We start from the raw sequence: 53,376 nt of genomic DNA, 5'->3' as shown, positions 1-53,376 counted from the left end.
CCGAGAAAGCCGAGATTGATCGGCCAGCCGTCCGCGGCCTGGAGCATGCGCTCCATATGCCACGGGCCCGGCGTGCAGGTGGTGGCGTTGGTGCCCGTGGCGGGGCCGGTGCCGCCGCCCAGCATCGTCGTCACGCCCGAGGCGAGCGCTTCATCGATCTGCTGCGGGCTGATGAAGTGGATATGCGTGTCGATGCCGCCCGCCGTGACGATCTGGCCTTCGCCCGCGATCACTTCTGTTGCGGCGCCGATGGGAATCGTCACGCCCGGCTGCACGTCGGGGTTGCCCGCCTTGCCGATCTTCCAGATGCGGCCGTCCTTGATGCCGATGTCGGCCTTCACGATGCCCCAGTGATCGACGATCACGGCGTTCGTGACGACGGTGTCCGCGACTTCCGCGTGCACCTGCTGCGACTGGCCCATGCCGTCGCGGATCACCTTGCCGCCGCCGAACTTCACTTCGTCGCCGTAGACGGTGTAGTCGCGCTCGATCTCGATGATGAGTTCGGTATCGGCAAGACGCACGCGGTCGCCGGTGCTGGGGCCGAACATCTCCGCATACGCGCGGCGGCCGATCTTCAATGTCATGTCGGATTCCTGATGAAATCGCCAGAATTCGCCGGCCGCGCTCAGAGCGGGCCCATCACCTGGCCGTTGAAGCCGTACACGGCGCGCTCGCCCGCAAGGGCCACGAGTTCCACGGTGCGTTCCTGCCCCGGCTCGAAGCGCACGGCCGTGCCCGCCGCAATGTTCAGGCGAAAGCCGCGCGCGGCTTCACGGTCGAACGAGAGGGCTGCGTTGACCTCGTAAAAGTGGAAGTGCGAGCCGATCTGCACGGGGCGGTCGCCCGTGTTGGCCACCTTCACGGCGATGGTTTCGCGGCCTGCGTTGAGTTCGATTTCGCCGTCGTCGATCAGCATTTCGCCGGGGATCATGGCTGGCTCCTTTCGACTCAGGGAATCGGATGGTGGACGGTGACGAGCTTGGTGCCGTCGGGGAAGGTCGCCTCGACCTGGATGTCGGGGATCATCTCGGGCACGCCCTCCATCACGTCCTCGCGTGTGAGGAGCGTGGTGCCGTAATGCATGACCTCGGCGACGGTCTTGCCGTCGCGGGCCGCTTCCATCAGCGCGGCGCTGATGAAGGCGACCGCCTCCGGGTAGTTGAGCTTGAGGCCGCGCGCGCGCCGCCTTTCGGCGAGCAGCGCAGCGGTGAAGATCAGGAGCTTGTCTTTCTCGCGTGGCGTGAGCTTCATCGCGTCATCGTATTGGGTCGGTTGGGGCAAGTCTGTCGACCCAGCTTACGGGAGCGAGGTTACGCGCAGCTTGCGGCCTCGCGCGCGGCGCGCACGAATCGATGCAAGCTCACAGCAAGGTGTGTGCCAATGAAGGGGACAGCGTGAATGCACCGATTTCGATGCGTTCTTGCACCGCGTTGGCGTTGCTGCGCTGCGTTATCGTGCGTACAAGCGCCGATGCGCACCACAGCAGTGCGCATGACGTGCGCTCAGGTCGTCCACAAGCGCAGCGGCGCGGCCTTCACACCATGCACGAACGGCCGCAGCGCCGTCCAGCACTGCGTGAGCGTGTTCTGCAGCGGTTCCATCGAACGCCCGAGCACGCGCACGAGCACTACGCCCGGCGCGATGCAGGTCGCGCCCGAGCGCAGCGTCTTGTCGAAAGGGAGGATGGCGGCGAGGTCTTGCGCGAGCGCCTCGTTGCACGCGGGGCCGATCGCCCACAGCACGCCAAAAGCGGGGTAGCCAGCGAGCCCTTGCGGCGCGTCGCGCAGCGGGTCGTTGGCGTCGATGAGGGCGCGTTCGAGCCAGAGCAGCTGATCGTCGCCTTTGCCTTCCGGTGCAGTGCGCGTTACGCGCGTGAGCGCTCGCACCATGCCCGCCGACCAGCGCTCGCCCGCGGCCTGACGGCCCAGTTGCGTGGCGTCCCAGCCGATGGCCGTGGCTCCCTCGCCGAGCGTGAGCGCGAATTCGAGTTCGGCGTGGGCGTGATCGAACACGAGGTTGTTCTGCGGCAGCCAGTCGAGCTTAGCGCCCGCGCCCACGCGCACGTTGATGCGCTGGCGCGCCACGCGGCCGTTCGACTTGTACCACTTGGTGGCGCCAGGCGTCGTGAGCACGGCGTGAGCCCCTTCGCCCACGTTCACGTCGATGTCGAGCCGGTCGCCGCCCGCGATGCCTGCCGGCGGATGCACGATCACCGCGTGACAGATCGCATCGCCTTCGGGGTAGAGCGGGCGTTGCACGCGCAACGGCCCCGCGTGCAAGCGATGCGTCAGTGCGGTACGTTCGCCCTGGCGCTCGAAGCCGAGCTCGAGTTTCGCGGCCCATTCCTGGTGTGCAGTGCTGCGAAACGTGGTGTTGGCGAGTGCAGCGTGATCGACGTGGAGCGACATGCGTGGCGAGGGGAAAAAAGCGGGGAATGGCGTGGAGAATAGCACGCGCCATCCACGCCGAATCGACGTTTAAACCGCGATCAACTCCCGCACCCCATCCGCATCCATGCTCGCGCCGGCGCCCCCCGCCACGATTTCGCCTCGGCTCATCACCCAGTAGCGGTCCGCGATGGCCTTGGCGAAGTCGTAGTACTGCTCGACCAGCAGCACCGTCATGTGCATCTCTTCCACGAGCCTGCGCAGCGTGCGGCCTATGTCCTGGATGATCGAAGGCTGGATGCCTTCGGTAGGCTCATCGAGAATGAGTAGCTGCGGATCGCTCATCAGCGCGCGGCCGATGGCGAGCTGCTGCTGCTGGCCGCCCGAGAGGTCGCCGCCGCGCCGCGCCTTCATGTCCTTGAGCACGGGAAAGAGTTCGTAGATATGCGCGGGCACGCTTGACGGCATGCGCTTCTTGCTCGCCGCGCCCACCAGCAGATTCTCTTCGACGCTCAGGCGCGGAAAGATATCGCGCCCTTGCGGTACGTAAGCGAGGCCCTGCGCCACCCGCGCATGCGTGGGCAGCTTCGTGAGCGCTTCGCCGCGCCACGCGATCGAACCGTTCTTCGTCGGCACGACGCCCATGAGGCAGCGCAGCAGTGTCGTCTTGCCCACGCCGTTGCGGCCGAGCAGCACGGTGAGTTCACCCTCGGGCACCGTCATCGAGACGTTGCGCAGGATGTGGCTGCCGCCATAGTACTGATTCAGCGATTCGATGGTTAGCATGGCTGATCTATTCAAAACGGCCCTAGCGGCCCAGATACGATTCGATGACCGCTTCGTCGCGCTTTACGTCGTCGAGCGTGCCGTGCGCGAGCACGCTGCCTTCGGCCATCACCGTGACGCGCCCGGTTTCCCCCGCGAGCGCCGCGACGAACTCCATGTCGTGCTCGACCACCATCATCGAGCAGTTCCCGCGCAGGCGGTTGAGGAGCGTCGCGAGTTCCATGGTCTCGTCGTCGGTCATGCCGGCGGCGGGCTCGTCGAGCAGCAACAGCTGCGGCCTTTGCATGAGCAGCATGCCGATTTCGAGCCGCTGCTTCTGGCCGTGCGAGAGCTCGCCCGCGAGGCGTCGCGCGTCGCTCTCCAGCCGGATCACCTCGAGCGTTTCCTCGATCTTCGCCTGCGCCTCGCGGCCAAGGCGCGCGCGCAGCGTGGCGAACCAGCCCTTGTCGGCCTTCATCGCGAGTTCGAGGTTCTCCCAGACGGGATGCTGCTCGAACACCGTGGGCTTCTGGAACTTGCGGCCAATGCCCGCGCGCGCGATCGCCGGCTCGTTCATGCGCGTGAGGTCGAGCGTTTGCCCGAGGAACACCTTGCCGGAATCGGGCGCGGTCTTGCCGGTGATGACATCCATCATCGTGGTCTTGCCCGCACCGTTCGGGCCGATCACGCAGCGCAGTTCGCCCGCGTCGATCACGAGCGAAAGCTTGTTGAGCGCGCGAAAGCCGTCGAAGCTCACGGTCACGTCTTCGAGATACAGGATCGTGCCGTGCGAGATGTCGATCGCGCCGGGTTCGACCACGTGCCCCAGTTCCGCCACGCCGGAGAGGGCGAGTTCGTCGTACTTGAGGGCGTCGTCGAAGGGGTTGTGGTTGAGCGGGTCGCTGATCACGCTATGTCCGTTCATGGGCGCTCGCTCCGCGTGGTGATCCGGTTCCGGATGAGTTCGATGAGTCCCATGATGCCGTTGGGCAGCAACAGCGGCACGAGCACGAACATCAGGCCGAGGAAGAACAGCCAGTACTCGGCGAAATGCGCGGTGAAAAAGCTCTTTGCGCCGTTCACGGCGAACGCGCCGATGATCGGCCCGATGAGCGTGCCGCGTCCGCCCACGGCCACCCAGATCGCCATTTCGATCGAGTTGCCCGGCGACATCTCGCTCGGGTTGATGATGCCGACCTGCGGTACGTAGAGCGCGCCCGCAATGCCGCACAGGACGGCCGAGACGGTCCACACGAAGAGCTTGTAGCCCAGCGGGCTGTAGCCGAGAAACATGACGCGCGTTTCCCCGTCGCGCACGGCGGTCACGACACGCCCGAGCTTCGAGGTGACGACGGCGCGCGCGCCGAGAAACGCGAGCACGAGCACGGCGAACGTCAGGAGGAACAGCACGGTGCGCGTGCCCGGATGCGTGATCGGCATGCCCGCGATGCGCTTGAAGTCCGTGAAGCCGTTGTTGCCGCCGAAGCCCGTTTCGTTGCGGTAGAAGAGCAGCATCGCGGCGAACGTCATGGCCTGCGTGATGATCGAGAGATACACGCCTTTCACGCGCGAGCGGAACGTGAAGAAGCCGAACACCCAGGCGACCGCGGCCGGCACGAGCACGACGAGCAGGAGTGCATACCAGAGATGCTCTGTGCCTTGCCAGTACCACGGCAGCGCATGCCAGTCGAGAAACACCATGAAGTCGGGCAGGTCGCTGCCGTACTTGCCGTCGTGACCGATTTCGCGCATGAGGTACATGCCGATGGCGTAGCCGCCCAGCGCGAAGAAGAGGCCGTGCCCGAGGCTCAGAATGCCGCAGTAACCCCACACGAGATCGAGCGCAAGTGCAGCGATCGCATAGCACATGAGCTTGCCGACGAGCGTCATCGCATACGCGGAAAGATGCAGCGCGCTCGATTGCGGCAGCACCAGCGCGCAAAGCGGCACGCCCACGCCGATCACGAGGATCAGCACGATGAGCGCGAGCCAGGCGCGCGGCGAGAGCAGGGCCGGCCGCGCGGGCAAGCCAAGGGCGAACGTTTCGGCGCCGTCGGCTGAAGTTCGCGAGGCGCCCAGCGTGTGACGCGCGGAAGAGGAAGTGACGCTCGTCATGTCATGCCTCCGCGCTGCGGCCCTTGAGGGCGAACAGCCCCTGCGGACGCTTCTGGATGAAGAGCACGATCAGCACGAGCACGGCGATCTTCGCGAGCACGGCGCCCCAGAACGGCTCGATGGCCTTGGAGACGAGCCCGAGACCGAAGCCGCCGATCACGGTGCCCGCAATCTGCCCGACGCCGCCGAGCACCACGGCCATGAACGAATCGATGATGTAGCTCTGGCCGAGATCGGGACCGACGTTGCCGATCTGCGAGAGCGCACAGCCGCCAAGGCCCGCCACGCCCGCGCCGAACGCGAAAGCCCACGCATCCACGCGCGCGGTGCGCACGCCCACGCAGGCCGCCATGCGGCGGTTTTGCGTGACGGCGCGCACGAACAGGCCAAGACGCGTCTTCGTGAGCACGGTCCACGCAATGCCCACCACGATCAGCGAGAACGCGAGGATCGCGAGGCGGTTGTAGGGCAGGATGAGGTTGGGCATGACGGTCACGCCGCCGCTCATCCACGAGGGGTTTTCGACCTGCACGTTCTGCGCGCCGAAGATCATGCGCGTGGCCTGAATGAGGATGAGGCTGATGCCGAACGTCGTGAGCAGCGTCTCGAGCGGGCGGCCGTAGAGATGGCGGATCACGAGCCGCTCGATCACCGCGCCTACGAGCGCTGCGGCAACGAACGAAGCGGGAATCGCGAAGAGCGGATACCAGTCGAACGCGCCGGGCGCATAACGCTGCACGAGCGTTTGGACGACGTAGGTTGCGTACGCGCCGATCATCAGGAACTCGCCGTGCGCCATGTTGATGACGCCGATGAGTCCATAGGTGATCGCGAGACCGAGCGCCGCGAGCAGCAACACGCTGCCGAGCGAGAGGCCCGCGAACAGCGTGCCGGCGATCTCGCTGCGGCGCTGGATGGCGTCGAGCGTGTCGATGCCTTGTTGCACCGCTGCGCGCACGTCGGCATCGGGTTCGTTGTACGCGCCGCTCGCGTTCTTCGCGACGAGCGGGCGCAGCAGTTCGTACATGTCGAGGTCGTGGCGCGCCGCGACGAGCTTCGCCGCTTCGAGACGCGTGGCCGCATTCGGATCGTGCAGCGCGGTCATCGCCCAGAGCGTGTCGAGACGGCGCTTGAGTGCCGGGTCGGTTTCCTTCGCGCGCGCGGCGTCGATCATCGGCTTCATGGCCGGATCGGGGTTCTTCAGCAGCCCGGCGATGGCGGCGCGGCGCGTTTCCAGATCGGGCGAGGCGAGTTGCAGGCCCGAGACCGCGCCCGCGACCTTCGAGCGCAAGAGGTTGTTCAGCGTGATGGGCTGCGCGCTCGAAGCGATGTTCGCGGCGACAGGTTGCCCAGTGGCTGCGTCGCGTGCATTGTCGCCATCTTGCACGAGCACTTCGCCCGCATCGGTTGCCGTGACGTTGTCGTCGGCGAGCGCTTTCAGGAGCGCAAGCGAAGCGGCGTCGTGCGTGGCGATGAGCTTGTCGATGGCCGCGGATTTCGCGTCGAAGTCGTCGCCGCCGAGCGGCGCGACGTCGGCCGCATCGAGCGCGTGCGCGCAAGTGCATAGCGCCGTGAAGAGCGCCGCGGCGGCGAGCGCGTGGCGCAGGCCCGCTTGCGCGTACCTCGGGAGTGAGAGAGCCATGGTGCTTTCTTTTTTGGTGCGGACCACAGCGCAACAGCCTGAAGTTACGCCGCGGCCCGTAGACAGAGCACGCGAGCGCGCGCCACGTTGCGGCGCGGCGCTCGCGAAGACAACGTCAGGCCACGCGCGAGCGGCGCAGGAAGGCGGGCAGCGCGTTCGAGGTGACCACATCCGGCTTGCCTTCGTTGCCGGCGATGAACGGGCTCCACGGCTGCGCGCGCACGGCGGTCTTCGTCTTCCAGACGACGTTGAACTGGCCGTCACCGCGAATCTCGCCGATCATCACCGGCTTGTGCAGGTGGTGGTTGCCGTCCATCGTGAGCGTGAAGCCCGAGGGCGCTGCCACGGTCTGGCCGATCATGGCCACGCGCACCTTGTCGACGTCGGTGCTCTTCGCCTTTTCCACGGCCTGCTTCCACATGTGGATGCCGACGAAGGTCGCTTCCATCGGGTCGTTGGTCACGCGTTTGCTGCCGCCGGGCAGGTTGTTCGCCTGCACCCAGGCTTCGAACTGCTCCTTGAACTTCGTGTTGTTCGGGCCTTTCACCGACATGAAGTAATTCCACGCCGCGAGGTGTCCCACGAGCGGCTTCGTGTCGATGCCGCGCAACTCTTCCTCGCCCACGGAGAACGCGACCACGGGCACGTCGGTCGCCTTGATGCCCTGGTTGCCGAGTTCCTTGTAGAACGGCACGTTCGAGTCGCCGTTGATGGTCGACACGACAGTAGTCTTGCCGCCTTGCGAGAACGTCTTGATGTTCGCGACGATGGTCTGATAGTCGCTATGACCGAACGGCGTGTAGACCTCCTGAATATCGCTGTCTTTCACGCCCTTCGAGTGCAGGAAGGCGCGCAGGATCTTGTTGGTCGTGCGCGGATACACATAATCGGTGCCGAGCAGGAAAAAGCGCTTCGCGCCGCCGCCTTCGGCGCTCATCAGGTATTCCACCGCCGGGATGGCCTGCTGGTTGGGCGCCGCGCCCGTGTAGAACACATTGCGCGACATTTCTTCCCCTTCGTACTGCACGGGGTAGTAGAGCAGGCCGTTGAGCTCCTCGAACACGGGCAGCACCGACTTGCGCGACACCGAAGTCCAGCAGCCGAATACGCAGGCCACTTTGTCCTGCGTGAGGAGCTGGCGCGCTTTCTCGGCGAAGAGCGGCCAGTTCGAGGCCGGATCGACGACCACGGGCTGGATCTGACGCCCCATCACGCCGCCGTTCTTGTTGATGTCGGCAATCGTCATCAACGCGGTGTCTTTCAGTGAGGTCTCCGAAATGGCCATCGTGCCCGAGAGCGAGTGCAGGATGCCGACCTTGATCGGCCCGCTGCCGGTGTCCGCGTGCGCGAACGGCATGCGCCCCGCGGCCGCGAGTGCGCCCGACATCGTCCCGAGTTTCAACAGACTGCGACGTTTCATTTTTGTGCCTCTTGTCCGTGAGTGAGTCGTGGGCCGTGGCGCGGGGTCGTTTTGTCGTCTTGCGCGCCGCCCGGTGTGTGTGGCCTGTCTTGCGCATACCCTTCTGCAAGCGTTGTGCCAGCGTGAAGGTCAAGCGCCAGGCTTGCCCCATAAGGCGCGCGGCGATGCGGGGCGCATCGGCGGTTACGCAACGGGCGGGCGATTGTGGTGCAGCGAGATGCATGTTCGGGCGCGCTGCATCGTCTCAGTGCGCGTGTGCATGAAGCGGGACGAATGGCGCGTCGGGGCACGCTGCATCGTTGTGCATGAGGGGCGTGCCGGTGGCTGCACGCAGTGGAGCGGAGTGAATGGTCCAGAAATGACAAAGGGCGCGGCCTGAGCCGCGCCCCTTCCTTAAGCTGGCGTGCGCCTGCTTAGTACGTCGGCACCTTGGGGTCGACCTGGCGCGACCAGGCGTCGATGCCGCCTTGCAGGTTGAACACCTTCGTGTAGCCGCGCGACTCGAGGAACATCGCCACCTGGGCGCTGCGCGCGCCGTGGTGGCAAATGCAGACGATCTGCGCTTCGTCGTCCAGCTCCTCGCTTCGCGCAGGGATCTCGCGCATGGGGATCGACAGGCTGCCGGCGATCTTTGCCGTTTCGATTTCCCACGGCTCGCGCACGTCGAGCAGTACGGGAGTCTCGCGCGAGGTGTCGGCAAGCCATTCGGCGAGGGCGGGGGCGGTCAGATTCTGCATGGAACACTCAATCGGGTAAGTAAGCCGGGCTGCCGTGCACGGAACCCGGCGATGCGGCAGGTTGGCAGCGCCTTAGAACTTGAAGCGCGGCGGATGCACGGCGTTCTGCAGCGGCTCGACATAGGTTTCGAACACGCCGGCAATACGGAACTGCTTTTCGTCGATGCGCGTGATGATCTGCGCTTCCATGACGGGTGCCCCGCCCACGAAAGCGGCCAGTCGCCCGCCCACCTTGAGCTGCTCGAGCAGTTCCTGCGGCACGACCGGCAGGCCGCCCGAGACGCAGATCACGTCGTACGGCGCGTTCGCGGCCCAGCCGCGTGCGCCGTCGCCGACCACGACTTCGGCGTTGAGCACGCCGTTCTTGACGAAGTTCGCGCGCGCGAATTCGGCGAGTTCGGTGTCGATCTCCACGCTCAGCACCTTCTGCGCCCGGTGCGCGAGCAGCGCCGCCATGTAGCCGGAGCCCGCGCCGATTTCGAGCACGCTCTCATGCTTCTTGACCGCGAGTTCCTGCAGCACGCGCGCTTCGACGCGCGGCGCCATCATGTGCTGGCCGTTCGGCAGCGGCACTTCGAGGTCGGCGAACGCGAGGGCGGTATAGGCCTCGGGGACGAAATGCTCACGCTTGACGATCGAGAGCAGGTTCAGCACGTCCTGGTCGAGCACTTCCCAGGGGCGAATCTGCTGTTCGATCATGTTGAAACGCGCTTGTTCGATGTTCATGGTGACTCGGCGTTGTGGTCGGGATCGGTTCGGTCCAAGCCCGGCAAAAAGGGTGTCGGGCAATCGGAGAATTGTAGCAAACCGGCTGCTGGCCCGGCCGCGCCGCCGGCAGCTCGAAGGGGTTCCGGCGGGATTGACGGATCGGTGTTTGTCCTGGCTTCGTGAGCCTTGCGGTTTTGCGGTTCTCGTACCAAAAATGTAATCGATTACATTTTGGCGCGCCCAGACCGCTCACGCCGCGGCCGCCGCAGGTTTCCGAACCCGTCACGATCGCCTTCGCCCATGTCCGCTCGCTCGTCCAGAACGTCGCAACTGCAGCCGCAGCCGTCTGAAGACGCCCGCGCCGATACCGCCGCGCGCGGCGGCTCGATCGCGGCGGTGGCGCAGCGCGCGGGGGTCTCGGTCGCGACGGTCTCGCGCGTGCTCAACGGTCATGCGAACGTGCGCGCCGCCACGCGCGAGCGCGTGCTCGCCGAGATCGAAACGAGCGGCTACCGCGTGAACGAACTCGCGCGCAACCTGCGCACGGCCGAAAGCCGCCTGCTCCTGACGATGGTGCCCGACTTCGGCAACCCGTTTTACGCGGAGATCGTGCGCGGCATCGACAGCGTCGCGCGCCAGCACGGGTTTTTCCTGCTGCTGTGCGACACGGGCGCGGACGCCGGCCGCGAGCGCAGCTACTTCGACCTCCTGCGCCGCCATCGCGCGGACGGGGCGATCTGCCTCGACCCGGCGACCGTGCAACATGCGCTGGCCGCCGAATCGACAGCGCTGCCGTGGGTGGCCTGCTGCGAGTTCGATCCGGACGTGGGCGTGCCGTATGTGGGCATCGACAACTACCGGGCCGCGCACGACGCCGTGCGGCATCTGATCGCGCGGGGGCGGCGACGTGTCGCGCTCATCAACTCCGACGAGCACTATCTCTACGCGCAGCAGCGCCGCGACGGCTGGCGCGATGCGCTCGGCGAAGCAGGCATCGCGATGCGCGACGCGTGGCGCGTGAACGTGAACTGTCTCGACTACGACGCGGGCGCGCAGGCCGCCGCCGCGCTCATGCAGTTGCCGGCCGGCGAGGCGCCCGACGCGATCTTCGCGGTGTCGGACACGCTCGCGGTGGGCGTGGTCAACGGCCTGCGCGGCGCGGGACGGCGCGTGCCGCACGACGTCGCCGTGGTCGGCTTCGACGATATCGCGCTCGCCGCGCAGATCGACCCGCCGCTTACGACAATCGCGCAGCCCATGCGGGAGTTGGGCGAGACGGCCGCGCGTCTGCTGCTGCGGCGTTTCGCGGACCCGCGCGCGAGCGTGCCGGGCGTGCTGCTGCCGCATCGGCTGGTGGTGCGCGAGAGCGGGTGAAATCGAAATTACGCAAACGAACACATAGCAGGGGAGACCAGCGGAGCGAGCCTTGCATGGGACCCGAGTAAGCGCTGAAGCGCTAACTCTGGTCGACAGGCGAGCGGCGCGAGCCGCCAACCTCAACACAGCCGACCAAGCCACTGGAGGAGCGCACGCGCATGAGCGTCGCCGTCAAGTTCAACGACATCCGCAAGGACTTCGGTCCCGTGCGCGTGCTGCACGGCGTGAGCTTCGAACTCGCGCCGGGGCGCATTCACGGCCTCCTGGGCGAGAACGGCGCGGGCAAATCGACGCTCATGAAGATTCTCGCGGGCTACGAAAACGCGAGCGCGGGCGAGATGCTGGTGGACGGCGTGGCGCGCCGCTTCGACGGCTCGCGCGAGGCCGAAGCCGCCGGCATCGTGCTGATCCACCAGGAGTTCAATCTGGCCGAGCACCTGACGATCGCGCAGAACATCTTCCTCGGCCACGAGAAGCGCAAAGGCTGGCTCGTCGACGACGCTGCCATGCGCCGCGAAGCGCGCGAACTGCTCGCGCAGGTGGGCCTCGCGCGCGACCCGGACGTGAAGGTGCGCGACCTCATCGTCGCCGAAAAACAGCTCGTGGAGATCGCCAAGGCGCTCTCGCGGAACGCGCGCCTCTTGATCATGGACGAGCCCACGGCCACGCTCACGCTCGCCGAAACCGCGCGCCTTTTCGCGCTCATGACGAAGCTGCGCGCATCTGGCACGACGCTCGTCTACATCTCGCACAAGCTCGACGAGGTGGAGAGCATCACCGACGACGTGGTCGTGATGCGCGACGGCCGCTTCGTGGCCGCGAGCGCGACCGCAGCGCTCGCGCGCCAGCAGATGGCGAACCTCATGGTGGGCCGTGACGTCTCCGACATGTTTCCGGAGAAAGGCGCGGCGCCCGAGCTTGCCCCCGTGGCGCTGCGCGTGACGCATCTGAGCGTGCCGGGCTGGGTCGAGGATGTGGGCTTCGAGGTGCGCGCGGGCGAGATTCTCGGCTTCGCGGGACTCGTGGGCGCGGGACGCAGCGAGGCGTTCGAGGCGATCGTGGGCTTGCGCCACAAGCACGCGGGCGCGATCGAGATCGACGGCCGCCCGGTCACGCTGCGCCACCCGCGCGATGCGATGCGCCACGGCCTCACGTACCTGAGCGAAGACCGCAAGGGCCGCGGCCTGCACATGAACCTCACGCTGCAGGACAACCTGACGCTCATGACGCTCGAGCGCTACGGTCATCCGCTGCTCGATCTGAAGGCGGGCCGCCGCGCGCTCGAGAAAGCGGTGCGCGACTTCGGCATCCGCACCGGCGACCTCGACAGCCGCGCGCGCATGCTCTCGGGCGGCAACCAGCAGAAGCTCGCGCTCGCCAAGTTTCTGCAGCCCGACCCGCGCGTGATCGTGCTCGACGAGCCCACGCGCGGCGTGGACGTGGGCGCGAAGCGCGACATCTATTTCCTGATCCAGCGGCTTGCGGCCTCGGGGCGCGCGGTCGTGGTGATCTCGTCCGAACTGGTCGAGCTGATCGGGCTCGCGCATCGCGTGGCCGTGATGCGCGCGGGCCGGCTCGTCGCCACGCTCGGGCACGAACATCTGAACGAAGAGGAGCTGATCGCTCATGCAACCGGCACCCACTGACGCTACGTCCGAAGGCCGTGGCGCGCGCTCGGCCGCGGCGCGATTCGTGCACCGGCTCGCGGGCGTCGGGCCGCTCATCGGCCTGATCCTGCTTTGTGTGCTCGGCACGCTGCTCAATCGCGATTTCGCCACCGCCGGCAACCTGCTCAACGTGCTCACGCGCACCTCGTTCATCGGCATCATTTCCGTGGGCATGACGTTCGTGATCATTTCGGGCGGCATCGACCTGTCGGTCGGCTCGATGGCCGCGCTGATCGCGGGCGTGATGATCTGGGTGATGAACACGCTGGCGGCGAGCGAACACGCGTTTGCACCCCTGGCCATCGTCGCGATCGGTATTGCGATCGCGCTCGTGCTCGGCGCGGCGTTTGGGCTCGCGCATGGCTTGCTGATCACACGCGGACGCATCGAGCCTTTCATCGTCACGCTCGGCACCCTGGGCATCTTCCGCTCGGTGCTGACATGGCTTGCCGATGGCGGCGCGCTCACGCTGCAGAACAATCTCGTCGATCTCTACGGGCCGGTCTATTACGCGAGCCTCTTTGGCATTCCGGTGCCCGTGTGGGTGTTCGCGCTCACGGCGGCGGGCGGTGCGCTCATTCTCAACCGCACGGCGTTCGGACGGCACGTGCAGGCGATCGGCTCGAACGAGCAGGTCGCGCGCTATGCGGCGATCCGCGTCGATCGCGTGAAGTGCGCAACCTACGTGCTGCTGGGCGTGTGCGTGGGTGTGGCGACGGTGCTCTATGTGCCGCGTCTGGGCTCCGCCACGCCGACTACGGGCTTGTTGTGGGAACTGGAGGCGATCGCCGCGGTGGTGGTGGGCGGCACGGCGCTCAAGGGCGGCGAAGGGCGCGTGGCGGGCACCGTGGTCGGCGCGGTGTTGCTCTCGGTCATCGCCAATATTCTCAATCTCACGAGCATCATCAGCGTGTATCTGAATGCGGCGGTGCAGGGCGTGGCGATCATTGCCGTAGCGTTCCTGCAGCGCGGTAGACGGTAAGGATGTCGAAGCAGATCTGGCAGGGCGGTGGGGAAGTCGAAGGAGGCAGCGAAAACTCAACGCAAGAACGGGCGCGGGAGCGCACGATAGGAGACGGCATCATGAAGAAGATGATTCGAACGATGTGTGCGGGCGCGCTGGCGCTCGGCGTAGTGGCGACGTTCGGTGCGGGCGCGGCGCGCGCCGACGACAAAGTCACGCTGGGCGTGGCGATTCCCACGGCCGACCATGGCTTCACGGGCGGCATCGTCTGGTGGGCGAACGAGGCGAAGAAGGACCTCGAAAAGGCCCATCCGGACCTCAAGGTCATCGTCAAGACGGCGGCGAACGCGCCCGATCAGGCGAACCAGCTGCAGGACCTCGTGACCGTCAACAAGATCAACGCGCTCGTGATCTTCCCGTACGAATCGGCTTCGCTCACGCAGCCGGTTGCGCAGGTGAAGAAGCAAGGGGTGTACGTGACGGTGGTCGATCGCGGCTTGACCGACACGAGTGCGCAGAATGCCTATGTGGCCGGCGACAACACGGCGTTCGGCAAAATTCCCGCCGAATATCTCGCGAAGCAGCTGGGCGGCAAGGGCGACATCGTCGCGCTGCGCGGCATTCCCACCACGCTCGACAACGAGCGCTGGACGGCGTTCACCAACGTGCTGAAGAACTATCCAGGCATCAAGATTCTTGACGCGAAATACGCGAACTGGAACCGGGACGACGCCTTCAAGACGATGCAGGACTACCTCACGCGCTTCAAGCACATCGACGCCGTCTGGGCCGCCGACGACGACATGGCCGTGGGCGTGCTCAAGGCGATCGACCAGGCCAAGCGCAACGACATCAAGATCGTGTTCGGCGGCGCGGGCTCGAAGGAGATGGTCAAGCGCGTGATGGACGGCGATCCGCTCATCAAGGCCGATGTGTCGTATTCGCCGAAGTTCATCTACGACGCGATCAAGCTCACGGCCGAAGCGCGTTTGCAGGGCAAGTCGCTGCCGCCCACGACGATCATTCCCTCGGTGCTGATCACCAAGGAGAACGCGAAGCAGTTCTACTTCCCTGATTCGCCGTTCTGAGGACGGGGCTTGCGATGAAGACGATCAAAGGCCCGGCGATTTTCCTCGCGCAGTTTCTCGGCGACGACGCGCCGTTCGACAGCTTCGCGCACATGGCCGGCTGGGCGGCCCAGCTCGGCTACAAGGGCATCCAGGTACCCACCGATGCGCGCCTCGTCGATCTCGCGCAGGCCGCCTCGAGCGTGGCGTACTGCGACGACCTGCGCCAGCAGGCCGACGACGCGGGCGTGACGATCACCGAGCTGTCTACGCATCTGCAAGGACAGCTCGTGGCCGTGCATCCCGCCTACGACACGCTGTTCGACGGCTTCGCGCCGCCGCAGGTGCGCGGCGATCGCGAAGCGCGCACGGCGTGGGCCATCGAGCAGTTGATGCTGGCCGCGCGCGCGTCGAAGAATCTGGGGCTTGCCGCGCACGTGACGTTTTCGGGCGCGCTCGCGTGGCCGTACTTCTACCCGTGGCCGCAGCGGCCGGCGGGGCTCGTCGAAGCCGCCTTCGACGAACTCGCGCGCCGCTGGCGGCCGATTCTCGACGCGTTCGAAGCAGCGGGCGTGGACGTCTGCTACGAACTGCATCCGGGCGAGGATCTGCACGATGGCGTGACGTTCGAGCGCTTTCTTGCGGCAGTGGGCGATCATCCGCGCGCGAACATCCTCTACGACCCGAGCCACTTCGTGCTGCAGCAGCTCGATTACCTCGCGTTCATCGACCTCTATCACGCGCGTATCAAGGCCTTTCACGTGAAGGACGCCGAATTCCGCCCAACGGGCAAACAAGGTGTGTACGGCGGCTATAGCGGCTGGGTGGAACGCGCTGGGCGCTTTCGCTCGCTCGGCGACGGGCAGATCGACTTCGGGGCGATCTTCTCGAAGCTCACGCAGTACGACTATCCGGGCTGGGCGGTGCTCGAATGGGAATGCGCGCTCAAGCATCCGCACGATGGCGCACGCGAAGGCGCGGACTTCATCAAGCGGCACCTCATCCGCGTGGCCGAACGTGCGTTCGACGACTTCGCGGGCAGCGGCGTCGATGCGGCGCAGTTGAAGGGCGTGCTGGGCCTCTGAACGCGATTCTCGCAGGAGACAGGCAATGAATCGAAGACTCAGGCTCGGGATGGTCGGCGGCGGCGAGGGGGCGTTCATCGGCGCCGTGCATCGCATCGCCGCGCGTCTCGACGACACTTTCGAACTCCTCGCGGGCGCACTCTCGTCCGATGCGGCGCGCGCACAGTCGAGCGCCGACGCGCTCGGCCTCGCGCGCAGCTACGCCGACTGGCGCGAGATGGCGGGCGTGGAGGGCGCGCGCGAGGATGGCATCGACGCGGTGGCCATCGTCACGCCTAACCATTTGCACGCGCCGGTGGCGCATGCATTCATGGAGGCAGGCATACACGTGATATGCGACAAGCCGCTCGCGGTCTCGCTCGCCGAGGGCGAAGCGCTGGCCCAACACGCGCGCGACGCGAATCTCGTGTTCGCGCTCACGCATACCTATTCGGGCTATCCGCTCGTGCGGCATGCGCGCGAGATGGTCGAGGCGGGCGAGATTGGCGAGGTGCGCATCGTGCAGGTCGAGTACGCGCAGGACTGGCTCGCCGATCCGGCCGAGCGCGGTGGTGCGAACCGTCAGGCGGTGTGGCGCACGGATCCCGCGCTCGCGGGGCCGGCGGGGTGTCTGGGTGACATCGGCACGCATGCCTATCAGCTGGCGGCCTTCGTGAGTGCGCTCGTGCCGGAAGCGCTTGCGGCCGAAGTGCACACCTTCGTGCCGGGCCGCCGCGTGGACGATCACGTGCAGGCCATGCTGCGCTACGCCAACGGCGCGCGTGGCATGCTGTGGGCGAGCCAGGTGGCGAGCGGCGCGGAGAACGCGTTGCGGCTGCGCGTATATGGCACGAAGGCAAGCCTCGCGTTCGATCAGGAGGAGCCCAACCTGCTGTGGTTCACGCCGCAGGGCGGCGAGGCGCAGCGGCTCACGCGCGGCCGCGTGACGGGGGCCGCCGCACGGCACGCGACGCGCGTGCCGCCGGGGCATCCGGAAGGCTATCTGGAGGCGTTCGCGCAGCTCTATCGCGACGCCGCCGCGCAGATCATGGCGCGCGAGGCCGGCGAGCCGGCGCCGAGCGCAAGCCGGCTATTGACGACGGTCGACGACGGCGTGGAGGGACTGCGCTTCATCGAGGCCGTGTTGGCGAGTAGCGCGGCGGGCGGCGCCTGGCGCAGCATCGTGCGGCCGCGACTGGCCATTCGGATGAATTGAGCGCGTAGGGCCTGGCAGTGAAACTTGCGGCATGTTTAACCCACTTCAAAGGCGAAGCATGCCCAACGTCATTCACCTGCATTACACTGCGTATTCGACGAAATCGGCAACAGGGTCGGCGACAAGGGCAATGACCAAACCAGGGAGCGAGTCGATGAACGCAAATGCATTGGTACAGGTTCGCATCGATCACGCGCTCAAGCAGCGCGCAGCTGAAGTGCTCGACAACATGGGGCTCACGGTATCGGACGCCGTGCGCATTCTGCTCACGCGTATCGCGAACGAGGGCGCCTTGCCATTCGATTTCGCTGTCGATCCGGTGGCGCATGACGCGTGGTTCCGGGCGAAAGTACGCGAAGCGCTGAAGGACCCGCGGCCGACTGTGGCAGATGAAGAGGTGGAGGCGCACTTCGCGAAGCGGCGCGCGGCCGTGGCCGGCCAGCCGGAGCCTGCACGCAACCGCAAGGCGAAGAGTTGAAGGTTTGCTGGTCACCGCTCGCGCTGGCTGACCGCGAAGCGCTGTTCAACTTCACTGTGTCGAGCAACCCGCGCAGAGCGATTGCGTGGGACGAGCGGATTTCGGCATCCGTTCGACGTCTGCGGCTTTTCCCCAACCTGGGCCGGGTTGGCCGCGTGAGCAGCACACGCGAACTGGTGGTCGAATCAACGCCGTTCGTTCTCGCTTACCGGTACGAGAACGAGGCGATCACGATATAGCGCGTCCTGCACGGCGCGCGCCGCTGGCCTGACGCAATCGACTGAGCGGCGGCAGGGCGCCGCCGCTCATAGCGCTTATTGCCCCAGATACACGAACTTGCCCCCGCGGACCGTGCCCATCACGCTCGCGCGCTGGTCGAGGCCCACGTGGTCTGTCGGGCTCGTGTTCACCATGCCGTTGGGCACGACCACTTCGTGCGCGTGCTCCAGCTCGCCGCGCAACGCCACACGGAACGCTTCGGTGCCCGGCTGAGCGGTCTTGAGGGCGCGCGCGACCGCGTCTTGCAGGCGCGGGTACACGCCTGCCGCGTCGCCTGCGAATTGCGTGACCGTGCCCGGGCCGTACTTTGCCTCGTAGGCGTCGACGAAGGCGAGCGCTGCCTTTTGCGCCGGCTGGTCGGCCGGCAGTGTGCGCGCCACCACGACGGGCTGGGTCGGGAACAGGGTGCCTTCCACGTCTTTGCCGCCCAGCTTGATGAATTCAGGCGTGGCGATGCCATGCGTCTGGTAGATCGGCCCCTTGTAGCCGCGCTCGATCAGCGTGCGTTGCGGCAGCACGGTCGGCGTGCCTGCGCCTGCGATCAGCATGGCGTCCGGCCTGGCCGCCATCAGCTTGAGAATCTGGCCGGTCACGCTGGCGTCGGTACGGTTGTAGCGCTCGGTCGCCACGATCTGGATGTTGCGTTCCTTCGCGTACTTCGTGAATTCGTTGAGCCAGCTGTCGCCGTAGCTGTCCGCGAAACCGATGAAGCCCACGCTTTTCACGCCATGCGCCGCCATGTAGCGCGTCATGACGTCGGCCATGGCGGCATCGGTCTGCGCCATCTTGAAGGCCCACACGCGCGCGCCCTGCTGCGGCTCGACCACCGAGCCCGAGCCGACCAGCGTGATCATCGGCGTCTTGCTTTCCGCCACCGGGTCGAGCGCCGCGAGCGCCGCCGGCGTGATATTCGGCCCGACGATCACGTCCACGTGATCTTCGTTGATGAGCTTGTGGATGTTGCGTACGGCCGCGCCCGGGTCCGAGCCGTCGTCGAGCACGATGTAGTCGGCCTTCTGGCCCGCGATCGTGTCGGGCCACATCAGCATGGCGTTCTTGCTCGTGATGCCGATGGCGGCAGCGGGTCCCGTGCTCGAGAGGTCGATGCCGACCTTGATGTCGGCGTGGGCAGCCGGAGCGAAAGTGGCGGCGGCAAGGGCGCAAGCCGCGGCGAGCGGGCGCAAAAGCGGGTACAGCTTCATCCGTTGAGTCTCCAGGCGAGAAGTGATGTTGTTGTAATGCGGATTTTGTCTGATTTTTCTTCCGCCGCTCGCGCAGCGGCTTACAACTCGTAAGTCTCGTGCTCGCCCTTGAGCGCCTGCTCTATGAGCTTGCGATTCAGGCTCGGCGACAGCAGTTCGACGAGCGTATACACATAGCTGCGCAGGTAAGCGCCCTGCTTGAGCGCGACGCGCGTGACGTTGCTGCCGAACAGGTGTCCCACGGGCACCGCGCGCAGATGTCGGTCGCGTTCGGCGTTGAAGGCGATGTCGGCCATGATCCCGACGCCAAGGCCCAGTTCCACGTAGGTCTTGATCACGTCGGCGTCGATGGCTTCCAGCACGATGTCGGGCGAGAGCGCACGCAGGCGGAACGCGTCGTTGATCTTGGTACGCCCGGCGAACGCATTGTCGTAGGTGATCAGCGGATATTGGGCCAGATCGTCGAGCGAAAGCGGCTTGCGCTCGAGCAGCGGGTGGTCGGGCAGCATCACCGCCACGTGATGCCACGTGAAGCAGGGCAGCGACACCAGTTCCTTGTAGCCGGAGATGGCCTCGGTCGCGATGCACAGATCCGCCTGGTCATGGAGCACCATTTCCGCGACCTGGGTCGGGCTGCCTTGCAGGATCGACAGGTGCACCTTCGGAAAGCGCCGCTTGAATTCGGCGATGGCGGCAGGCAGCGAGTAGCGCGCCTGCGTGTGCGTGGCGGCGATGGTGAGGTTGCCCTGGTCCTGCGCCGCGTAGTCCTTGCCCACGCGCTTGAGACTCTCCACTTCCTGCAGAATGCGCTCCACCGAGGCGAGGATGATCCGGCCCGGTTCCGTGAGCGAGCGCACGCGCTTGCCGTGGCGCGTAAAGATTTCGACCCCAAGCTCGTCCTCCAGCTCGATGATCGCCTTCGAGACGCCCGGCTGGCTTGTATACAGTGCCTTGGCCGCTTCCGTGAGGTTGAAGTTCTGGCGTACGGCCTCGCGGACGAAGCGGAACTGGTGCAGGTTCATAAATAATCCTTATAACCTGTTTGCATATCGACCTGATTTTTGAGTCGTTTGAAATATAAGGCGAGTTTATTACCATTCCTCCAACTTTTCCAATATGGATATCTGTTTTGGTCATTAGCAAATGACCGGCGCGATCGAAGGCGCGGCCGCCTCGCCAGAGGCAGGACAGAGTGGAAAGAGCGAAGTCGAGAAGTCGGAGCGCGGCGTAACCGGAACGCCGCGATTGAACCAACCCTGGGGTCCCCGAATGTACCAATACGATCAGTACGACCAGACCATCGTCGACGAACGCGTCGCGCAATACAGCGACCAGGTCCGCCGCCGTCTGTCAGGCGAATTGAGCGAAGAAGAGTTCCGTCCGCTGCGCCTGCAAAACGGCCTGTACTACCAGCGCCACGCCTACATGCACCGCATCGCGATTCCGTACGGCAATCTGCGCAGCGACCAGCTCCGCATGCTCGGCACGATCGCGCGCGAGCACGACCGCGGCTACGGCCACTTCTCGACGCGTTCGAACATCCAGTACAACTGGATCAAGCTCGAAGAAACGCCGGAAATCCTGCGCAAGCTGGCGTCGGTGCAGATGCACGGCATCCAGACGTCGGGCAACTGCATCCGCAACATCACCGCCGACCAGTTCGCGGGCGTCGCCCCCGACGAGATCGTCGATCCGCGCCCGTGGGCCGAAATCCTGCGCCAATGGTCGACGTTCCACCCCGAATTCGCGTGGCTGCCGCGCAAGTTCAAGATCGCCGTGTCGGGCTCGAAGGAAGACCGCGCCGCCGTGCAGATTCACGATCTGGGCGTCTACCTCGACCGTAACGAGCAGGGCGAAATCGTCGCGAGCATCCTGGCGGGCGGCGGTCTTGGCCGCACGCCGATCGTCGGCAGCATCATCAAGCGCGACCTGCCGTGGCAGCACCTGCTGACCTACTGCGAAGCCGTCCTGCGCGTGTACAACCGCTATGGCCGCCGCGACAACATGTACAAGGCGCGCATCAAGATCCTCGTGAAGGCGCTCTCGCCGGCGAAGTTCGCCGAGCAGGTCGAAGAAGAGTGGCAGCACCTCAAGGACGGCCCTTCGACCCTCACGCAGGAAGAACTCGATCGCGTCTCGCAGTATTTCGTGCCGCCGGCGTATGAAAAGATCGCCGACACGGATACGTCGTACGAGAAGCATCTGCTGGAAAATCGCGCCTTCTCGCGCTGGGTCGAGCGCAACGTGCGCCCGCACCGCGTGCCGGGCTACGCGTCGGTCACGCTCTCGCTCAAGCCGCGCAACATCGCGCCGGGCGACGCCACCGACGTGCAGATGGAAGCCGTGGCCGACTGGGCCGATGAATACTCGTTCGGCCAGATCCGCGTTTCGCACGAGCAGAACCTGATCCTCGCCGACGTCAAGAAGCGCGATCTGTTCGCGCTGTGGGAAAAGGCCAAGGCGCAAGGTTTCGCGACCGCGAACATCGGCCTCTTGACCGACATCATCGCGTGCCCGGGCGGCGACTTCTGCTCGCTCGCCAATGCGAAGTCGATTCCCATCGCGCTGGCGATCCAGGAGCGCTTCGACAACCTCGACTTCGTCTACGACCTGGGCGACCTGTCGCTGAACATCTCGGGCTGCATCAACGCATGCGGTCACCACCACGTCGGCAACATCGGCGTGCTGGGTGTCGACAAGGATGGTTCGGAGTGGTATCAGGTCACGCTCGGCGGCGAGCAGGGCAACGGCGCCAACGGCGCGCGCCTTGGCCGCGTGATCGGCCCGTCGTTCTCGGCGGAAGAGATGCCCGACGTGGTGCAGAAGGTGATCGACACGTTCGTCGAGCATCGCATCGACGACGAGCGTTTCATCGATACGTACGACCGCATCGGCATCGCGCCGTTCAAGGAGCGCGTGTACGCATCGCGCCAGCCGGCCCACGCTTAATGGACGCAACTGAAGCACGCAACGAGACTACGAGATTCGAGCAATGGCATTGATCATCAAAAAACGCGAGATCGTTGAAGACAACTGGCAAGTCGTGCGTGCGGCCGAAGACGGCGCATTGCCCGAGGTTGCCGCGCTGCCCGCGGGCAAGGTGCTGGTGCCGCTCGCTTACTGGCAAGCGCAGCGCGATGCACTGGTCGCTTCGCGCGGCAGGGACGAACTCGGCGTGTGGCTCGCGCCGGACAGCGAACCGGCCGATATCGCCGCCGACTTCGACAAGCTCGCGCTGATCGGCGTGGACTTCCCCGTGTTCCGCGATGGCCGCGGGTTCTCGATCGGCCGTCTGCTGCGCGAGCGCTATGGCTACCAGGGCGAGCTGCGCGCGATTGGCGACGTGCTGCGCGACCAGCTGCGCTTTCACGAGCGCTGCGGCTTCGATGCGTTCGCCGTGCGCGCCGACAAGGACATCCACGACGCGCTCAAGGCGTTCACCGAGTTCACGGTGCAATACCAGGGCGCCTTCGACGAACCGTCGCCGCTGTTCCGCCGCCGTCTGGCCCAACAAGCGCGCCAAGGTTCGGCAGCATGAGCACCGTCGCGAACGAAATCACGGCTGAGCTGCAGGCGAAGATCGGGCGCCTCGACGCGCTGCTCGATTCGATTGCGGCGCGTCACGCCGACGTGAAGCTGGCCAGCAGCCTCGCAGCCGAAGACATGCTGCTCACGCACGCGATTCTTTCGCGCGGCGTGAAAATCGGCGTCTTCTCGCTGAACACGGGCCGCCTGCACGCCGAAACGCTCGGCATGATCGACGTGGTGCGCGAGCGCTACGGCTACGAGATCGAGCAGTTTCATCCGCAACAGGATGCCGTCGACGAATACGTCGCCCAGCACGGCCTGAATGCGTTCTACGAGAGCGTCGATCTGCGCAAGCGCTGCTGCGAAATCCGCAAGGTCGAACCGCTGAACCGTGCGCTGTCGGGCATTTCCGCCTGGGTCACGGGCCAGCGCCGTGAGCAGTCGGTCACGCGTGCGGAGCTGCACGAGGAAGAACGCGACGAAGCGCGCAACATCGACAAGTTCAATCCGCTCGCGGACTGGACCGAAGCCGATGTCTGGGCCTACCTGCGCGCCAATGACGTGCCCGTGAACCCGCTGCACGCCCGCGGCTATCCGAGCATCGGCTGCGAGCCCTGCACCCGTGCGATCCGTCCCGGCGAAGACAGCCGCGCGGGCCGCTGGTGGTGGGAGTCGCGCGACACGAAGGAATGTGGCTTGCACATCACGTCCGTGTCGGCCATTCCGGTCGTCGAAGTGTCGTCCATCGGCCAGGCGAACTAAGATTGAATTTTGTCGCGCTGTCGAAACGACGGCGCGAACGTCGAATACCGAGTACCGCGCGCCCAGCAAAAGGGGTGCGAACAAAGGAAGGATCCGAACATGAGCACCACGCTCGACTCAGCAGTGAACGCACCGCTCCAGGTCACGGCGAACCGCATGGACCATCTCGACTGGCTCGAAGCCGAGTCGATCCACATCCTGCGTGAACTCGTCGCCGAATGCAGCAAGCCTGCGCTGCTGTTCTCGGGCGGCAAGGACTCGGTCGTCGTGCTGGCGCTCGCATTGAAGGCGTTCGGCCTCGGCGCGAACCGCAAGACCGCGCTGCCGTTCCCGCTCGTGCACATCGACACGGGCCACAACTACGAAGAAGTGATCGACTTCCGCGATCGCCGCGCAGCCGAAATCGGCGCGGAACTCGTGGTCGGTCACGTCGAAGATTCGATCAAGAAGGGCACCGTGCGCCTGCGCCGCGAAACCGATTCGCGCAACGCCGCGCAAGCGGTCACGCTGCTGGAAACCATCGAAGAATATGGCTACACGGCGATGATCGGCGGTGCGCGCCGCGACGAAGAGAAGGCCCGCGCGAAGGAGCGTATCTTCTCGTTCCGCGACGAATTCGGCCAGTGGGACCCGAAGGCGCAGCGCCCGGAACTCTGGAGCCTGTACAACGCGCGTCTGCACAAGGGCGAGCACCTGCGCGTGTTCCCCATCTCGAACTGGACCGAACTCGACGTGTGGCAATACATCGAGCGCGAGAAGCTCGAACTGCCGTCGATCTACTATGCGCACCAGCGCGAGATCGTGCGCCGCAACGGCCTGCTCGTGCCGGTCACGCCGCTCACGCCGATGAAGGAAGGCGAGGTCAGCGAAATGGCGCAGGTGCGTTTTCGCACCGTGGGCGACATCAGCTGCACGTGCCCGGTGGCGAGCGATGCCGACAACGTCGAGAAGATCATCGCCGAAACGGCCGTGACCGAGATCACGGAACGCGGTGCGACGCGCATGGACGACCAGGCGTCGGAAGCCGCGATGGAACAGCGCAAGAAGCAAGGTTATTTCTAAAGAGCACGCAGAGGAAAGAATAGACATGGTTACGACGCATCAACCTGAAGACCTCGGCGTGCTGCGCTTCATCACGGCGGGCAGCGTGGACGACGGCAAGAGCACGCTGATCGGCCGCCTGTTGTACGACAGCAAGGCTGTTCTGAGCGATCAGCTCTCGGCGCTGTCGCGTGCGAAGAACAAGCGCACGGTGGGCGACGAGATCGACCTGTCGCTGCTCACCGACGGCCTCGAGGCCGAGCGCGAGCAGGGCATCACGATCGACGTGGCATACCGCTATTTCGCCACGGCCAAGCGCAAGTTCATCATCGCCGACACGCCGGGCCACGAGCAGTACACGCGCAACATGGTCACGGGCGCTTCGACGGCGCACGCCGCGATCATCCTGATCGACCCGACGCGCGTGACGGTCGAGAACGGTGTGACGCAACTGCTGCCGCAAACCAAGCGCCACAGCGCCATCGTCAAGCTGCTGGGCCTGCAGCACGTGATCGTCGCGATCAACAAGATGGATCTCGTCGACTACAGCGAAGCGACGTTCAATCTGATTCGCGAAGCCTATGTCGTGCTGGCGCGCCAGCTCGGCCTCACCGACGTGCGTTTCGTGCCGGTGTCGGCGCTCAAGGGCGACAACATCGTCGCCGCGAGCGAGCGTATGCCGTGGTACGCGGGCGAGCCGCTCCTCGACGTGCTCGAACAACTGCCGCTCGCGCAGGCCACGGGCGAAGCGCTGCGCTTCCCGGTGCAGTGGGTCGCGCGCCAGGACGGTTCCAGCGCCGACGACTTCCGCGGCTACATGGGCCGTGTCGAAGCGGGCGAAGTGAAGCTCGGCGACGCCATCTCGGTGCTGCCGGCGGGCCGCAGCGCAACGGTGGCCGAAATCATCGCGCCGGTGCCGGGCGGCACGGCGCAGGTCGATCGCGCATTCGCGGGCCAGACCGTCACGATCCGTCTCGCGGAAGACGTGGACGTTTCGCGCGGCGACACCTTCGTGCCGGCGGCCGATGCCGCGCAACCCGCGAAGAAGCTCGAAGCGGACCTGTGCTGGTTCGACGACGAGCCGCTCTCGCCGCAGCGCAAGTACCTGCTCAAGCAGACCACGAGCACGGTGTTCGCGAAGATCGGCGCGGTCAAGCAGGTGCTCGACGTGCATACGCTGTCGCACGCGACCGACCGCCACGAACTCGCGATGAACGATATCGGCCGCGTGGCGCTCTCGCTGCAGAAGCCGCTCGTCTGCGACCTGTATGATGCGAATCCTGGCACCGGCGCATTCGTGCTGATCGACGAAGCGACGCATCACACGGTGGCCGCGGGCATGATCCGCGCGTTCTCGGCGTAAGGCGCTGCGCGAGATTGCGGCCGCGCGCGGCCGCAACAATGGATTGGAAGCATATGGGCAAGGTATATCTGATCGGCGCGGGACCGGGCGCAGCGGACCTCATCACGGTGCGCGGCGCACGCCTGCTCGCGAGCGCCGACGTCGTGCTGCACGACGCGCTCGTCGAGCCGGCCATGCTCGAGTACGCGCCGCCAAGCGCGAAGTTCATCGCGGTCGGCAAGCGCTGCGGGCAGCGCTCCACGGCGCAGCACTTCATCAACAAGCAACTCGTCGATGCGGCGCGCGAGCACGCCGTGGTCGTGCGCCTGAAGGGCGGCGATCCGATGCTGTTCGGCCGTGCCGACGAGGAAATGCGCGCGCTCGAAGCGGCCGGCATCGCGTTCGAAGTCGTGCCGGGCATTACGGCGGCGCTGGCGAGCGCGGCGACGCTGCAACGCTCGCTCACCCTGCGCGGTGTGGCGCGCAGCGTGGCGCTTGCCACGTATTCGCGCGCGGCGGGCAGCGAGGAGATTCGCGAGCAGGTCACCGCCGATTCGCTCGTGTTCTACATGGGCCGCGACAGCGCGCCCGAGATCGCGCGCCAGCTGATCGAGGCGGGCCGCGCGGGCGCCACGCCGGTGGCGATCGTCGAAGCCTGCAGCACGGCGCGCGAGCGCACGCTGACGCTGACGCTGGCGGGCCTCGCAGCGGGCGAGGCGCAGGACTGGCTCGACCCGGCGCAGCCGAGCCTGCTCATGATCGGCGATGCGTTCGCCGAACGCTCGGGGCAGGCGCAACGCGAGGACGAAGCGCAGGACGACCATCGAGGCCGTCGCGCAGCGGCTTAAGCGCCACGCGAAAGAGGGCAGCAAAGCAAAACGGGCTCGCTGAAAAGCGAGCCCGTTTTTTTATGCGTGAGCGGTTCTAGTCGCGGTCGTTTTCGATGCAGTACCGCACGATCGCATCGAGCACCGCATCGTCCTCGCCGACGGCGCCGGCACAACGCAGGCGCACATCCGGATGCTCGCTCTGACATTGCGCGATCAGCGCGGGCAGATCGCGGCGCACGTGGCCGCCCTGACCAAAGAACACGGGCACGACCGTGATCGTGTCACAGCCTGCCGCGACCTGGCCGGCGATCGCATCCGGCAGGCTCGGCGTCATGAGTTCGAGAAAGGCGAGGCCGACCGGACCCGCATCGCCGCGCGTGGCGGAAAGCTTCGCGGCGAGCCGCTGGAACGGCTCCTGCCAGCGCGCGTCGCGCGCGCCGTGGCCGAAGAGAATCATGCCGTGCGTGCCCATGCTTGCGAGCCTGTGCGAATTAGCGGCCGAACTATCGGCTGAACGCTACCGGCATCAATGCCGGTCGACCCATTTGAGCCCGATCAGCCCGACCGCGAGATAGATGAGCCCCGGTGTCGCCGCCGTGAGCGGCGCGGGCCAGGTGTTCAGTGTACCCACGTGCGAGAACAGCGTGTTGACGAGCTGGAAGCTCATGCCGAGCATGATCCCGCCGAACACCTTCATGCCCACCACGCCGGCGCGCGTATGCAGATACGCGAACGGCAGCGAGAGTACGAGCATCACGAACACGGCGAACGGGTAGAGCAGCTTGCGCCAGAACGCGATCTGGTAGCGCTGCGCGTCCTGATGGTTCTCGGTCAGATGCTGGATGTAGCGGAACAGGTTGAACATCGACATGCGGTCGGGCGAAACGAGCAGCACCGAGAGAATGTTCGGCGTGAGCTCCGAGCGCAGCGAGTATTCGGGCGCCGAAGTCTGCTCGGCGCGATAGACCGGATTGAGCGCGTCGACCGGCTGGTTCTGCGGCGGCGGCACGCCGATCAGTTGCGTATCGGTCACGTCCTTGAGCAGCCAGTGGCCCGGCGGCTGGAACGTGCCGCTCTTCGCGAGGCGCACGTTCGAGAGCCGGAACTGCGAGTCGAATTCGTAGATGCGCACGTTCGTGATGGTCGCATCGGGCAGCAGTTCGCCGACGTTCACGAAGCGCGTGACCTGTTCGCCGTCGGCGCGTGCGGAGAGCGTGTCCTTCACCCACACACCCGACTGGAAGTTGCTCGACACGGCCGAGCCCAACGCCTCGAGACGCACGCGCTCGGAGAGCTGGTCGGTGTAAGGGCCGACCACTTCGCCGATCAGGTAGGTGAGCAGCACGAGCGGCACGCCGATCTTGAGCAGCGAGCGCAGCGCCTGGTTGGTGGCGAGACCCGACACACGAAAGATCGTGTATTCGGAGTTCGCGGCCATTTGCGCGAACACGTAGATCGCGGCAATGAGCGCCGCGACCGGGATGATCTCGTAGAGCCGCGAGGGCGCCTGGAGCGCCACGCGCAGCACCGCGTACTGGAATTTGTAGTTGCCGTGGCCGACCGAGTTCAGCTCGTTGATGAGGTCGAAGAAGAAGAACAGGCCGGAGAAGGCGAACAGGATGAAGATGAACGTCAGGTAGACCTGGCGAGCGAAGTATTTTTCGTAGATGCGCATCGGTCAGTTTCCCTCTCAGTTGCCAGGAGAGGCGCGCCGGAACATCGCACGTGTAAAGAGCGGCCGGTTGCGCACGCGTATCCAGAAGATGAACACGACGAGCGCGAGCACCACGGCGTGCAGCAGGACGAGACCGACGCCGAAGGGCATCTTGCCTTGCTCGATCTGCGACTGCACGACGTTGAGCAGGTTCGAATAGGTGAGGTAGATCAGCACCGCCATCACGAGATTGATCGTGCGGCTGCGGCGCGGGTTCTGGTAGGCAAGCGGAATGCCGAGCAGCATCAGGTTGATCGCGATGAGCGGCAGGCCGGCGCGCCAGGCGAGTTCGCCCAGGTTGTCGTTGGTCGGGTGGCGCAAAAGGCCCGGCGTGGACGTGGTGCTTGCCGAAGGCGTGTTCACGAGCGGCTGGCTCGTGATCTTCACGCCGTAACGCTGGAATTCGCTGATGCGAAAGTCCGGGTGGCCGGGCTCGCCGTCGTAGCGGCGGCCGTTTTCGAGCACGACGAAACGGTCGCCGCCCTTCATGGTCTCGGTGTGGCCCGTCTTCGAGACGATGACGCTCACCTTGCCGTTTTCCGTGCTCGTGACGAACACGTTCTCCACGCGGCCCTGGTCGGGGCTCATGCTCTCGATGAAGAACACGCGGTGCGTGGTGGGCGATTCGCGGAACTGGCCGGGCGCGAGCAGCGACACTTCATCGCGCTGCTGGAAGCGCGCGCGAATCAGCTTGCTTTGCGCATTCGACCACGGCCAGCCGATGAACGCGAAGAACACGATGAGCAGGATGATCGGCGCGGCAAAGGTGGCGACCGGTTTGATCAGGCGCGTGAGGCTCACCCCGGAGGAGAGCCACACGACCATTTCGGAATCCTTGTACCAGCGCGTGAGGACGAACAGGATCGACACGAACAGCGTGACGATGAGCATGACGGCCATGTAGCCGATCACGGTGAGTCCGATCAGCACCAGCACGTCGCGTGGGTCGATCTGACCGGACGCGGCGAAGCCGACGATGCGGATCATCATCGTCGTCAGCATGATCGTGAGCAGAACCATGAACACGGCGCCGGCCGTGTACGCGAGTTCGCGCTGCAGGGAACGTTCGAAGATCATTCTTGATGGGCAGGGCAGGCGGACCTTGCCGGGAGGCGCGCAGCTCGCGCAACCGCCCAGGAGCCGCCGCGGGAAAAATAGCGGATAATTGCGGCTTTCATCCTAAGCCCTGATTTTATCCGAGGACAAGCGCGATGGACTTTAGCATAAAAGCCTGTGACTGGAGCAAAGGCGGGGACGGCCCCTTCCTGACCGGCAAGTCGGATTGTGTCGTGGTCGGCGTGTTCGAGGCGCAAACCCTCTCGGGCGCGGCGTTCGCCATCGACAGCGCCATTGGCGGCGCAATCGCGCGCGTCGTCAAGGCCGGCGACATCGACGGCAAGGCCGGCTCCACGCTGTTCCTGCCGGAAGTGAGCGGCATCGGCGCCTCGCGCGTGCTGCTCGTGGGTCTCGGCAAGCAGGACGCGTTCGGCCAGAAGGCATACGGCGACGCGGTCAAGGCCGCCTGGCGCGCGATCCTCGGCACGAAGATCGCGCAGGTCACCTTCACGCTCGCGCAATTGCCGGTGAAGGAGCGCACGGGCGACTGGGGCGTGCGCACCGCCATTCTCGCGCTGCGCAACGAGACCTATCGCTTCACGCAGATGAAGAGCAAGCCCGACGTCTCGCAGCGGGCCCTCAAGCGCGTGGTCTTCAGCATCGACGCCGCCGAAGAGAAGGCCGCGAAGCTTGCGGCGAAGCAGTCCGTCGCGCTCGCCAACGGCATGGACCTCACCCGCGACCTCGGCAATCTGCCGGGCAACGTCTGCACGCCGACCTATCTCGCCGCCACGGCCAAGAAGCTCGCGCGCGACTGGAAGCTCAAGGTCGAGGTGCTCGGCCAGCGCCAGATCGAGACGCTCAAGATGGGTTCGTTTCTTTCGGTAACAAAGGGCTCGGTCGAGCCGCCGCAGTTCATCGTGCTGCACTATCAGGGCGCCAGCACCAAGGCCGCGCCCATCGTGCTGGTCGGCAAAGGCATCACGTTCGACACGGGCGGCATTTCGCTCAAGCCCGGCGAGGGCATGGACGAGATGAAGTACGACATGTGCGGCGCGGGCTCGGTGCTCGGCACGATCCGCGCGGTCGCCGAAATGGGGCTCAAGCTCAACGTGATCGGCATCATCCCGACCTGCGAGAACATGCCCGCCGGCAACGCCACGAAGCCGGGCGACATCGTCACGACGATGGCGGGCCTCACGGTCGAAGTGCTCAACACCGACGCCGAAGGCCGCCTGATCCTGTGCGATGCGCTCACCTATGCCGAGCGCTTCAAGCCGGCCGCCGTGGTCGACATCGCCACGCTCACGGGCGCCTGCATCATCGCGCTCGGCCATCACAACAGCGGCCTCTTCTCGAAGGACGACGCGCTCGCGGGCGAACTGCTCGACGCCTCGCGCGAAGCGAACGACCCGGCCTGGCGCCTGCCGCTCGACGACGAGTATCAGGACCAGCTCAAGTCGAACTTCGCCGACCTCGCCAACATCGGCGGGCGTCCGGCGGGCAGCGTGACGGCGGCGTGCTTCCTCTCGCGTTTCACCGAAAACTACCCGTGGGCTCACCTCGACATCGCCGGCACGGCGTGGAAGAGCGGCGCGGCCAAGGGCGCGACGGGCCGTCCGGTGCCGTTGCTCGCCCAGTTCCTGATCGATCGTGCCGGGCAATGAGGGCAGGAATGGAGATTGCTGCCCACCTGACGGTGTGTAGAGTGGTGTGGGCATGACGCGCATCGATTTCCACACGAACGTCGGCGACTCGCTGCTGTATGCGTGCCGCCTCGTGCGCAAGGCGTATCAGGCGGGCCAGCAGGCGGTCGTGCTGGCCGACCCCGCGCGCCTGCGCGCGTTCGACGAAATGTTGTGGACCTTTTCGCCGCTCGATTTCGTGCCGCACTGCATGGCCGAGAGCCCTCAAGCGGGCGAATCGCCCATCGTGCTGGCAACGGATCTCGAGCGTGCACCGCATCATCGTGTGCTGCTCAATCTCGGCGCCGAGGTCCCGCCGCAGTTCGCACGCTTCGAGCGCCTGCTCGAAGTGATTGGCGATGCGCCCGACGAACTCGCGTCGGGCCGTGAGCGCTATCGTTTCTACCGCGACCGTGGTTACGCGCTCAACAACTACAAGCAGGGCGGCTGAGGCCGGACGCGCGAGGCGTACCGGCGCAAGGCCGACTGCCCCGATCGATGGAGGTAAACATGTCCGGCATGCACGACTCGGAAGATAGTGCGATTCCGCTCTTGAACGAGGTGATGGTGAGCGGCAATCCGCTGCGCGCGCACAACGTCGAAGAGGCGAAGAGCGCGACGGCCGCTGCCGTCCAGGCCGCCGTGGCCGAGCGCGAGGAGGGCCTGTTCGCGCACGACGCCGACGCGCTCGTCGAGCGGCTGCGTGGCCGTTGCCTGACCTGGCTCACCGGCGAAGGCCGTGCCGTGATCGAGGCGCGCTGCAGCGCCGCGATGCAGGAACATACGAACTGGCTCGTGGGTCAGGTATCGCGCGAAATCGGTCTTGCGCTCGAAACGGAACTCACGAACTGGGTGAAGGCCGCCGTGCGCGAAGAACTGGCGGCGCGCGCGGGGCGACCGCCTTCGGCCTGATTCAGTTGGGCGCGCGGCGGCGAGCGGCCACTTCGTGGCCCCGCCGTCACATCGTCCGCTTCACTTGAGCGTGAGGATCCAGCTCGCGAGTTGCGCCGCCTGTGCGGGGTTCAACTGCGTGTTGGCCGGCATCGGCACGGTGCCCCACACGCCGCTGCCGCCTTCCAGAATCTTGCGGGTGAGATAGGCCGGCGCGTCGGGCTTGCCCGCGTACTTCGCGGCGACATCGCGCAGGGCGGGACCCATGAAATTGCGGGTCACCGAGTGGCAGCTCATGCAGTTCTGCTGCTGGGCGAGCGCGAGGCCGGTGGGGCCATGCTGCGCGCGGGCCGGGGCCGACCCGAGTACGCCGGCAAGGCCGATGGCGAGCGCGGCGGCGAGCGTCGCTATCTTGTTCTTCGCTTGCGACTTCCGTTTCATACTGGTCTCCGCCCGCGTGTGCGCCGGCTGTGTCGTCGCATTATAAAAGCAAAGGGCGCACGTCCTGGACGTGCGCCCTTTGCTTGACTGCAGGTCGAGATTCGAATGACGCGCCAGGCTCCGCCTAGCCCGTCACCGCGCCCTGGTTCGCCGGGCGCGCGAGCGCCGCGTACTTCGCCATCACGCCGCGCGTGTAACGCGGCGCGGGCTGCTTCCAGGCCGCGCGCCGGCGCGCGAGTTCGGCGTCGTCCACGTTCAGTTGCAGCAGGAGCGTGTGAGCGTCGATGGTAATCGAGTCGCCTTCCTGCACGAGCGCGATCGTGCCGCCTTCGAACGCTTCCGGCGCGACGTGACCCACTACCATGCCCCAGGTGCCGCCCGAGAAGCGCCCATCGGTGATGAGCCCAACCGACTCCCCAAGCCCCTTGCCGATGATCGCCGAAGTCGGCGCGAGCATTTCCGGCATGCCGGGGCCGCCCTTCGGGCCGAGGTAGCGCAGCACGACGACGTCGCCGGCCTTGATCTTGTCTGCGAGGATGGCTTCCATCGCGCTCTGCTCGTCGTCGAACACGCGCGCGGGGCCCGTGATGACCGGATTCTTCAGGCCGGTGATCTTGGCGACCGCGCCGTGCGTCGCGAGGTTGCCCTTGAGGATCGCCAGATGGCCTTCCTTGTACAACGCCTGGCTGATGGGGAAGATCACCTTCTGGTCCGCGCGCGGCGCGGACGGCACGTCCTTGAGTTCTTCCGCGATGGTTTTGCCCGTGATGGTGATGCAGTCGCCATGCAGGAGGCCCGCATCGAGCAGGATCTTGAGCACCTGCGGAATGCCGCCGGCCTCGTGCAGGTCGGTGGCGACGTATTGCCCCGAAGGCTTCAGGTCGCAGATCACCGGCACCTTCTTGCGCATGCGCTCGAAGTCGTCGATGGTCCATTCGATTTCCGCGGCATGCGCGATGGCGAGGTAGTGCAGCACGGCGTTGGTCGAGCCGCCCGTCGCCATGATCAGCGCCACGGCGTTCTCGATCGACTTCTTCGTGATGATGTCGCGCGGCTTGAGGTCCTGCTTGACGGCCTCGACCAGCACGCGCGCCGATTCCGCCGCCGAGTCGACTTTCTCCTCGTCGGGGTTGGCCATCGTCGACGAATACATGAGCGACATGCCGAGCGCCTCGAACGACGAGCTCATCGTGTTCGCGGTGTACATGCCGCCGCACGAACCCGTGGACGGGCAGGCGTTTTTCTCGACGCCTTCGAAATCTTCTTCGGTCATGCGCCCCGCGGTGAACTCGCCCACGGCCTCGAACGCCGAGACGATGGTGAGCGCCTTACCCTTCCAGTTGCCCGGGCGGATCGTGCCGCCATACACGTAAATGCCGGGCACGTTGATGCGCGCGAGCGCGATCATGCCGCCGGGCATGTTCTTGTCGCAGCCGCCGATCACGACTACGCCGTCCATCCACTGGCCTTGCACGCAGGTCTCGATGCAGTCCGCGATGACTTCGCGCGAGACGAGCGAGTATTTCATGCCCTCGGTGCCCATCGACATGCCGTCCGAGATCGTGGGCGTGCCAAAGGTCTGCGGGTTCGCGTCGGCGCGCTTGATGGCGTCGACGGCCGCGTCGGTCAGGCGCTGCAGGCCGGCGTTGCACGGCGTGATGGTCGAATGGCCATTGGCGACGCCGATCATCGGCTTGTCGAAGTCGGCTTTCTCGTAGCCGAGCGCGTAATACATCGAACGGTTGGGCGAACGGGCGACGCCTTGCGTGATGTGCTTCGAACGACGGTTATAGGGCATGGGGACCTCCGGTGGATTTTGTCTCGGATGCCGGGAGTGGGTTCTGTTTTGGGGGCGCGCCGGCACGTCTATCGAAGCATGCGATTTCGCGAGAACGCTGTCCAATATATTATTCGTGGTCTATTGAGTCGAAAAACATATCAACATGACAACAGCGCGAGGCCGCCGCCGATGAATCCGACTATCCCCGATCTGCGCCAGCTTCGCTATTTTGTCGCCGTGGCCGAGGAGCAGCATTTCGGCCGCGCGGCGGCGCGCCTGTCGATGACGCAGCCGCCGCTCTCGCAGGCCATTCGCGCGCTCGAGGAGACGCTGGGGGTGGAGCTGTTCGCGCGCACGCGTCGTTCGGTCGAATTGACGGCCGTGGGCGCCGATCTGCTGCCGGAGGTCAGGCGCCTGCTGGCGAGCGCGGAAGCGTTGCGGCCGCTCGCCCAGAGCCTCGCGCGTGGCGAGGCGGGCGTGCTCGCGCTGGCCTTCGTTTCGACCGCCGACTACGGCTTGCTGCCGCTTCTGCTGCGCGAGTTCGGCGCGCGCTATCCGCGCGTGCGCCTGCAGCTCGCCGAAGCCACGAGCGACGTGCAGGTGGAAGAACTGGTGGCGGGGCGCATCGACGCCGGCCTCGTCATTGCACCCGTGCCGCCGCGCCACGCGGCCCAGCTTGCTTACCAGCCTGTCACGCGCGAACCGCTCGTGGTCGCCATGCCCTCGGCACTGTCGGTGCGCCTTGGCGGCCCGTCAGCCGACGACTGGCACGACGAGCCCGTGAGCCTGCGCGATCTCGCCGATGTGCCGCTCGTCGTCTTCCCGCGCCATCTGGCCCCCGGCTTCTACGACACCATCATGGACTGCTACGGCGCGGCCGGCCTCGTGCCCCTGATCGGCCAGGAAGCGATCCAGATGCAGACGATCGTGAGCCTCGTCTCGGCGGGCATGGGCGTGGCGCTCGTGCCGCAGTCGCTGCGCCATCTGCGGCGCACGGGCGTCGTGTACCGGCCGCTCGCCGGGGCGGTGCCGGCCATCGAAACGGGCCTCGTCTGGCGCTCGGCCGAGGTGAGCCCGGTGCTCGCGGCGTTCATCGAGATCGTGCGCGCGCACGCGGCGACGGCGGGTGGCCCGGCGCGCGAGGGCTAGTCTGAAGCTGGGTGTGCCGCGCGCGTCATCTGTCACCGTGACACTCGCCGCGCATCGCCAAACGTGCATTTTGGTTCGCGCCCCCTCGCGTCGGCGATAATGTCACGCCGTGACGCGCGGGCGGCGAACCTCGCCGCCTTGCAAACGTCCAACGCGCTTTGCCCGCTTGTGTGAGCGGCGCGCGACTGCTTACAAACCCGATTTCAATCGATATCGCCGACAAGACTTCATCCACGATGCTCATCCACCCGAACTTCGACCCCGTCGCCATTCATCTGGGGCCGCTCGCCGTGCGCTGGTACGGCCTCATGTATCTCGTCGGCTTCATTCTGGCGATCGTGATCGGCCGTCTTCGTCTGCGTCTGCCGTACGTGGCCGCGCAAGGCTGGACCGCGAAAGACATCGACGACATGCTGTTCTACGGCGTGCTCGGCACGATCCTGGGCGGCCGCCTGGGTTACGTGCTGTTCTACAAGGCGAGCTGGTATTTCGCGCATCCGCTCGACATCTTCAAGGTGTGGGAAGGCGGCATGTCGTTTCACGGCGGCTTCCTCGGCGTGACGTTCGCGATGGTCCTGTTCGCGTGGCAACGCGGGCGCACCTGGCTGCAGGTCACGGACTTCGTCGCGCCGATGGTGCCCACGGGGCTCGCCTTTGGCCGTCTCGGCAACTTCATCAACGGCGAGCTGTGGGGCCGAGTGACCTCGCCCGATTCGCCGTGGGCCATGCTGTTTCCCGGCGCCGCAAACGACGACGCCGCGTGGCTCGCCGCGCATCCGCAACTGGCCGCGCAGTGGCACCTGAACGAAGTGTTCGCGCAGTACCATCTGCTGCCGCGCCATCCTTCGGAACTGTATGAAATCGCGCTGGAAGGCATTGCGCTCTTCATCGTGCTGATTCTGTTCGCGCGCAAGCCGCGCCCCGTCGGCGCGATTTCGGCGATGTTCCTGATCGGCTATGGTCTCGCGCGCTTCACGGTCGAGTTCGCACGCGAACCCGATGACTTCCTCGGCCTGCTTGCGCTCGGCCTCTCGATGGGCCAGTGGCTCTCGCTGCCGATGATCATCGTGGGGATTGGCCTGATGGCGTGGGCGTATCGTCGCGCCAAACGTGGCAAGGACGGCAACGACCGCGCGCAGGTAGCGGGCGCGAAGAGCTGACACGCGCGCGAACGCACCTCGCGTTTTAGCCCATGAAAAAGGCCACGGTTTTCACCGTGGCCTTTTTACTTGCGTGCTTGCGTGGCTCGTATGGCGCGCCTTACTTCATCTGCACCGAGCCGGAAACGTTGACCGTCACCGTGGACGTGCCGCCTTCGAGCGGCACGGGCGACGACATCTTCGCGTCAGCCGAAGCCGCGCGTGCGCTCATCATCATCATGGGGCGCGGCATCACGCCCGAGTGCCCCACGTTCACGTCGCGAATCGAGTAGCTGCTATAGCCGAACGCGCGCGTAGCCGAGAGGGCCTGGTCGCGGAACGAGGCGATCGCCTGGCCCGAAAGTTTTTGCTCGGCGGCGCGCTGCGCTTCGGGCGACAGCGAGAATTGCACGTTGCCCACCTGCATGATCGACGAGAGATCGCCGGCGAGCTTCGATGCCGCCGCGAAATCATGCGACTCGAGTACGACTTCCGTGCGGCCGCGCCAGGCGGAGATGCGCCCGTCGCGATCCGTCGAAGGGAAGATCGAGAACTGGCCGGAATGCGCGGTCACGCCCGCGACGCCTCTGGCCCGTTGAAGCGCGGAGTCGGCGCGCTGATTGAGCGTCGCGGTGAGCGAGGCGGGATCGTTCGCTTCCTGTTCGTAGAACAGCGTAATGTTGACGACGTCCTGAGGCACTTCGGCGCTCGCCTGCGCGGACAGCGAAAGCACGCCCGAGGGCTGCTGCAAGCGCGCGTCGCTCTGTGCGAACGCGGCGCCCGGTGCGAGCGTCAGGGCGAGGGGGAGGGCGGCAGCCAATGCGGCGGCGAGCGTGACGACGGTTTTTCGGTTCATTGAGGCTCCTTGCAGAACTGGCGTCGCGCGCGAGGCATCTGTTGTGACGCGCGACTGTGCGCGATTGTGCTTGAAGTCGCGCACGAATGCTGTATGCGTGCCGGCCATCGAGGCCGAACCGCATCACATCAGATGTTTCGTGATGAAGTTCCACTCGGCCGTGGTGACCGGCGTGATCGAGAGGCGGTTGCCCTTGGCGAGCACGCGCATGTCCGCGAGTTCCTCGTGCTCGCGCAAGGCGGCGAGAGAAATCAGCGGGCACTTCTTCTTGAATACGACGTCGACGAGCATCCAGCGCGGATTCTCGTGCGTCGATTTCGCGTCGTAGTAAGGGCTTTTCGGATCGAACTGCGTGGGATCGGGGTAGGCCGTGGACGACACCTGCGCGATGCCTGCGATGCCGGGCTCGGGGCAGCTCGAGTGGTAGAACAGCACGCCGTCGCCTTGCTGCATGGTGTCGCGCATGAAATTGCGCGCCTGGTAGTTTCGTACGCCGGTCCAGGGCAGCGTGCGCTGCGGCGCGTTTGCGAGGTCGTCGATGCTTGCTTCGTCGGGTTCGGACTTCATCAGCCAGTAGCGCATGAGTCGAAGTTCACGTCGAAAGGGGGGAGGGGCGAGCGTGCATGCCGCGAAAGTCGCCAATGCACGCCGCACAAAGGAAAACGGCATCGGACTGTGGTCCGATGCCGTTTGAATAGGTCCCCGCCATAGCCGCTAGGCCGGCATCCTGAACCGAGGGTTCAGAATTGGTCGCAGTTAGCAGCACTTCGGGTACATCAGACTGTGTGACGCGCACGCCCGTGCTACAAATTTCCGCAACCGTGCACATGGCATTGGTTCAAGGAATATATGACCTTGGCGAACCAGGCAGGGAAGCTGACTAAACTGGTTGGCAGCGTGTTTAGAAACGCGCGTTTCTAAACAAATCAACGCTACCTTTGAACAACATCATACCGCACGTTGCTGCGTAATACTGCGGCTTACAACCGCGGTGTACATCAGCGCTTATTGCACACCGTACTGATGAATGACAGCGCCGAGTTGTTCGTTCATTTGGCGCATTGTACGACGGATTTCTTCGGCTGGGAATGCTTCCCCGTGACGCACGCTGGTTTGCAGGCGCAGCAGTTCCGAGGCGAGCGAGAGCGCCGCCATGACGGCGATGCGATCGGTGCCGCGCACGTTGCTGTGATTGCGGATCTTCGACATCTCGGCGTCCACGCGCGCCACGGCTTCGAGCAGTGCCTGTTCCGTTTCCGGCGAACAGACGAGGCGATAGGTTTGGCCGAGTATCGTCGCTTCGATCTGCTTGGTGGTCATGCATTTTCTCCGTGGCGGGCCGCGTTGCTGTCGTCGTCGGTACTCTGCGACGGCTCGAGCAGATCGAGCTGGTTGTCGCGCTCGTGACCTGCGCGTGCGCGTGGCAGCTTTTCGAGGATCGCGTTCAGACGCACCTGCGCATCGTCGATCTTGGCCGAGAGTGCATCGCGCTCTGCCTGCAGCGCGGCGCGCTCTTCGCGGACCTGTTCGAGTTCGGTGCGTGTTTCGTCGCATTGCGCACGCAGCTGCGCGAGTTGCTCTTCGAGTGCGAGGCGTGCTTCGTGTTGGCGCTGATTAATCTCGATCAGCCGCCCGATGTTTTGTGAGAGTGTTTCGAGTTCGTTGAGCATGTGCTGCGTCCTCTAAAGACAGGCATTCTAGCGCGGATTAACGCGTATTTTGATAATTGTGTCGTTTCCAGACGTAACAACCCGGCTTCTTACCGGAATCAGGCCCGAAACCCTCGCTAGGTGTGCTGCATACGCTGGGCGGGAACGTAATTTGCCAAGGCCGCGCGCGCAGTGCATCGTCTCGATCGTGGTCTGCGCGTTATAACATCACGGATTCATGGTCTTTTGCCAGTGCTTTCGCGAACGGCTTATGCCACGTCATGCAGAATCCCTGGTGACCAAAATGCTGCGCTCTGTCGTGGCTTGCGTATACCCCTGCTGTCTTTCTGTGCGAGTTTGATTGAAATCCGCTGCCGAGTTCCCCGATGCGTTCCATGAGCCGCGATGAGTCCCATGCTGTACCGCCTGTGCCGCCGATACACGCGCTGCCGCGCCGCTCGATGAGCGCGCGCCGTGCATGCATGATCTGGGCCGCGCTCGCAGCCGTGGCGCTCGTGGTGTTCGCTGCATCGCTCGCAACCGGCAGCGTGAGCGTGACGTTTGCGCAGGCGCTGGCGGCGCTCGCTCCCACGCATGACGTGCACGGCGCGCCGGACATGGCGGTCGAAATCGTGCGTACGCTGCGCTTGCCGCGCGCGTTGGCGGGGTTTGCATGCGGCGGCTTGCTCGCGCTGGCGGGGGCGCTGCTGCAGGTGCTGCTGCGCAATCCGCTTGCGGAGCCCTACGTGCTCGGTGTGTCTGGCGGCGCTGCCGCATTCGCACTCGTGGCGATGATCGCTGGCGTGGCGTGGTGGGGCGTGCAGGCGAGCGCGTGTGCGGGTGCGTTCGTTTCGATCCTGCTCGTGCTCGGCCTCGCGCGCCGCGAGTTGTGGCGCGGCGAGCCGCAAGACAGCTCGCCGCGGCTGCTCCTGACGGGCGCGGTGACGGCGGCAGGCTGGGGCGCATTGATCACTCTGCTGCTCACGCTCGCGCCCGACACGCGCCTGCGCGGCATGCTGTTCTGGCTCACGGGCGACCTCAATGGCGCGGGCATGCCATGGCCCGCGCTCGCAACGCTTGGCGTGGTCCTTGCGTGCATCGTGCCCGCCGCGCCGATGCTCAACGTGCTGCTGCGCGGCGACGCTGCCGCGCAGGCGCTCGGTGTACCGGTGCTGCGTCTGCGCGTGGGCATTTATCTTGCCGCGTCGCTCGCGGCGGCCGCTGCCGTGACGACGGGCGGCACCATCGGCTTCGTGGGGCTCGTCGTGCCCCACATGCTGCGCCTCGCGTTCGGCAACGACCAGCGTATGCTCGTGCCGGCCGCCGTGCTTGCGGGCGGCGTGGCCGTGATGGGCGCGGACCTCGTCGCGCGTACGGTGGCGGCGCCCGCGCAGTTGCCGGTGGGCGTCGTGACCGCGCTCGCGGGCGTGCCGGTATTCCTGTGGATGCTGCTCGCGAGGCGCGGACGATGAGCGATACGCATCCCCCCCTGCTCGCGGTCCACGCGCTCACGTTGCGCGCGGGCGCGCGCACGCTCGTGGAATCGCTCACGCAAAGGTTTGCCGCCGGCGAAATCTGGTGTGTGGCGGGCGCAAATGGCGCGGGCAAGACCACACTGATCGGCGCGCTCGCGGGCCTGGGCGAGCCCTCGGCGGGACGTGTCGAAGTCGAGGGCATCGCGCTCGCACAGTGGCCGCCGGTGCGCCTCGCGCAGCGGCGCGCGCTGATGCCGCAGGACCAGCGCGACGCCTTCAGCGCGAGCGTGATCGACACCGTGCTGCTCAATCGCTACCCGCATCTTTCGGGCTGGGGCTGGGAAGCCGATGCCGATCGCGCCGCCGCGCACGCCGCGCTCGCCACGCTCGGCCTCGAAGCGTTCGCGGCGCGCGATGTGCTGTCGCTCTCTGGCGGCGAGCGCCAGCGCGTCGCGCTTGCCGCCGCGCTGTGTCAGGGCGCGCCGCTCCTGCTGCTCGACGAGCCGCTCGCCCATCTGGACCTGCATCATCAGATTGCGTGTCTCGAAGCGCTCTCGCACTGGGTGCGCAGTGAAGCGCGCGCCGTGCTGTTTTCGTGCCACGATCTCAATCTTGCGCGGCGCTTCGCGACGCACGCGCTCCTGCTCGACGGCCGCGGCGGTTTTCACGCGGGCCCCGTGCGCGATGTGCTCACGCCGGAACGCGCGAGCGCCGCATTCGGACATCCGCTCGTGCTGATACGCGAGGGCGCGCACGAGGCGCTTGTACCCGCACTCGTACCGACATCTTCATCACCGCATTCGCCGGGATCGAACGGCGTGCACTAGTGCGCCGCTGTCGCCCGCATCACTTCGAAACGAAATACACCATGACGTCATCGCTTTCCGAACTGCTCGCCGTCGAACCGCTCGATCTCTCGTTGCGCGACGAACTGCAACGCCTCATCGACACGAAGACCAAACCGCCCGGCAGTCTCGGCCGCCTCGAAACCCTGGCGCGCCAGCTCGGCATGATCCAGGGCACGACGCGCCCGAGCGTCGAGCGTCCCGTGATGATCGTCTTCGCAGGCGACCACGGCATCGCCGCCGAAGGCGTGAGCCCGTACCCGCAGGCCGTGACCGCGCAGATGGTCGCGAACTTCGTGGCAGGGGGCGCGGCGATCAACGTGTTCAGCAGCGTGGCGGGACTCACGCTCGAAGTCGTCAACGCGGGCGTGGCGTCGCCGCTGCCGCCGTCGCCGACACTCGTCGATGTGCCCATCGCGGCCGGCACGCGCAACTTTGCGCACGAGCGCGCCATGACGCGCGACGAAGCCCTCGCCGCGCTTGCGGCGGGCGCCGAGCGCGTGCGTCATCACGCGGCGCTCGGCACGAACGTGATCGGCTTTGGCGAAATGGGCATTGCGAACACGTCGTCGGCCGCGTGCCTGATGAGCCGGTTGTGCGGCGTGCCGATCGATGAATGCGTCGGGCGCGGCACGGGCCTCGACAATGCGGGCCTCGCGAAAAAGCGCAATGTGCTCGCGGCGGCGCTCGCGCATCACGCCGATGCGCGCGAGCCGCTCGACGTGCTCGCCGCGTTCGGCGGCTTCGAAATCGCGATGATGGCGGGCGCATATCTCGAAGCGGCGCGCTCGCGCACGGCGATTCTCGTCGACGGCTTCATCGCCACCTCGGCGCTGCTCGTGGCCGACTCGCTCGCGCCGAACGTGCGCGACTACTGCGTGTTTGCGCACGCATCGAACGAAGCGGGGCATCGCCGCATGCTCGATCACTTCGGCGCGCGCGAACTGCTTACGCTCGACCTGCGTCTGGGCGAGGGCACGGGCGCGGCGCTGGCGGTGCCGCTGCTGCGCGCGGCGGTCGCGTTCCTCAACGACATGGCGAGCTTCGAGTCGGCGGGCGTCGACAATCGCAGTGATCGCCACGCCTGAGCGCCGCGCGATGAATCCGCTTGCGGAGCTGCGTTACTTCTTCACGGCGCTCGGATATTTCACGCGCGTGCCGGTGCCGCGCTGGGTGGGCTTCGAGCCCGCCTGGCTCAACGCGGCGGCGCGTTACTTTCCGTTCGTCGGCGCGTTGATCGGCGCGCTTGGGGCGCTCGTCTATCTCGCCGCGTTGCGCGTGTTTCCGGCGAACGTGGCCGTGCTGCTGTCGATGGCGGTCACGCTCCTCGCGACGGGCGCCTTCCACGAAGACGGTCTCGCCGACTGCCTCGACGCATTCGGCGGCGCGTACGCCCGCGAGGACGTGCTGCGCATCATGCACGATTCGCGCATCGGCGCATTTGGCGCGATCGGCCTCGTGGTGGCGCTCGCGCTCAAGTGGCAGACGCTCGCGGCGCTGCCGCCGGCGCGTGCCGCGATGCTGATGATCGCCGGCCACGCCGCGAGCCGCGCGTGCGCGATCAGCTATCTCGTCTCGCTCGAGTATGTGCGTGCCGAGGGCAAGGCCAAGCCCGTCGCGCAGCGCATGAGCATGCCCGCGTGGCTGTGCGCGTGCGTGTTCGGCTTGCCGTGGCTGTTCTGGCCGGTGTGGTCCGGCGCACCCGACTGGCGCGCGGGCGTCGCGACGCTCGGCGTGCTCGCCGTGTTGCGCTATGCACTGGGGCGTTACTTCGTGCGGCGCATCGGCGGCTATACGGGCGATTGTCTCGGCTTGGCGCAACAGGTGTTCGAGATCGCCATCTACCTCGTGGGACTCGCATGGATCTCGTTCTGATCCGTCATCCCGCCGTGGCGGTGGATGCGGGCGTCTGCTACGGCGCGAGCGATGTGCCGCTCGCGGGCGACGCGACGCAGCAGGCCGCGTCGCTCGCTGAGCGGATCGCGGCGCTCGGCGTGCGCGAACCGCAGCGTATCGAAACGAGCCCGCTCACGCGCTGCGCGAGCGTGGCGGCGGCGCTCGGCCGTCTGCGCGGCCACACGCCACGAGTCGAAGCACGCCTCGCGGAGATGGATTTCGGCGCATGGGAGATGCAGCGCTGGGACGCGATCGAGCGCGCGCAGATCGACGCATGGGCCGCGAATTTCGAGCACGCGCGCGAGCATGGCGGCGAGAGCGTCGCGCAGTTCGATGCGCGCGTGAGCGGCTGGTTCGATACGCTCGACGCGCGCGAGAAGTGCACTGTTTGGGCCGTTACGCATGCGGGCGTGATCCGCACCCTCACGGCGCGCGCGCTCGGCATGCCGCTCGCGCGTTGCGTGCGCTGGCCGCTGGAGATGGGCGCCATCGTGCATTTGCAATACGACTCGACGAGCGCTGTTTGGCTGCTCGCGCGCTGGAACGCCTAGCGGGTCGCTGCGGAGACCGAATCAATGTGCCACGGCGTTGCGCGAGCGGGCGAGGTCGAGATCCTCGCACAACTGCGCCGCGCCCTGGGCGATGCGCGGCGCGGGGCGCGTGAGCAGATCGCCGTCGATGGCGAAGAGATTGCCGCGCGCGACGGCGGCTAGCGCCGGCCAGGCGCGCCAGCGCTCGAGGCCCGGCAGCGGGCGGTCCGGCGACGTCGCGCCTTGCGACGCGGTGACGATCGCATCGGGATTGGCCGCGAGGACGGCTTCCGTCGATACCGTCGGCACGAGCGGTTCGAGGGCCGCGAACACGTTGCGGCCGCCGCAGAGCGCGATCACGTCGCTGATCATGTGCGAGCCGTTGAGGGTCATCAGCGGCTGATCCCAGACTTCGTAGAACACGCTCACGGATGCGCGCTGCGCATAGCGCGCGTGCAGCTGCGCGATGTCGCGGCGGTAGGCATTCGCGGCGGCCTGCGCAGCGTCTTCCGTGCCGAGCAGCACACCGAGGCGCGTGAGCGAGGTCGCGACATCGTCGAGCTTGTGTGGCTCGCTGAAAAAGAGGGGGATGTGCAGCGCGCGCAGACGATCGAGCTGTTGCTGAGCGTTGCCGTGACGCCAGACCACGATGAGGTCGGGCTTGAGCGCGGCGATGCGCTCGAGGTCGAGCGCGCGATTGTCGCCCACGCGCGGCACTTTTTGCGCTTCGGGCGGGTAGTCGCTGTAGGCCACGGCGCCGACCACTTTCGCGCCGCCGCCTGCGGCGTAGAGCAGTTCGGTCACGTGGGGCGCGAGGCTCACTACGCGCTGCGCTGGCGCGGGGAGGGTGACGGTGTTGCCCGCGTCGTCGATGGCGGTGACGGTCGCATTCGCGGCGCATGGCAGGAGCGTCGCGGCCAGCAGCGCCAACGCAATGACGACTGTGCGCATCAGCCGATCGCCCGCATGGCTTGTTCGAGTGCGCTTTCGAAGCGCTGCCATTCGCTTTCTGACGCGGGCAGGCCAAAGCGCAGGCTGGCCGGTGCGTCGAAGCGGCGCGTCCATACGGCGTGGCGCGCGAGTGCGTCCTGCAGCACCGGCGCGCGTGGGTCCGCGAGCCACGCGAACAGCGGCGTGGCGTGCGGCGTGAAGCCGTGAGCGCGCAGCAGCGCGACGAGGCGCGCGCTTTCGGCGGCGAGCCGAATGCGCATTTCGTTCTGCCACGCGCTGTCTTCGAACGCATGGGTGACCGCGTGGCGCGCCGGCCCGCTCACCGTCCACGCGCCCAGATGCGCGCGCAACGCGGCCAGCAGGGCAGGCGCGCCGAGCGCGAATCCGCAGCGCGCGCCCGCGAGCCCGAAGAACTTGCCCGGCGAGCGCAGCACGACGAGTCCTTCACGGCGGGTTGCGTGCGCAAGCGTTTCGGAGCGCTCATGGCCGAACGCATCGGCAAAAGCTTCGTCGACGATCAGCGTGCCGCCGCGCGCCGCGAGTTGCGCATGCCAACGCAGCAGGCGGTCGGCAGCAAGATGCGTAGCCGTCGGATTGTTCGGATTCACCACGACGGCATGCGTGACGGTATCGGGCAGCGTGTCCTGCATGACATCGAGCGGCACGATCTCATGGCCCGCGCGCGCGAATGCCGGTGCGTACTCCCCGTAAGTGAGCGGAGCGATTGCTACACGCGCGCGCGGCAACAACGCGGGCAGCGCGCGGATCGCGGCCTGGCTGCCCGCCACCGCCAACACGTGGCGGGCGTCCGGCGCGCAGTAGTAGTGCGCGGCGCTCGCAGCGAAGCCGTCCCCGTCGTCGGGCAGGCGCCGCCATGCCGCGGATGGCACCGGCGGCACAGGGTAGCCGTGCGGATTGATGCCGGTGGAGAGGTCGATCCACGCGTCCCAGGCGATGCCGTAACGCTGCGCGGCTTCGTGCAGATTGCCGCCGTGCGCGACGAGTGCGGCTGAGTGTTCAGACATGGGTCGCCACGCTCACGAAGGCCAGCGCGAGCAGCGCGGCGAGCCACAAAATGGTGGTGCGCTCGACGAGCCGCAAGGCCGCATCCACGTGCTGCGCGCGCGGCGGCGAGCCCGCGCCGAGCGCCGGGCGCTCCTCCAGCATGCCGTGATACACGGCCGCGCCGCCCAGCAGCACGTTCAGGCTGCCCGCGCCGGAGGCCATGACGGGACCCGCGTTCGGGCTCTCCCAGCGATGCGCCTGTTCGCGCCAGCAGCGCAGCGCCACGCGCGTGTCGCCGAGCAGCGCGTAGCTCGCGGCCGTGAGGCGCGCGGGAATCCAGTTGAGCACGTCGTCGATGCGCGCGGCCGCCCAGCCGAAGCGCAGGAAGCGCGGGGTGCGATAGCCCCACATGGCATCGAGCGTGTTGGCGAGACGGAACGCGAGGGCGCCCGGGCCGCCCGCGATCGCGAACCAGAACAGCGCGCCGAAGATTGCGTCGTTGCCGTTTTCGAGCGCCGATTCGACGGCCGCGCGCGAGAGCGCGGTGGCGTCCGCCCCGGCTGTGTCGCGCGAGACGATGCGGCCGGTCAGCTCGCGCGCGGTGGCGAGGTCGCGCCGGGCGAGCGCGGCGCCGATCGGCGCGATGTGCTCCGTGAGGCTACGCGCGCCGAGTGCGAACCACAGCAGCGCGACGTGCAGTGCCCAGGCGAGCGGCCAGGGTAGCAGGGCGCACAGCAGCGCGGCGACGACGACGGGCGGTGCGACGGCGGCGAGCCATGCGGCGAGGCCGAGCGGACGGCCGCGGCGGCCCGTGTTCAGGCGCGCTTCGATCTGGTTCGCGTATTTGCCGAAGGCGACGAGCGGGTGTGCACGGCGCGGTTCGCCGAGCCAGCGGTCCACGGCGACGCCGGCCACGGCGAGCGCGGCGGTGACGGGTAGCGAGAGCATCATGAGGTCCCGCGCGGCGCTTTGAGCACGAGAGGCAGGCCCGCGGCGACGAGCGTGGCGCGGTCGGCAAGCGCCGCGATGCGCTGATTGAGGCGGCCGAGTTCGTCCACGTAAAGGCGCGTGGCCGCGCCCATCGGCACGACGCCCATGCCGATCTCGTTGCTCACCACGAGCACCGTGCCTTGTGCGCGCTCGCAGGCGGCGGCGAAGGCGTCGAGGCGCTCGCGCCAGTCGGGCAGCGGCGCTTCGGAGTCGGCGGGGCAAAGCAGGTTCGCGAGCCACAGCGTGAGGCAGTCGATCAGCACGCACTGGCCGGGCCCCGCGGCTGCGTCAAGTGCGCCCGCGAGATCGAGCGGCGCCTCGGCGAGCGCCCAGTGCGCGGGCCGCCGCGCGCGATGGTGGCCGATGCGCTCGGCGAACTCGGTGTCGTCCGTCACGCGCGCGGTGGCGATATAGGTGACGGGCAGGCCGCTCGCGGCAGCGAGCCGTTCGGCGTGCGCGCTCTTGCCCGAGCGCGCGCCGCCGACGATGAAGGTGAGATCGCGCGAATTCATCGCGTGATTGTAACGGCTGCACCCAGGCTCGCTGTTGTCCCATCGGTCAATGTCGCGCCGTGGTCATGCATCGGGCGGCGGCGCGATGGGATAATGCGCGTTCGCCTTCGCTGCCCCCCATGCGCTTCATGACCGCCACGCTACCCGCCATGCCCCGCGTACCCACCGGCACGCTGATGATCCAGGGCACGACCTCCGATGCCGGCAAGAGCACGCTCGTCGCCGGCCTGTGCCGCCTCGCGCGCCGCGCGGGTGTACGCGTCGCGCCGTTCAAGCCGCAGAACATGGCGCTCAACAGCGCCGTGACCGTGGATGGCGGCGAGATCGGCCGCGCCCAGGCGCTGCAGGCTGTCGCCGCCGGCATCGAGGCGCACACCGACCTCAATCCGGTGCTGCTCAAGCCCAATAGCGACCTCGGCTCGCAGGTCATCATCCACGGCAAGGCGCGCATGAATCTCAACGCGCGCGCGTACCAGGACTACAAGCCGCTCGCGCGCGAGGCCGTGCTGGCGTCCTACGCGCGTCTGCGCGCGCGCTACGACACGGTGTTCGTGGAGGGCGCGGGCAGCCCCGCCGAAGTCAACCTGCGCGCCAACGACATCGCCAACATGGGTTTCGCCGAGGCGGTCGATTGCCCGGTCGTGCTCGTGGCCGACATCGACCGGGGCGGCGTATTCGCGCATCTGATCGGCACGCTGGCCTGTCTTTCGCAGAGCGAGCGCGCGCGCGTCAAAGGTTTCGTCATCAACCGTTTTCGCGGCGACCGCACGCTGCTGGAACCGGGCCTCGCCTGGCTCGAGCAGCAGACGGGCAAGCCGGTGCTGGGCGTCGTGCCGTATCTGCACGGCCTCACGCTCGACGCCGAGGACATGCTGCCCGGCGCGGTCCACAGCGGCGCGCAGGCCGCCGGCGAGACGCTGCGCGTGGTGGTGCCGGCGCTGCCGCACATCAGCAACCACACCGACTTCGACGCGCTGCGCGCCCATCCGCAGGTCGATTTCACCTATGTGCGCACGGGCGAAGCGCCGGCCGCCGCCGATCTCGTGATCCTGCCGGGCTCGAAGAACGTGCGCGACGACCTCGCGTGGCTGCGCGCCCAGGGCTGGGAGACGGCGCTCGCGCGGCATCTGCGCTATGGCGGCCGCGTGATCGGTATTTGCGGCGGCATGCAGATGCTCGGGCGCGCGATTGCCGATCCGCACGGCGTGGAGGGCGAGCCGGGCGCGGTCGAGGGTTTCGGCTGGCTTGACTACGAGACCGTGCTCACGCGCGAAAAGACCTTGAAGAACGTGACGGGCGCGCTCGCGCTGGAAGGCGCTAACGGGCATGCGGACGCGGGCCCGGCGCGCGTGGCGGGCTACGAAATTCATATGGGCGAGACGCGCGGGCGGGCGCTAGCGTCGCCCGCGCTGTGGCTCGCTGAGGGAGACGATGGGGCGACGCGCCCCGATGGTGCGCGCTCGGCGGACGGCCAGATTCTCGCGACCTACGTGCACGGCCTCTTCGACACGCCGCAAGCCTGCGCGGCGCTCTTGCGCTGGGCCGGGCTCGCGCAGGCGCGCGCGGTGGACTATCCGGCGTTGCGCGAGGCGTCGCTTGAGCGGCTGGCGGACACGCTCGCGGCGAGCCTCGATCTGGAGAAGGTGTTCGGCGTAATCCGCTGACAGCGCAGCTAAAAGCGCGGCTGCCCGGCTCAGTAAAGCACCATCTGCGTACAGCGGAACAGCGCGATGGTCTTGCCGTCCGGGCCGCTCACGGTGGCGTCCCAGACCTGGGTGCTGCGCCCGAGGTGCACGCCCTTGGCCACGGCCGAGATCGTGCCTTCGCGCGCGGTGCCGAGATGATTGCTCTTGATCTCGATGGTCGTGAAGTTTTTCGCGTTGGGCGGCAGGTGCGCGAGGCACGCGTAGCCGCAGGCCGTGTCGGCGAGACCGATCACCGTGGCGGCGTGCAGGAAGCCATTGGGGGCGAGCAGGTCGCTGCGCACGTCGAGTTCGGCGCGCAGCAGGCCTTGCTCGAGGACCAGCGGCCGAAAGCCCAGCAAATCGGGCAGGCGGCCGCGCTGCCTCTCGAGCAGGGATTCGATCGTGATGTCGTGGCGTAGCGTGCTCATGGTCGCTCAGTCTCCTTGATTTGATATGAACATTGCGGGTGCGCGCTCGTGGGGGGCTTCGGCGGCGCGCAATTTGCCGATAATATCGGACGGTTGATTCGGGGCGCCGGCTCGTCCGCAAGTCGCCTCGCAAGGTATCGAAACACGCATCACGCAAAATCACGGCAATCCGGCTGGCCTTGCGCCAGCCATCCTGACGGGAGCATTCATGACGGTAATCGTGGTGGCGAATCCCAAGGGCGGCGTGGGAAAGAGCACGCTGTCCACCAATCTGGCCGGCTATTTCGCCGCACAAGGCGAGTGGGTGGCGCTCGCGGACCTCGACCGGCAGCAGTCCTCGCACGCATGGCTCGATCTGCGGCCCGCGACGCTGCCGGCGATCGAAAGCTGGCAGGTCGATCTGGACAACCCGGCCAAGCCGCCCAAGGGACTCGAGCACGCAGTCATCGACACGCCCGCCGGCCTGCACGGCAACCGGCTCCAGGCGATCATCGAGCTGGCGGACAAGGTGATCGTGCCGCTGCAGCCCTCGATGTTCGACATTCTTGCCACCCAGGACTTCCTGAACCGCCTCGCCAAGGAAAAGTCCGTGCGCAAGGGGGCGATCCAGGTGGGCGTGGTGGGCATGCGGGTGGATGCGCGCACGCGCTCGGCCGAGCAGCTGCAGCGCTTCGTCGAGGGCCTCGAACTACCGGTGCTGGGCTATCTGCGCGACACGCAGAACTACGTGCAGCTCGCCGCGCACGGCCTCACGCTGTGGGACGTCGCGAAGAGCCGGGTCGAGAAGGACCTCGACCAGTGGCAGTCGATCGTCGGTTGGGTCGACGGCAAATAAGTGCGCCAAAAGGCGGGCAAGCGCGGCGGCGCGGGCCCGATGAGCCGCGCCCGCCAGCCCCGCGGTTTAGCTCCAGGCCTGCGTGGGCACGTGGTCGCGGCTGCCCTTGATGCGGTTGTTCTCGTCCACGAACACGAGGTCCGGTTTCCAGCCGGCCTTGAGCTCTTCCTCTTCCACGTTCGCGAAGGCCGCGATGATCACGAGGTCGCCCAGTTGCGCGCGGCGCGCGGCCGAGCCGTTCAGCGAGATCATGCCGCTGCCGCGCTCGCCCTTGATCGCGTAGGTCGTGAAGCGCTCGCCGTTGTTGATGTTCCAGATGTCGATGCGCTCGTTTTCGACGATGTTCGCCGCTTCGAGCAGGTTTTCGTCGATGGCGCACGAGCCTTCGTAGTGCAGCTCGCAGTGCGTGACCGCGACGCGGTGGATCTTCGACTTGAGCATATGACGTTGCATGGAGGGTCTCCTCAGGCGAGCGGGCGCGCGGCCCGCCGCGGGTAAGCGGAATCTGGGGGATCGGGTGAAAGCGGGACGGCGCGGCCGCCCGCGGCCCTCAGATTTCGAGGTTGTCGATCAGGCGCGTCGCGCCGAGCTTCGCGGCGGCCAGCACGACGAGCGGCGACTCGGCGTCGCCGGCCACGCCCGGCGCGGGCGGCAGCAGGTTCGCGCGCTTGCGGATCGCGATGTAGTCGGGCTTCCAGCCGCGCGCGGCGAGCGTCGCCATGGCGTCGAGTTCGAGCTGCTGGAAGTCGCGGCGGCCCGACAGCACCGACTCGCGGATCGCGCGCAGCACGCCCGCCAGTTGCGGCGCCTCGGCGCGCTCGGCTTCCGTGAGGTAGCGGTTGCGCGAGCTGAGCGCGAGGCCGTCGGTGTCGCGCACGGTTTCGGCGGCGATCACTTCGGTCGGCAGCGCGAACTGGTTGCACATCGCGCGCACGATCATGAGCTGCTGGTAGTCCTTCTTGCCGAACACGGCCACGCGCGGCTGCACGCACGACATCAGCTTCATGACGACCGTGCACACGCCTTCGAAGAAACCGGGGCGGAACTCGCCTTCCAGAATGTCGCCCAGATCGTGCGGCGGGCGCACGCGGTACTCCTGCGGCTGCGGATACATGTCGCGCTCGGTGGGCGCGAACAGCACGTAGACGTTTTCCTTCTGCAGCTTCTCGATGTCGTCCTGAAGCGTGCGCGGATACTTGTCGAAGTCCTCGTTCGGGCCGAACTGCAGCCGGTTGACGAAGATACTCGCCACGACCGGGTCGCCGTGCTGGCGTGCGAGGCGCATCAGCGAGAGATGGCCTTCGTGCAGATTGCCCATGGTCGGCACGAACGCCGTGCGGTTTTGGCCGCGCAACTGGTCGCGCAATTCCTGAATCGAGCTGATGACTTTCATGGTCGGATGCTTTATGCCTCGCGCGGGGGCAAGACTTGGGTTGCACGGCCGCAAGCCAGAGACCCGGACGAAGGGCCGCGAGCGGACGTTGCGCGCCCGGTCCGCGCGAGTGGCGCGGTGCCCCGTATATGGGACGAGACCGGGCAGGCGCGGGCGATTGTAGTGGATTTGTGAATGCGGCGCACCCGCCTCGGGTAGGGGCTTGTCCTGACGATCCGCTGTGCGGCCCTTTGGAGGTTCCCGCGCGATGCGGTCCTATTTACTGCCTTCGCTGCGCGCGGACCCGGGCAAGGCCGGCCGGGGATCAGGCGGGCAAATACGCGAGCCGCACGTAAATCGGCGCGAACGGTTCGGGCTGGGTGATCTCGATGAGCGATTCGCGCGACAGCTCCAGCATGGCGATGAAGTTCACGACCACGACGGGCACGCCGCGCGTAGTGTCGAACAGCTCGGAAAATTCCATGAAGCGCTCGCCCTGGAGCCGGCGCAGGATGATGCTCATGTGCTCGCGCACCGAGAGCTCCTCGCGCGAGATCTTGTGATGCTGGACGAGCTTCGCGCGCTTGATGACGTCGGCCCACGCGGCGCGCAGGTCGTTGCTGTCCACGTCGGGGAAGCGCGGCGTGATGCTCTGCTCGATGTAGACCTCGGCGCGCAGGAAGTCGCGCCCGAGCTGCGGCAACTGGTCCAGGCGCTGGGCGGCGAGCTTCATCTGCTCGTATTCGAGCAGGCGGCGCACGAGTTCGGCGCGCGGGTCCTCGGCTTCCTCGCCGGTGTCGGCCTTCTTGACCGGCAGCAGCATGCGCGATTTGATCTCGATGAGCATGGCCGCCATCAACAGATATTCGGCCGCGAGTTCGAGGTTGGTCTTGCGCAGTTGCTCGACATAGCCGAGGTACTGGGTCGTGACCTCCGCCATCGGGATGTCGAGGACGTTGAAGTTCTGCTTGCGGATGAGGTACAGCAGCAGGTCGAGCGGACCTTCGAATGTCTCGAGGAAGACTTCGAGCGCGTCCGGCGGGATGTAGAGGTCCTGCGGGAGCTTGAAGAGCGGCTCGCCGTAAAGGCGTGCGAACGCGACGCCGTCGACCGTGTCGGGCGTCGAGTCGGTTGCGGGTGTGGTCAGCGCCTCACCGGGCGTTTGCCCGGCAGCGTGGCCCGCGTGACTGGCCGCGTGCTCGCCCGCTGGCGGCGCGCCGGCCCCGTCGGCCTCGGCCATCAGAAGTTCTGGTAGTAGACGTAAGACGTCTGCTTCACGCGCGAAGCCTGCTGGCGCTCGCGCTCGTCGAGGTCGATCGGCTGCTTGTCCCACAGGAGCGCGCGGCCCTTGCGTTGCTGTTCTTCGAGCTGCGGCTTTTGCTGCTTGAGCTGGTTGATGAACTGCGTGATGTCCGACTGATACATGGCTGACGTCCGTCCAGTAAGGCGGGGCGCCGGATTGCGCCGCGCCGCTAATTCTGTCGGCGGCAATTTTACCGCAAGCCAACGCTGCGGAACATCCGCCCGGGCGGAACGCGTTGGCGATCCCCGCGGCCGCCCCGCGCGCGCCATAGGTCCGGCCGCGCCCGCCGTTGTGGCACGCTTTGCACCTCCTCCTGGGGTTTTGACGCGCCGATGTGGTGAAATAACGCGTTTGCGCCCGTTGCCGCTTCCCGTGCCGCCCTGCGCGCGAGCGGCGCAACCGGTGGCAACCAGTTCTACGACGGCCGGAGGTGGCGTTTGGCGGGATGGGTGATCGAAGCATTGAGCGCACGGCGGCGCCCCTCGCGGGCGGCGCGGCCACGGCTCGCCGCGTGCCTGATCGTGTGCCTCGCCGTGTGCTCCGCTGTGGCACCGCCCGCCCGGGCCGACATCCTGACCACCCTCCTGCCGTGGAT

General features: G+C 66.6%; 58 protein-coding genes and 1 other RNA gene (2 of these 59 cut by a window edge). 27 read left to right on the top strand and 32 right to left on the bottom strand.

Annotation, left to right across the window (positions count from 1 at the left end):
• From ureC to AB3X98_RS10535, 11 genes are all read right to left on the bottom strand, one after another.
• Positions 1-587, bottom strand: partial view of an urease subunit alpha gene (ureC, locus tag AB3X98_RS10585; protein ID WP_368603839.1) — the 5' portion only. It extends 1,120 nt beyond the left edge of the window; only the first 587 of its 1,707 coding nucleotides appear in the window; it begins with the start codon at positions 585-587; its stop codon lies off the left edge, out of view.
• 41 nt (positions 588-628) lie between these two features.
• Positions 629-934, bottom strand: coding sequence for an urease subunit beta (locus AB3X98_RS10580; RefSeq protein WP_368603838.1), 306 nt, complete (start codon positions 932-934; stop codon positions 629-631).
• Positions 935-951: 17 nt separating this feature from the next.
• Complete coding sequence (gene ureA, locus AB3X98_RS10575) at positions 952-1,254, bottom strand: urease subunit gamma (RefSeq protein WP_028214299.1); 303 nt, start codon at positions 1,252-1,254, stop codon at positions 952-954.
• Positions 1,255-1,505: 251 nt separating this feature from the next.
• Positions 1,506-2,411: an urease accessory protein UreD gene (locus AB3X98_RS10570; RefSeq protein WP_368603837.1), complete on the bottom strand. Its 906-nt coding sequence runs from the start codon at positions 2,409-2,411 to the stop codon at positions 1,506-1,508.
• A gap of 69 nt (positions 2,412-2,480) precedes the next feature.
• Entirely contained in the window at positions 2,481-3,176 is a 696-nt protein-coding gene (gene urtE / locus AB3X98_RS10565; protein ID WP_069269410.1) for an urea ABC transporter ATP-binding subunit UrtE, read from the bottom strand.
• 22 nt (positions 3,177-3,198) lie between these two features.
• Complete coding sequence (gene urtD, locus AB3X98_RS10560; RefSeq protein WP_368603836.1) at positions 3,199-4,080, bottom strand: urea ABC transporter ATP-binding protein UrtD; 882 nt, start codon at positions 4,078-4,080, stop codon at positions 3,199-3,201.
• Entirely contained in the window at positions 4,077-5,270 is a 1,194-nt protein-coding gene (gene urtC / locus AB3X98_RS10555) for an urea ABC transporter permease subunit UrtC (RefSeq protein WP_368603835.1), read from the bottom strand. The genes urtD and urtC overlap by 4 nt, the downstream gene beginning before the upstream one ends.
• Before the next feature lies 1 nt (position 5,271).
• On the bottom strand, positions 5,272-6,912 hold the full coding sequence (gene urtB, locus AB3X98_RS10550) for an urea ABC transporter permease subunit UrtB (protein ID WP_368603834.1): 1,641 nt from the start codon (positions 6,910-6,912) through the stop codon (positions 5,272-5,274).
• A 115-nt stretch (positions 6,913-7,027) separates the two neighbouring features.
• Positions 7,028-8,332, bottom strand: coding sequence for an urea ABC transporter substrate-binding protein (gene urtA / locus AB3X98_RS10545; protein WP_069265483.1), 1,305 nt, complete (start codon positions 8,330-8,332; stop codon positions 7,028-7,030).
• A 413-nt stretch (positions 8,333-8,745) separates the two neighbouring features.
• Positions 8,746-9,069, bottom strand: coding sequence for a rhodanese-like domain-containing protein (locus AB3X98_RS10540; protein ID WP_028208467.1), 324 nt, complete (start codon positions 9,067-9,069; stop codon positions 8,746-8,748).
• A gap of 72 nt (positions 9,070-9,141) precedes the next feature.
• Complete coding sequence (locus AB3X98_RS10535) at positions 9,142-9,795, bottom strand: protein-L-isoaspartate O-methyltransferase (RefSeq protein ID WP_254319411.1); 654 nt, start codon at positions 9,793-9,795, stop codon at positions 9,142-9,144.
• A gap of 282 nt (positions 9,796-10,077) precedes the next feature.
• Between AB3X98_RS10535 and AB3X98_RS10530 the strand changes: the two genes are divergently transcribed.
• The 8 genes from AB3X98_RS10530 to AB3X98_RS10495 all read left to right on the top strand — a co-directional run bounded on the left by AB3X98_RS10530 (position 10,078) and on the right by AB3X98_RS10495 (position 17,849).
• Complete coding sequence (locus AB3X98_RS10530; protein WP_342947852.1) at positions 10,078-11,151, top strand: LacI family DNA-binding transcriptional regulator; 1,074 nt, start codon at positions 10,078-10,080, stop codon at positions 11,149-11,151.
• 161 nt (positions 11,152-11,312) lie between these two features.
• Entirely contained in the window at positions 11,313-12,800 is a 1,488-nt protein-coding gene (locus tag AB3X98_RS10525) for a sugar ABC transporter ATP-binding protein (RefSeq protein ID WP_368603833.1), read from the top strand.
• Positions 12,781-13,803: an ABC transporter permease gene (locus AB3X98_RS10520; protein WP_069265478.1), complete on the top strand. Its 1,023-nt coding sequence runs from the start codon at positions 12,781-12,783 to the stop codon at positions 13,801-13,803. Before AB3X98_RS10525 ends, AB3X98_RS10520 begins: the two co-directional genes overlap by 20 nt.
• Positions 13,804-13,904: 101 nt before the next feature.
• Positions 13,905-14,873, top strand: a complete 969-nt coding sequence (locus AB3X98_RS10515) for a substrate-binding domain-containing protein (RefSeq protein ID WP_368603832.1) — start codon at positions 13,905-13,907, stop codon at positions 14,871-14,873.
• Positions 14,874-14,887: 14 nt separating this feature from the next.
• The gene (locus tag AB3X98_RS10510) at positions 14,888-15,937 is read left to right on the top strand and encodes a sugar phosphate isomerase/epimerase family protein (RefSeq protein ID WP_368603831.1); all 1,050 of its coding nucleotides are present in this window, start codon (positions 14,888-14,890) and stop codon (positions 15,935-15,937) included.
• Between the two features lie 25 nt (positions 15,938-15,962).
• Positions 15,963-17,132: a Gfo/Idh/MocA family protein gene (locus AB3X98_RS10505; protein WP_368603830.1), complete on the top strand. Its 1,170-nt coding sequence runs from the start codon at positions 15,963-15,965 to the stop codon at positions 17,130-17,132.
• Between the two features lie 154 nt (positions 17,133-17,286).
• Positions 17,287-17,610 (top strand): type II toxin-antitoxin system RelB/DinJ family antitoxin, encoded by a 324-nt coding sequence (locus AB3X98_RS10500; protein WP_133181800.1) that lies wholly within the window; start codon positions 17,287-17,289, stop codon positions 17,608-17,610.
• Complete coding sequence (locus AB3X98_RS10495) at positions 17,607-17,849, top strand: type II toxin-antitoxin system RelE/ParE family toxin (RefSeq protein WP_368603829.1); 243 nt, start codon at positions 17,607-17,609, stop codon at positions 17,847-17,849. Before AB3X98_RS10500 ends, AB3X98_RS10495 begins: the two co-directional genes overlap by 4 nt.
• 75 nt (positions 17,850-17,924) lie before the next feature.
• Here the strand turns inward: AB3X98_RS10495 and AB3X98_RS10490 are convergent, their stop codons facing one another.
• Together AB3X98_RS10490 and AB3X98_RS10485 are read right to left on the bottom strand one after the other, a co-directional pair.
• The gene (locus AB3X98_RS10490) at positions 17,925-19,091 is read right to left on the bottom strand and encodes an ABC transporter substrate-binding protein (RefSeq protein ID WP_368603828.1); all 1,167 of its coding nucleotides are present in this window, start codon (positions 19,089-19,091) and stop codon (positions 17,925-17,927) included.
• A gap of 80 nt (positions 19,092-19,171) precedes the next feature.
• The gene (locus AB3X98_RS10485) at positions 19,172-20,113 is read right to left on the bottom strand and encodes a CysB family HTH-type transcriptional regulator (RefSeq protein WP_028210583.1); all 942 of its coding nucleotides are present in this window, start codon (positions 20,111-20,113) and stop codon (positions 19,172-19,174) included.
• Positions 20,114-20,360: 247 nt separating this feature from the next.
• Here AB3X98_RS10485 and AB3X98_RS10480 point away from each other — a divergent pair, with 247 nt between their 5' ends.
• The 6 genes from AB3X98_RS10480 (at position 20,361) to cobA (ending at position 26,612) form a co-directional block, all read left to right on the top strand.
• Positions 20,361-22,040, top strand: coding sequence for a nitrite/sulfite reductase (locus AB3X98_RS10480; RefSeq protein WP_368603827.1), 1,680 nt, complete (start codon positions 20,361-20,363; stop codon positions 22,038-22,040).
• 43 nt (positions 22,041-22,083) lie between these two features.
• A complete protein-coding gene (locus AB3X98_RS10475; RefSeq protein WP_368603826.1) occupies positions 22,084-22,629 on the top strand; it encodes a DUF934 domain-containing protein in 546 nt (181 codons plus the stop codon).
• A complete protein-coding gene (locus AB3X98_RS10470; protein WP_368603825.1) occupies positions 22,626-23,381 on the top strand; it encodes a phosphoadenylyl-sulfate reductase in 756 nt (251 codons plus the stop codon). Before AB3X98_RS10475 ends, AB3X98_RS10470 begins: the two co-directional genes overlap by 4 nt.
• A 99-nt stretch (positions 23,382-23,480) precedes the next feature.
• A complete protein-coding gene (cysD, locus tag AB3X98_RS10465; protein ID WP_133181812.1) occupies positions 23,481-24,443 on the top strand; it encodes a sulfate adenylyltransferase subunit CysD in 963 nt (320 codons plus the stop codon).
• Positions 24,444-24,468: 25 nt separating this feature from the next.
• Positions 24,469-25,785, top strand: a complete 1,317-nt coding sequence (locus tag AB3X98_RS10460; RefSeq protein ID WP_368603824.1) for a sulfate adenylyltransferase subunit 1 — start codon at positions 24,469-24,471, stop codon at positions 25,783-25,785.
• A gap of 53 nt (positions 25,786-25,838) precedes the next feature.
• Positions 25,839-26,612: a uroporphyrinogen-III C-methyltransferase gene (gene cobA / locus AB3X98_RS10455; protein WP_368603823.1), complete on the top strand. Its 774-nt coding sequence runs from the start codon at positions 25,839-25,841 to the stop codon at positions 26,610-26,612.
• 76 nt (positions 26,613-26,688) lie between these two features.
• Here the strand turns inward: cobA and AB3X98_RS10450 are convergent, their stop codons facing one another.
• From AB3X98_RS10450 to lptF, 3 genes are read right to left on the bottom strand one after another with little or no spacing between them, the layout of a single operon-like run.
• Entirely contained in the window at positions 26,689-27,066 is a 378-nt protein-coding gene (locus AB3X98_RS10450; protein WP_342947861.1) for a CbiX/SirB N-terminal domain-containing protein, read from the bottom strand.
• 54 nt (positions 27,067-27,120) lie between these two features.
• A complete protein-coding gene (gene lptG, locus AB3X98_RS10445) occupies positions 27,121-28,269 on the bottom strand; it encodes an LPS export ABC transporter permease LptG (protein ID WP_069265461.1) in 1,149 nt (382 codons plus the stop codon).
• 15 nt (positions 28,270-28,284) lie between these two features.
• Positions 28,285-29,385 carry an LPS export ABC transporter permease LptF gene (lptF, locus tag AB3X98_RS10440; RefSeq protein ID WP_069265460.1) on the bottom strand — a complete coding sequence of 367 codons (1,101 nt, stop codon included), beginning with the start codon at positions 29,383-29,385 and terminating at the stop codon, positions 28,285-28,287.
• Between the two features lie 134 nt (positions 29,386-29,519).
• On the opposite strand from lptF, the gene AB3X98_RS10435 reads away from it, so the two are divergent.
• The 3 genes from AB3X98_RS10435 to AB3X98_RS10425 are packed head-to-tail and all read left to right on the top strand — an operon-like array spanning position 29,520 to position 31,961.
• Positions 29,520-31,031: a leucyl aminopeptidase gene (locus AB3X98_RS10435; RefSeq protein ID WP_368603822.1), complete on the top strand. Its 1,512-nt coding sequence runs from the start codon at positions 29,520-29,522 to the stop codon at positions 31,029-31,031.
• A gap of 52 nt (positions 31,032-31,083) precedes the next feature.
• Positions 31,084-31,500: a DNA polymerase III subunit chi gene (locus AB3X98_RS10430; RefSeq protein WP_342947862.1), complete on the top strand. Its 417-nt coding sequence runs from the start codon at positions 31,084-31,086 to the stop codon at positions 31,498-31,500.
• Positions 31,501-31,559: 59 nt separating this feature from the next.
• On the top strand, positions 31,560-31,961 hold the full coding sequence (locus tag AB3X98_RS10425; RefSeq protein WP_069265458.1) for a DUF2486 family protein: 402 nt from the start codon (positions 31,560-31,562) through the stop codon (positions 31,959-31,961).
• A gap of 60 nt (positions 31,962-32,021) precedes the next feature.
• On the opposite strand, the gene AB3X98_RS10420 is transcribed toward AB3X98_RS10425, so the two are convergent.
• Both AB3X98_RS10420 and ilvD read right to left on the bottom strand, forming a co-directional pair.
• The gene (locus tag AB3X98_RS10420; RefSeq protein WP_368603821.1) at positions 32,022-32,381 is read right to left on the bottom strand and encodes a c-type cytochrome; all 360 of its coding nucleotides are present in this window, start codon (positions 32,379-32,381) and stop codon (positions 32,022-32,024) included.
• 124 nt (positions 32,382-32,505) lie between these two features.
• Positions 32,506-34,179: a dihydroxy-acid dehydratase gene (gene ilvD / locus AB3X98_RS10415; RefSeq protein ID WP_368603820.1), complete on the bottom strand. Its 1,674-nt coding sequence runs from the start codon at positions 34,177-34,179 to the stop codon at positions 32,506-32,508.
• Between the two features lie 171 nt (positions 34,180-34,350).
• Here ilvD and AB3X98_RS10410 point away from each other — a divergent pair, with 171 nt between their 5' ends.
• Together AB3X98_RS10410 and lgt are read left to right on the top strand one after the other, a co-directional pair.
• Positions 34,351-35,310, top strand: coding sequence for a LysR family transcriptional regulator (locus AB3X98_RS10410; RefSeq protein ID WP_342947864.1), 960 nt, complete (start codon positions 34,351-34,353; stop codon positions 35,308-35,310).
• Positions 35,311-35,546: 236 nt separating this feature from the next.
• On the top strand, positions 35,547-36,470 hold the full coding sequence (lgt, locus tag AB3X98_RS10405) for a prolipoprotein diacylglyceryl transferase (RefSeq protein ID WP_368603819.1): 924 nt from the start codon (positions 35,547-35,549) through the stop codon (positions 36,468-36,470).
• Between the two features lie 100 nt (positions 36,471-36,570).
• Here the strand turns inward: lgt and AB3X98_RS10400 are convergent, their stop codons facing one another.
• The 5 genes from AB3X98_RS10400 to AB3X98_RS10380 form a co-directional block, all read right to left on the bottom strand.
• A complete protein-coding gene (locus AB3X98_RS10400) occupies positions 36,571-37,305 on the bottom strand; it encodes an SIMPL domain-containing protein (protein ID WP_069265514.1) in 735 nt (244 codons plus the stop codon).
• Between the two features lie 123 nt (positions 37,306-37,428).
• Positions 37,429-37,887 (bottom strand): EVE domain-containing protein, encoded by a 459-nt coding sequence (locus tag AB3X98_RS10395; protein WP_069265454.1) that lies wholly within the window; start codon positions 37,885-37,887, stop codon positions 37,429-37,431.
• A 113-nt stretch (positions 37,888-38,000) separates the two neighbouring features.
• Positions 38,001-38,182, bottom strand: a non-coding RNA gene (ssrS, locus tag AB3X98_RS10390) — 6S RNA.
• 128 nt (positions 38,183-38,310) lie between these two features.
• On the bottom strand, positions 38,311-38,625 hold the full coding sequence (locus AB3X98_RS10385; RefSeq protein WP_042268772.1) for a cell division protein ZapA: 315 nt from the start codon (positions 38,623-38,625) through the stop codon (positions 38,311-38,313).
• On the bottom strand, positions 38,622-38,975 hold the full coding sequence (locus AB3X98_RS10380) for an ATPase (protein WP_368603818.1): 354 nt from the start codon (positions 38,973-38,975) through the stop codon (positions 38,622-38,624). The genes AB3X98_RS10385 and AB3X98_RS10380 overlap by 4 nt, the downstream gene beginning before the upstream one ends.
• 374 nt (positions 38,976-39,349) lie before the next feature.
• Between AB3X98_RS10380 and AB3X98_RS10375 the strand changes: the two genes are divergently transcribed.
• Genes AB3X98_RS10375 through cobC form a run of 5 tightly spaced genes read left to right on the top strand, consistent with a single transcriptional unit; the run spans position 39,350 to position 43,721 of the window.
• Positions 39,350-40,426 (top strand): FecCD family ABC transporter permease, encoded by a 1,077-nt coding sequence (locus AB3X98_RS10375; protein WP_368603817.1) that lies wholly within the window; start codon positions 39,350-39,352, stop codon positions 40,424-40,426.
• Positions 40,423-41,256 carry an ABC transporter ATP-binding protein gene (locus AB3X98_RS10370; protein ID WP_368603816.1) on the top strand — a complete coding sequence of 278 codons (834 nt, stop codon included), beginning with the start codon at positions 40,423-40,425 and terminating at the stop codon, positions 41,254-41,256. The genes AB3X98_RS10375 and AB3X98_RS10370 overlap by 4 nt, the downstream gene beginning before the upstream one ends.
• 41 nt (positions 41,257-41,297) lie before the next feature.
• Positions 41,298-42,362, top strand: coding sequence for a nicotinate-nucleotide--dimethylbenzimidazole phosphoribosyltransferase (cobT, locus tag AB3X98_RS10365; protein ID WP_368610242.1), 1,065 nt, complete (start codon positions 41,298-41,300; stop codon positions 42,360-42,362).
• A 10-nt stretch (positions 42,363-42,372) separates the two neighbouring features.
• Positions 42,373-43,149 carry an adenosylcobinamide-GDP ribazoletransferase gene (locus AB3X98_RS10360; protein WP_368607153.1) on the top strand — a complete coding sequence of 259 codons (777 nt, stop codon included), beginning with the start codon at positions 42,373-42,375 and terminating at the stop codon, positions 43,147-43,149.
• Positions 43,134-43,721 (top strand): alpha-ribazole phosphatase, encoded by a 588-nt coding sequence (cobC, locus tag AB3X98_RS10355; RefSeq protein WP_368607150.1) that lies wholly within the window; start codon positions 43,134-43,136, stop codon positions 43,719-43,721. The genes AB3X98_RS10360 and cobC overlap by 16 nt, the downstream gene beginning before the upstream one ends.
• Positions 43,722-43,742: 21 nt before the next feature.
• Here the strand turns inward: cobC and AB3X98_RS10350 are convergent, their stop codons facing one another.
• The 4 genes from AB3X98_RS10350 to cobU are packed head-to-tail and all read right to left on the bottom strand — an operon-like array spanning position 43,743 to position 47,158.
• A complete protein-coding gene (locus AB3X98_RS10350) occupies positions 43,743-44,651 on the bottom strand; it encodes a cobalamin-binding protein (RefSeq protein ID WP_368607148.1) in 909 nt (302 codons plus the stop codon).
• Entirely contained in the window at positions 44,651-45,676 is a 1,026-nt protein-coding gene (gene cobD, locus AB3X98_RS10345; protein WP_368607147.1) for a threonine-phosphate decarboxylase CobD, read from the bottom strand. The genes AB3X98_RS10350 and cobD overlap by 1 nt, the downstream gene beginning before the upstream one ends.
• Positions 45,669-46,604 (bottom strand): adenosylcobinamide-phosphate synthase CbiB, encoded by a 936-nt coding sequence (gene cbiB, locus AB3X98_RS10340; RefSeq protein ID WP_368607152.1) that lies wholly within the window; start codon positions 46,602-46,604, stop codon positions 45,669-45,671. Before cbiB ends, cobD begins: the two co-directional genes overlap by 8 nt.
• Entirely contained in the window at positions 46,604-47,158 is a 555-nt protein-coding gene (gene cobU / locus AB3X98_RS10335) for a bifunctional adenosylcobinamide kinase/adenosylcobinamide-phosphate guanylyltransferase (RefSeq protein WP_368607145.1), read from the bottom strand. Before cobU ends, cbiB begins: the two co-directional genes overlap by 1 nt.
• A gap of 149 nt (positions 47,159-47,307) precedes the next feature.
• Between cobU and AB3X98_RS10330 the strand changes: the two genes are divergently transcribed.
• On the top strand, positions 47,308-48,822 hold the full coding sequence (locus AB3X98_RS10330) for a cobyric acid synthase (RefSeq protein WP_368610241.1): 1,515 nt from the start codon (positions 47,308-47,310) through the stop codon (positions 48,820-48,822).
• Between the two features lie 29 nt (positions 48,823-48,851).
• Here the strand turns inward: AB3X98_RS10330 and AB3X98_RS10325 are convergent, their stop codons facing one another.
• Positions 48,852-49,271: a PaaI family thioesterase gene (locus tag AB3X98_RS10325; RefSeq protein WP_069265444.1), complete on the bottom strand. Its 420-nt coding sequence runs from the start codon at positions 49,269-49,271 to the stop codon at positions 48,852-48,854.
• A 208-nt stretch (positions 49,272-49,479) separates the two neighbouring features.
• On the opposite strand from AB3X98_RS10325, the gene AB3X98_RS10320 reads away from it, so the two are divergent.
• Positions 49,480-50,106: a ParA family protein gene (locus AB3X98_RS10320; protein ID WP_368606875.1), complete on the top strand. Its 627-nt coding sequence runs from the start codon at positions 49,480-49,482 to the stop codon at positions 50,104-50,106.
• Between the two features lie 66 nt (positions 50,107-50,172).
• Here the strand turns inward: AB3X98_RS10320 and panD are convergent, their stop codons facing one another.
• The 4 genes from panD to AB3X98_RS10300 form a co-directional block, all read right to left on the bottom strand.
• Positions 50,173-50,559 (bottom strand): aspartate 1-decarboxylase, encoded by a 387-nt coding sequence (gene panD / locus AB3X98_RS10315; protein ID WP_069265442.1) that lies wholly within the window; start codon positions 50,557-50,559, stop codon positions 50,173-50,175.
• 97 nt (positions 50,560-50,656) lie between these two features.
• On the bottom strand, positions 50,657-51,499 hold the full coding sequence (gene panC, locus AB3X98_RS10310) for a pantoate--beta-alanine ligase (protein WP_069265441.1): 843 nt from the start codon (positions 51,497-51,499) through the stop codon (positions 50,657-50,659).
• Positions 51,500-51,803: 304 nt separating this feature from the next.
• A complete protein-coding gene (locus AB3X98_RS10305; protein ID WP_256094748.1) occupies positions 51,804-52,718 on the bottom strand; it encodes a ScpA family protein in 915 nt (304 codons plus the stop codon).
• The gene (locus tag AB3X98_RS10300) at positions 52,718-52,903 is read right to left on the bottom strand and encodes a DUF3460 family protein (protein ID WP_069265440.1); all 186 of its coding nucleotides are present in this window, start codon (positions 52,901-52,903) and stop codon (positions 52,718-52,720) included. The genes AB3X98_RS10305 and AB3X98_RS10300 overlap by 1 nt, the downstream gene beginning before the upstream one ends.
• 471 nt (positions 52,904-53,374) lie before the next feature.
• Between AB3X98_RS10300 and AB3X98_RS10295 the strand changes: the two genes are divergently transcribed.
• Positions 53,375-53,376: a 2-nt sliver of an autotransporter assembly complex family protein gene (locus tag AB3X98_RS10295; protein WP_368606882.1), read on the top strand. Its footprint extends 1,684 nt past the window's final position; a 2-nt sliver of its 1,686-nt coding sequence is all that appears in the window; the start codon is cut by the window's right edge — 2 of its three bases fall inside, at positions 53,375-53,376; its stop codon lies off the right edge, out of view.

The sequence above is a fragment of the Paraburkholderia sp. BR14312 genome (assembly GCF_040948675.1).
Lineage (GTDB): Bacteria > Pseudomonadota > Gammaproteobacteria > Burkholderiales > Burkholderiaceae > Paraburkholderia > Paraburkholderia nodosa_A.
The sequence above is the reverse complement of the archived record's forward strand: the minus strand, read 5'-3'. Positions and strand labels throughout refer to the sequence as shown.

What these genes read in the sequence shown, in the direction of transcription:
- urtC (WP_368603835.1), bottom strand. Translation starts at nt 5,270, where the DNA reads ATGACGAGCGTCACTTCCTCTTCCGCGCGTCACACGCTGGGCGCCTCG.
- lgt (WP_368603819.1), top strand. Translation starts at nt 35,547, where the DNA reads ATGCTCATCCACCCGAACTTCGACCCCGTCGCCATTCATCTGGGGCCG.
- AB3X98_RS10485 (WP_028210583.1), bottom strand. Translation starts at nt 20,113, where the DNA reads ATGAACCTGCACCAGTTCCGCTTCGTCCGCGAGGCCGTACGCCAGAAC.
- AB3X98_RS10535 (WP_254319411.1), bottom strand. Translation starts at nt 9,795, where the DNA reads ATGAACATCGAACAAGCGCGTTTCAACATGATCGAACAGCAGATTCGC.
- AB3X98_RS10330 (WP_368610241.1), top strand. Translation starts at nt 47,308, where the DNA reads ATGCCCCGCGTACCCACCGGCACGCTGATGATCCAGGGCACGACCTCC.
- urtA (WP_069265483.1), bottom strand. Translation starts at nt 8,332, where the DNA reads ATGAAACGTCGCAGTCTGTTGAAACTCGGGACGATGTCGGGCGCACTC.
- cobT (WP_368610242.1), top strand. Translation starts at nt 41,298, where the DNA reads ATGACGTCATCGCTTTCCGAACTGCTCGCCGTCGAACCGCTCGATCTC.
- AB3X98_RS10505 (WP_368603830.1), top strand. Translation starts at nt 15,963, where the DNA reads ATGAATCGAAGACTCAGGCTCGGGATGGTCGGCGGCGGCGAGGGGGCG.
- cobD (WP_368607147.1), bottom strand. Translation starts at nt 45,676, where the DNA reads ATGTCTGAACACTCAGCCGCACTCGTCGCGCACGGCGGCAATCTGCAC.
- AB3X98_RS10540 (WP_028208467.1), bottom strand. Translation starts at nt 9,069, where the DNA reads ATGCAGAATCTGACCGCCCCCGCCCTCGCCGAATGGCTTGCCGACACC.
- panC (WP_069265441.1), bottom strand. Translation starts at nt 51,499, where the DNA reads ATGAAAGTCATCAGCTCGATTCAGGAATTGCGCGACCAGTTGCGCGGC.
- cysD (WP_133181812.1), top strand. Translation starts at nt 23,481, where the DNA reads ATGAGCACCACGCTCGACTCAGCAGTGAACGCACCGCTCCAGGTCACG.
- ilvD (WP_368603820.1), bottom strand. Translation starts at nt 34,179, where the DNA reads ATGCCCTATAACCGTCGTTCGAAGCACATCACGCAAGGCGTCGCCCGT.
- cbiB (WP_368607152.1), bottom strand. Translation starts at nt 46,604, where the DNA reads ATGCTCTCGCTACCCGTCACCGCCGCGCTCGCCGTGGCCGGCGTCGCC.
- AB3X98_RS10515 (WP_368603832.1), top strand. Translation starts at nt 13,905, where the DNA reads ATGAAGAAGATGATTCGAACGATGTGTGCGGGCGCGCTGGCGCTCGGC.
- AB3X98_RS10425 (WP_069265458.1), top strand. Translation starts at nt 31,560, where the DNA reads ATGTCCGGCATGCACGACTCGGAAGATAGTGCGATTCCGCTCTTGAAC.
- AB3X98_RS10375 (WP_368603817.1), top strand. Translation starts at nt 39,350, where the DNA reads ATGAGCCGCGATGAGTCCCATGCTGTACCGCCTGTGCCGCCGATACAC.
- AB3X98_RS10370 (WP_368603816.1), top strand. Translation starts at nt 40,423, where the DNA reads ATGAGCGATACGCATCCCCCCCTGCTCGCGGTCCACGCGCTCACGTTG.
- AB3X98_RS10360 (WP_368607153.1), top strand. Translation starts at nt 42,373, where the DNA reads ATGAATCCGCTTGCGGAGCTGCGTTACTTCTTCACGGCGCTCGGATAT.
- AB3X98_RS10475 (WP_368603826.1), top strand. Translation starts at nt 22,084, where the DNA reads ATGGCATTGATCATCAAAAAACGCGAGATCGTTGAAGACAACTGGCAA.
- urtB (WP_368603834.1), bottom strand. Translation starts at nt 6,912, where the DNA reads ATGGCTCTCTCACTCCCGAGGTACGCGCAAGCGGGCCTGCGCCACGCG.
- AB3X98_RS10460 (WP_368603824.1), top strand. Translation starts at nt 24,469, where the DNA reads ATGGTTACGACGCATCAACCTGAAGACCTCGGCGTGCTGCGCTTCATC.
- AB3X98_RS10410 (WP_342947864.1), top strand. Translation starts at nt 34,351, where the DNA reads ATGAATCCGACTATCCCCGATCTGCGCCAGCTTCGCTATTTTGTCGCC.
- AB3X98_RS10430 (WP_342947862.1), top strand. Translation starts at nt 31,084, where the DNA reads ATGACGCGCATCGATTTCCACACGAACGTCGGCGACTCGCTGCTGTAT.
- lptG (WP_069265461.1), bottom strand. Translation starts at nt 28,269, where the DNA reads ATGCGCATCTACGAAAAATACTTCGCTCGCCAGGTCTACCTGACGTTC.
- AB3X98_RS10470 (WP_368603825.1), top strand. Translation starts at nt 22,626, where the DNA reads ATGAGCACCGTCGCGAACGAAATCACGGCTGAGCTGCAGGCGAAGATC.
- cobU (WP_368607145.1), bottom strand. Translation starts at nt 47,158, where the DNA reads ATGAATTCGCGCGATCTCACCTTCATCGTCGGCGGCGCGCGCTCGGGC.
- urtE (WP_069269410.1), bottom strand. Translation starts at nt 3,176, where the DNA reads ATGCTAACCATCGAATCGCTGAATCAGTACTATGGCGGCAGCCACATC.
- AB3X98_RS10400 (WP_069265514.1), bottom strand. Translation starts at nt 37,305, where the DNA reads ATGAACCGAAAAACCGTCGTCACGCTCGCCGCCGCATTGGCTGCCGCC.
- AB3X98_RS10450 (WP_342947861.1), bottom strand. Translation starts at nt 27,066, where the DNA reads ATGGGCACGCACGGCATGATTCTCTTCGGCCACGGCGCGCGCGACGCG.
- urtD (WP_368603836.1), bottom strand. Translation starts at nt 4,080, where the DNA reads ATGAACGGACATAGCGTGATCAGCGACCCGCTCAACCACAACCCCTTC.
- AB3X98_RS10525 (WP_368603833.1), top strand. Translation starts at nt 11,313, where the DNA reads ATGAGCGTCGCCGTCAAGTTCAACGACATCCGCAAGGACTTCGGTCCC.
- AB3X98_RS10300 (WP_069265440.1), bottom strand. Translation starts at nt 52,903, where the DNA reads ATGTATCAGTCGGACATCACGCAGTTCATCAACCAGCTCAAGCAGCAA.
- lptF (WP_069265460.1), bottom strand. Translation starts at nt 29,385, where the DNA reads ATGATCTTCGAACGTTCCCTGCAGCGCGAACTCGCGTACACGGCCGGC.
- AB3X98_RS10305 (WP_256094748.1), bottom strand. Translation starts at nt 52,718, where the DNA reads ATGGCCGAGGCCGACGGGGCCGGCGCGCCGCCAGCGGGCGAGCACGCG.
- AB3X98_RS10325 (WP_069265444.1), bottom strand. Translation starts at nt 49,271, where the DNA reads ATGAGCACGCTACGCCACGACATCACGATCGAATCCCTGCTCGAGAGG.
- AB3X98_RS10380 (WP_368603818.1), bottom strand. Translation starts at nt 38,975, where the DNA reads ATGCTCAACGAACTCGAAACACTCTCACAAAACATCGGGCGGCTGATC.
- AB3X98_RS10520 (WP_069265478.1), top strand. Translation starts at nt 12,781, where the DNA reads ATGCAACCGGCACCCACTGACGCTACGTCCGAAGGCCGTGGCGCGCGC.
- cobC (WP_368607150.1), top strand. Translation starts at nt 43,134, where the DNA reads ATGGATCTCGTTCTGATCCGTCATCCCGCCGTGGCGGTGGATGCGGGC.
- AB3X98_RS10510 (WP_368603831.1), top strand. Translation starts at nt 14,888, where the DNA reads ATGAAGACGATCAAAGGCCCGGCGATTTTCCTCGCGCAGTTTCTCGGC.
- AB3X98_RS10420 (WP_368603821.1), bottom strand. Translation starts at nt 32,381, where the DNA reads ATGAAACGGAAGTCGCAAGCGAAGAACAAGATAGCGACGCTCGCCGCC.
- panD (WP_069265442.1), bottom strand. Translation starts at nt 50,559, where the DNA reads ATGCAACGTCATATGCTCAAGTCGAAGATCCACCGCGTCGCGGTCACG.
- AB3X98_RS10480 (WP_368603827.1), top strand. Translation starts at nt 20,361, where the DNA reads ATGTACCAATACGATCAGTACGACCAGACCATCGTCGACGAACGCGTC.
- AB3X98_RS10580 (WP_368603838.1), bottom strand. Translation starts at nt 934, where the DNA reads ATGATCCCCGGCGAAATGCTGATCGACGACGGCGAAATCGAACTCAAC.
- AB3X98_RS10320 (WP_368606875.1), top strand. Translation starts at nt 49,480, where the DNA reads ATGACGGTAATCGTGGTGGCGAATCCCAAGGGCGGCGTGGGAAAGAGC.
- ureA (WP_028214299.1), bottom strand. Translation starts at nt 1,254, where the DNA reads ATGAAGCTCACGCCACGCGAGAAAGACAAGCTCCTGATCTTCACCGCT.
- AB3X98_RS10395 (WP_069265454.1), bottom strand. Translation starts at nt 37,887, where the DNA reads ATGCGCTACTGGCTGATGAAGTCCGAACCCGACGAAGCAAGCATCGAC.
- cobA (WP_368603823.1), top strand. Translation starts at nt 25,839, where the DNA reads ATGGGCAAGGTATATCTGATCGGCGCGGGACCGGGCGCAGCGGACCTC.
- AB3X98_RS10570 (WP_368603837.1), bottom strand. Translation starts at nt 2,411, where the DNA reads ATGTCGCTCCACGTCGATCACGCTGCACTCGCCAACACCACGTTTCGC.
- AB3X98_RS10350 (WP_368607148.1), bottom strand. Translation starts at nt 44,651, where the DNA reads ATGCGCACAGTCGTCATTGCGTTGGCGCTGCTGGCCGCGACGCTCCTG.
- AB3X98_RS10385 (WP_042268772.1), bottom strand. Translation starts at nt 38,625, where the DNA reads ATGACCACCAAGCAGATCGAAGCGACGATACTCGGCCAAACCTATCGC.
- AB3X98_RS10500 (WP_133181800.1), top strand. Translation starts at nt 17,287, where the DNA reads ATGAACGCAAATGCATTGGTACAGGTTCGCATCGATCACGCGCTCAAG.
- AB3X98_RS10530 (WP_342947852.1), top strand. Translation starts at nt 10,078, where the DNA reads ATGTCCGCTCGCTCGTCCAGAACGTCGCAACTGCAGCCGCAGCCGTCT.
- AB3X98_RS10435 (WP_368603822.1), top strand. Translation starts at nt 29,520, where the DNA reads ATGGACTTTAGCATAAAAGCCTGTGACTGGAGCAAAGGCGGGGACGGC.
- AB3X98_RS10490 (WP_368603828.1), bottom strand. Translation starts at nt 19,091, where the DNA reads ATGAAGCTGTACCCGCTTTTGCGCCCGCTCGCCGCGGCTTGCGCCCTT.